Annotated in this window: 50 protein-coding genes (2 of these 50 only partly in view); 22 read left to right on the top strand and 28 right to left on the bottom strand. The window is 68.8% G+C overall.

Annotation, left to right across the window (positions count from 1 at the left end; translation table 11 throughout):
- Together ASC46_RS04370 and ASC46_RS04365 are read right to left on the bottom strand one after the other, a co-directional pair.
- Positions 1-778 carry the 5' portion of a PleD family two-component system response regulator gene (locus ASC46_RS04370; protein ID WP_055458086.1) on the bottom strand. 608 nt of this gene lie to the left of the window's left edge, so only the first 778 of its 1,386 coding nucleotides appear in the window; its start codon is at positions 776-778; its stop codon lies beyond the left edge, outside the window.
- Between the two features lie 18 nt (positions 779-796).
- Positions 797-1,168 (bottom strand): response regulator, encoded by a 372-nt coding sequence (locus ASC46_RS04365; protein WP_055458085.1) that lies wholly within the window; start codon positions 1,166-1,168, stop codon positions 797-799.
- A gap of 105 nt (positions 1,169-1,273) precedes the next feature.
- On the opposite strand from ASC46_RS04365, the gene ASC46_RS04360 reads away from it, so the two are divergent.
- Both ASC46_RS04360 and ASC46_RS04355 read left to right on the top strand, forming a co-directional pair.
- Positions 1,274-1,588 (top strand): DUF3572 domain-containing protein, encoded by a 315-nt coding sequence (locus ASC46_RS04360; RefSeq protein WP_082464695.1) that lies wholly within the window; start codon positions 1,274-1,276, stop codon positions 1,586-1,588.
- 92 nt (positions 1,589-1,680) lie between these two features.
- Positions 1,681-2,991 (top strand): DNA polymerase IV, encoded by a 1,311-nt coding sequence (locus tag ASC46_RS04355; RefSeq protein WP_210165967.1) that lies wholly within the window; start codon positions 1,681-1,683, stop codon positions 2,989-2,991.
- 44 nt (positions 2,992-3,035) lie between these two features.
- Here the strand turns inward: ASC46_RS04355 and ASC46_RS04350 are convergent, their stop codons facing one another.
- Together ASC46_RS04350 and ASC46_RS04345 are read right to left on the bottom strand one after the other, a co-directional pair.
- A complete protein-coding gene (locus ASC46_RS04350; protein ID WP_055458084.1) occupies positions 3,036-3,404 on the bottom strand; it encodes a YkvA family protein in 369 nt (122 codons plus the stop codon).
- 8 nt (positions 3,405-3,412) lie between these two features.
- Positions 3,413-4,246 (bottom strand): cell envelope integrity EipB family protein, encoded by an 834-nt coding sequence (locus ASC46_RS04345; RefSeq protein ID WP_055458083.1) that lies wholly within the window; start codon positions 4,244-4,246, stop codon positions 3,413-3,415.
- Between the two features lie 243 nt (positions 4,247-4,489).
- Here ASC46_RS04345 and ASC46_RS04340 point away from each other — a divergent pair, with 243 nt between their 5' ends.
- From ASC46_RS04340 to ASC46_RS04320, 5 genes are all read left to right on the top strand, one after another.
- On the top strand, positions 4,490-4,960 hold the full coding sequence (locus ASC46_RS04340; protein WP_055458082.1) for a RidA family protein: 471 nt from the start codon (positions 4,490-4,492) through the stop codon (positions 4,958-4,960).
- A 10-nt stretch (positions 4,961-4,970) separates the two neighbouring features.
- A complete protein-coding gene (locus tag ASC46_RS04335) occupies positions 4,971-5,714 on the top strand; it encodes a glycerophosphodiester phosphodiesterase family protein (protein WP_055458081.1) in 744 nt (247 codons plus the stop codon).
- Between the two features lie 69 nt (positions 5,715-5,783).
- Positions 5,784-7,124 (top strand): GNAT family N-acetyltransferase, encoded by a 1,341-nt coding sequence (locus tag ASC46_RS04330; protein WP_055458080.1) that lies wholly within the window; start codon positions 5,784-5,786, stop codon positions 7,122-7,124.
- Between the two features lie 53 nt (positions 7,125-7,177).
- Positions 7,178-7,606, top strand: a complete 429-nt coding sequence (locus ASC46_RS04325) for an HIT family protein (protein WP_071924475.1) — start codon at positions 7,178-7,180, stop codon at positions 7,604-7,606.
- Between the two features lie 139 nt (positions 7,607-7,745).
- Complete coding sequence (locus ASC46_RS04320; RefSeq protein ID WP_055458079.1) at positions 7,746-9,740, top strand: methyl-accepting chemotaxis protein; 1,995 nt, start codon at positions 7,746-7,748, stop codon at positions 9,738-9,740.
- Positions 9,741-9,760: 20 nt separating this feature from the next.
- On the opposite strand, the gene ASC46_RS21840 is transcribed toward ASC46_RS04320, so the two are convergent.
- The 4 genes from ASC46_RS21840 to ASC46_RS04305 form a co-directional block, all read right to left on the bottom strand.
- Positions 9,761-9,889 carry a hypothetical protein gene (locus tag ASC46_RS21840; protein WP_276199658.1) on the bottom strand — a complete coding sequence of 43 codons (129 nt, stop codon included), beginning with the start codon at positions 9,887-9,889 and terminating at the stop codon, positions 9,761-9,763.
- Between the two features lie 65 nt (positions 9,890-9,954).
- The gene (gene clpA / locus ASC46_RS04315) at positions 9,955-12,450 is read right to left on the bottom strand and encodes an ATP-dependent Clp protease ATP-binding subunit ClpA (protein WP_055458078.1); all 2,496 of its coding nucleotides are present in this window, start codon (positions 12,448-12,450) and stop codon (positions 9,955-9,957) included.
- 13 nt (positions 12,451-12,463) lie between these two features.
- Positions 12,464-12,808 carry an ATP-dependent Clp protease adapter ClpS gene (gene clpS / locus ASC46_RS04310; protein ID WP_055458463.1) on the bottom strand — a complete coding sequence of 115 codons (345 nt, stop codon included), beginning with the start codon at positions 12,806-12,808 and terminating at the stop codon, positions 12,464-12,466.
- A 301-nt stretch (positions 12,809-13,109) separates the two neighbouring features.
- Positions 13,110-13,460, bottom strand: a complete 351-nt coding sequence (locus tag ASC46_RS04305; RefSeq protein WP_055458077.1) for a phasin family protein — start codon at positions 13,458-13,460, stop codon at positions 13,110-13,112.
- 283 nt (positions 13,461-13,743) lie between these two features.
- On the opposite strand from ASC46_RS04305, the gene ASC46_RS04300 reads away from it, so the two are divergent.
- Positions 13,744-15,189, top strand: a complete 1,446-nt coding sequence (locus tag ASC46_RS04300; RefSeq protein ID WP_055458462.1) for a D-alanyl-D-alanine carboxypeptidase — start codon at positions 13,744-13,746, stop codon at positions 15,187-15,189.
- A gap of 78 nt (positions 15,190-15,267) precedes the next feature.
- Here ASC46_RS04300 and ASC46_RS04295 read toward each other — a convergent pair whose 3' ends face one another.
- Together ASC46_RS04295 and ASC46_RS04290 are read right to left on the bottom strand one after the other, a co-directional pair.
- A complete protein-coding gene (locus ASC46_RS04295; RefSeq protein ID WP_055458076.1) occupies positions 15,268-16,014 on the bottom strand; it encodes a DnaJ domain-containing protein in 747 nt (248 codons plus the stop codon).
- On the bottom strand, positions 16,011-16,757 hold the full coding sequence (locus tag ASC46_RS04290; RefSeq protein ID WP_055458075.1) for a vWA domain-containing protein: 747 nt from the start codon (positions 16,755-16,757) through the stop codon (positions 16,011-16,013). The genes ASC46_RS04295 and ASC46_RS04290 overlap by 4 nt, the downstream gene beginning before the upstream one ends.
- A 179-nt stretch (positions 16,758-16,936) precedes the next feature.
- On the opposite strand from ASC46_RS04290, the gene panC reads away from it, so the two are divergent.
- A complete protein-coding gene (panC, locus tag ASC46_RS04285; protein WP_055458074.1) occupies positions 16,937-17,779 on the top strand; it encodes a pantoate--beta-alanine ligase in 843 nt (280 codons plus the stop codon).
- An 82-nt stretch (positions 17,780-17,861) separates the two neighbouring features.
- Here the strand turns inward: panC and ASC46_RS04280 are convergent, their stop codons facing one another.
- From ASC46_RS04280 to ASC46_RS04260, 6 genes are all read right to left on the bottom strand, one after another.
- Entirely contained in the window at positions 17,862-18,224 is a 363-nt protein-coding gene (locus ASC46_RS04280) for a hypothetical protein (protein WP_141659652.1), read from the bottom strand.
- A gap of 78 nt (positions 18,225-18,302) precedes the next feature.
- Complete coding sequence (locus tag ASC46_RS04275; RefSeq protein WP_019403517.1) at positions 18,303-18,740, bottom strand: DUF1489 family protein; 438 nt, start codon at positions 18,738-18,740, stop codon at positions 18,303-18,305.
- A 175-nt stretch (positions 18,741-18,915) separates the two neighbouring features.
- Entirely contained in the window at positions 18,916-19,857 is a 942-nt protein-coding gene (locus ASC46_RS21180) for a hypothetical protein (RefSeq protein WP_141659651.1), read from the bottom strand.
- Positions 19,858-19,896: 39 nt separating this feature from the next.
- Positions 19,897-21,867 carry an acetyl-CoA carboxylase biotin carboxylase subunit gene (locus ASC46_RS04270; protein ID WP_055458461.1) on the bottom strand — a complete coding sequence of 657 codons (1,971 nt, stop codon included), beginning with the start codon at positions 21,865-21,867 and terminating at the stop codon, positions 19,897-19,899.
- A 315-nt stretch (positions 21,868-22,182) separates the two neighbouring features.
- Positions 22,183-22,911 carry a histidine utilization transcriptional repressor HutC gene (gene hutC / locus ASC46_RS04265; protein WP_055458072.1) on the bottom strand — a complete coding sequence of 243 codons (729 nt, stop codon included), beginning with the start codon at positions 22,909-22,911 and terminating at the stop codon, positions 22,183-22,185.
- Positions 22,912-22,917: 6 nt separating this feature from the next.
- The gene (locus tag ASC46_RS04260; protein ID WP_055458071.1) at positions 22,918-24,279 is read right to left on the bottom strand and encodes a formimidoylglutamate deiminase; all 1,362 of its coding nucleotides are present in this window, start codon (positions 24,277-24,279) and stop codon (positions 22,918-22,920) included.
- Positions 24,280-24,523: 244 nt separating this feature from the next.
- Here ASC46_RS04260 and hutI point away from each other — a divergent pair, with 244 nt between their 5' ends.
- The 7 genes from hutI (at position 24,524) to ASC46_RS04225 (ending at position 32,800) form a co-directional block, all read left to right on the top strand.
- Positions 24,524-25,732 carry an imidazolonepropionase gene (gene hutI, locus ASC46_RS04255; RefSeq protein ID WP_055458070.1) on the top strand — a complete coding sequence of 403 codons (1,209 nt, stop codon included), beginning with the start codon at positions 24,524-24,526 and terminating at the stop codon, positions 25,730-25,732.
- A 40-nt stretch (positions 25,733-25,772) separates the two neighbouring features.
- Complete coding sequence (gene hutH / locus ASC46_RS04250) at positions 25,773-27,320, top strand: histidine ammonia-lyase (protein WP_055458069.1); 1,548 nt, start codon at positions 25,773-25,775, stop codon at positions 27,318-27,320.
- On the top strand, positions 27,317-28,144 hold the full coding sequence (hutG, locus tag ASC46_RS04245; RefSeq protein WP_055458068.1) for an N-formylglutamate deformylase: 828 nt from the start codon (positions 27,317-27,319) through the stop codon (positions 28,142-28,144). Before hutH ends, hutG begins: the two co-directional genes overlap by 4 nt.
- A gap of 106 nt (positions 28,145-28,250) precedes the next feature.
- Complete coding sequence (gene hutU / locus ASC46_RS04240) at positions 28,251-29,915, top strand: urocanate hydratase (protein WP_055458067.1); 1,665 nt, start codon at positions 28,251-28,253, stop codon at positions 29,913-29,915.
- A 10-nt stretch (positions 29,916-29,925) separates the two neighbouring features.
- Positions 29,926-31,086 (top strand): CaiB/BaiF CoA transferase family protein, encoded by a 1,161-nt coding sequence (locus ASC46_RS04235; protein ID WP_210165966.1) that lies wholly within the window; start codon positions 29,926-29,928, stop codon positions 31,084-31,086.
- The gene (locus ASC46_RS04230) at positions 31,083-32,222 is read left to right on the top strand and encodes an acyl-CoA dehydrogenase family protein (protein ID WP_245280465.1); all 1,140 of its coding nucleotides are present in this window, start codon (positions 31,083-31,085) and stop codon (positions 32,220-32,222) included. Before ASC46_RS04235 ends, ASC46_RS04230 begins: the two co-directional genes overlap by 4 nt.
- A 5-nt stretch (positions 32,223-32,227) precedes the next feature.
- Positions 32,228-32,800, top strand: a complete 573-nt coding sequence (locus ASC46_RS04225; protein WP_055458065.1) for a HutD/Ves family protein — start codon at positions 32,228-32,230, stop codon at positions 32,798-32,800.
- 3 nt (positions 32,801-32,803) lie between these two features.
- Here the strand turns inward: ASC46_RS04225 and ASC46_RS04220 are convergent, their stop codons facing one another.
- The 4 genes from ASC46_RS04220 to ASC46_RS04205 all read right to left on the bottom strand — a co-directional run bounded on the left by ASC46_RS04220 (position 32,804) and on the right by ASC46_RS04205 (position 36,125).
- On the bottom strand, positions 32,804-33,370 hold the full coding sequence (locus ASC46_RS04220) for an HdeD family acid-resistance protein (protein WP_055458064.1): 567 nt from the start codon (positions 33,368-33,370) through the stop codon (positions 32,804-32,806).
- A 134-nt stretch (positions 33,371-33,504) separates the two neighbouring features.
- Positions 33,505-34,290 carry an ABC transporter ATP-binding protein gene (locus tag ASC46_RS04215; RefSeq protein ID WP_019401448.1) on the bottom strand — a complete coding sequence of 262 codons (786 nt, stop codon included), beginning with the start codon at positions 34,288-34,290 and terminating at the stop codon, positions 33,505-33,507.
- The gene (locus ASC46_RS04210; RefSeq protein ID WP_055458063.1) at positions 34,287-35,063 is read right to left on the bottom strand and encodes an ABC transporter permease; all 777 of its coding nucleotides are present in this window, start codon (positions 35,061-35,063) and stop codon (positions 34,287-34,289) included. The genes ASC46_RS04215 and ASC46_RS04210 overlap by 4 nt, the downstream gene beginning before the upstream one ends.
- A gap of 111 nt (positions 35,064-35,174) precedes the next feature.
- On the bottom strand, positions 35,175-36,125 hold the full coding sequence (locus ASC46_RS04205) for an ABC transporter substrate-binding protein (protein ID WP_055458062.1): 951 nt from the start codon (positions 36,123-36,125) through the stop codon (positions 35,175-35,177).
- Positions 36,126-36,835: 710 nt separating this feature from the next.
- Between ASC46_RS04205 and ASC46_RS04200 the strand changes: the two genes are divergently transcribed.
- Entirely contained in the window at positions 36,836-38,371 is a 1,536-nt protein-coding gene (locus ASC46_RS04200) for a DEAD/DEAH box helicase (protein WP_055458061.1), read from the top strand.
- A 231-nt stretch (positions 38,372-38,602) separates the two neighbouring features.
- Positions 38,603-39,262 carry a PAQR family membrane homeostasis protein TrhA gene (trhA, locus tag ASC46_RS04195; protein ID WP_055458060.1) on the top strand — a complete coding sequence of 220 codons (660 nt, stop codon included), beginning with the start codon at positions 38,603-38,605 and terminating at the stop codon, positions 39,260-39,262.
- A 49-nt stretch (positions 39,263-39,311) separates the two neighbouring features.
- Here the strand turns inward: trhA and ettA are convergent, their stop codons facing one another.
- Entirely contained in the window at positions 39,312-40,967 is a 1,656-nt protein-coding gene (gene ettA, locus ASC46_RS04190; RefSeq protein WP_055458059.1) for an energy-dependent translational throttle protein EttA, read from the bottom strand.
- 151 nt (positions 40,968-41,118) lie between these two features.
- Here ettA and arfB point away from each other — a divergent pair, with 151 nt between their 5' ends.
- The 3 genes from arfB to ASC46_RS04175 all read left to right on the top strand — a co-directional run bounded on the left by arfB (position 41,119) and on the right by ASC46_RS04175 (position 43,915).
- Positions 41,119-41,541: an alternative ribosome rescue aminoacyl-tRNA hydrolase ArfB gene (gene arfB / locus ASC46_RS04185; protein ID WP_055458058.1), complete on the top strand. Its 423-nt coding sequence runs from the start codon at positions 41,119-41,121 to the stop codon at positions 41,539-41,541.
- A gap of 334 nt (positions 41,542-41,875) precedes the next feature.
- On the top strand, positions 41,876-43,318 hold the full coding sequence (locus ASC46_RS04180; RefSeq protein ID WP_055458057.1) for an aldehyde dehydrogenase family protein: 1,443 nt from the start codon (positions 41,876-41,878) through the stop codon (positions 43,316-43,318).
- 138 nt (positions 43,319-43,456) lie between these two features.
- Positions 43,457-43,915 (top strand): hypothetical protein, encoded by a 459-nt coding sequence (locus ASC46_RS04175; protein ID WP_141659650.1) that lies wholly within the window; start codon positions 43,457-43,459, stop codon positions 43,913-43,915.
- A gap of 40 nt (positions 43,916-43,955) precedes the next feature.
- On the opposite strand, the gene pbpC is transcribed toward ASC46_RS04175, so the two are convergent.
- Both pbpC and ASC46_RS04165 read right to left on the bottom strand, forming a co-directional pair.
- Entirely contained in the window at positions 43,956-46,067 is a 2,112-nt protein-coding gene (pbpC, locus tag ASC46_RS04170; protein ID WP_055458055.1) for a penicillin-binding protein 1C, read from the bottom strand.
- An 86-nt stretch (positions 46,068-46,153) separates the two neighbouring features.
- A complete protein-coding gene (locus tag ASC46_RS04165) occupies positions 46,154-51,376 on the bottom strand; it encodes an alpha-2-macroglobulin family protein (protein WP_055458054.1) in 5,223 nt (1,740 codons plus the stop codon).
- 177 nt (positions 51,377-51,553) lie between these two features.
- Here ASC46_RS04165 and ASC46_RS04160 point away from each other — a divergent pair, with 177 nt between their 5' ends.
- Positions 51,554-52,954 carry a peptidoglycan-binding domain-containing protein gene (locus ASC46_RS04160; RefSeq protein ID WP_055458053.1) on the top strand — a complete coding sequence of 467 codons (1,401 nt, stop codon included), beginning with the start codon at positions 51,554-51,556 and terminating at the stop codon, positions 52,952-52,954.
- A 142-nt stretch (positions 52,955-53,096) separates the two neighbouring features.
- Here the strand turns inward: ASC46_RS04160 and phnN are convergent, their stop codons facing one another.
- The 5 genes in view from phnN to ASC46_RS04135 are tightly spaced (at most 15 nt apart) and all read right to left on the bottom strand, a layout consistent with a single transcriptional unit that may run on beyond the window.
- Positions 53,097-53,696 (bottom strand): phosphonate metabolism protein/1,5-bisphosphokinase (PRPP-forming) PhnN, encoded by a 600-nt coding sequence (gene phnN, locus ASC46_RS04155; RefSeq protein ID WP_055458052.1) that lies wholly within the window; start codon positions 53,694-53,696, stop codon positions 53,097-53,099.
- Positions 53,693-54,847, bottom strand: a complete 1,155-nt coding sequence (locus ASC46_RS04150) for an alpha-D-ribose 1-methylphosphonate 5-triphosphate diphosphatase (RefSeq protein ID WP_055458051.1) — start codon at positions 54,845-54,847, stop codon at positions 53,693-53,695. Before ASC46_RS04150 ends, phnN begins: the two co-directional genes overlap by 4 nt.
- 15 nt (positions 54,848-54,862) lie before the next feature.
- Positions 54,863-55,576: a phosphonate C-P lyase system protein PhnL gene (phnL, locus tag ASC46_RS04145; RefSeq protein ID WP_055458050.1), complete on the bottom strand. Its 714-nt coding sequence runs from the start codon at positions 55,574-55,576 to the stop codon at positions 54,863-54,865.
- Positions 55,573-56,349, bottom strand: a complete 777-nt coding sequence (gene phnK, locus ASC46_RS04140) for a phosphonate C-P lyase system protein PhnK (protein WP_055458049.1) — start codon at positions 56,347-56,349, stop codon at positions 55,573-55,575. The genes phnL and phnK overlap by 4 nt, the downstream gene beginning before the upstream one ends.
- On the bottom strand, positions 56,346-57,105 hold the 3' portion of the coding sequence (locus ASC46_RS04135; RefSeq protein ID WP_055458459.1) for an alpha-D-ribose 1-methylphosphonate 5-phosphate C-P-lyase PhnJ. It continues 164 nt past the right edge of the window; 760 of the gene's 924 nt are visible here — the last part of the coding sequence; its start codon lies beyond the right edge, outside the window — the gene reads right to left on this strand; it ends in the stop codon at positions 56,346-56,348. Before ASC46_RS04135 ends, phnK begins: the two co-directional genes overlap by 4 nt.

Below are 57,105 nucleotides of genomic sequence, written 5' to 3'. Positions count from 1 at the left end.
CCGGCCGCAGCAGATAGTCGTGCACTCCAATGTCGAGCCCGCGCAGGATAGCAGGTCGCTGGCTCTCGTCGGCCACCATCAGGACAACCGCGTTGCGTGAACGCTCCATCGCCCGCAGGTTGCTGCACAGGCGAAGCCCGTCTGCCCCGGCCAGGCCGAGGCTGACGATGAAGACGTCGAAATCCTCCTCCGCCACCCGCGCGAGCGCCTCCGCCGGCGTTGCGACGACACAGACGGCGTGATCAACGGCGAGCGCCGCCTCCATCCGTACCGCCGTCTCCGGCCGGTCCTCGACGACGAGGACCTGTGCATCGCGCCCGGTCTCGAGCGTGGCTCCCGCCAACGGATCGTCGACGATGCCGAGCCCGCGCGAGGCCAGCACCCGGTTGCGCAATTCGTCGGTGAGGGTCTTCAGGCGCACGAGGCTACGCACGCGCGCGATGAGGGCGAGATCGTCGACCGGCTTCGTGAGGAAGTCGTCGGCGCCGGCCTCAAGGCCGCTCAGACGGTCGCTCGGCTCATCGAGCGCCGTCACCATGACGACGGGGATATGGGCCGTTGCCGGGTCGTGCTTGAGCCGGCGGCAGACCTCAAGCCCGTCCATGCCGGGCATCATGACGTCGAGCAGCACGATATCGCACAGGCCCTCGGCGCAGAGGGCGAGCGCCTGCGGCCCGCTCGAGGCGGTGAGGACCTCGAAATATTCTGCCGTCAACCGCGCTTCAAGCAGCTTCACGTTGGTCGGCGTATCGTCAACTACGAGGATCCGGGCGGACATGGCGCGATATGGCTCGTCTCAGGCAGCGTCGAGATAGTTTCTGACGGTTTCCAGAAATTTTGCGACCGAAATCGGCTTGGAGAGATAAGCCTCGCAGCCCCCCTCCCGGATGCGCTCCTCGTCGCCCTTCATGGCGAAGGCAGTGACGGCAATGACGGGGATTGCCTTCAGCTCCGCGTCCTGCTTCAGCCATTTCGTCACCTCAAGACCGGAGACTTCAGGCAGCTGAATGTCCATGAGAATGAGGTCCGGCCGGTTCGCGCGGGCGATTTCCATCGCCTCCACGCCGCTGGCGGTCTTGAGGGTCGCATAGCCGTGGGCCTCGAGGAGATCGCTGAACAGCTTCATGTTCAGGTCGTTGTCTTCGACGATGAGAACGGTCTTCGGCATATGCGACGCCTCTTGCGCGGCGGGCCCGCTCCATCCGCGAAGGACAGGCGGGCTCTCACTTCCCTGTGCGATCGATGCTAGAGATAGCAGCCCACCCGTTGATGAATGGCAAATCTGATCCACGAAATGCGGCCGAACAAGTCATTGTCCGCAGCGCAGGCGGAAAACTGCGCCATCACCGCCCTTTCCTTCTTGGCGGCCGATCCCGAGCGGCTGGGACGCTTCCTCGCCCTCACCGGGCTCGGTCCGGAGAACATCCGCGCCGCGGCGGCCGAACCGCGCTTTCTCCTGTCGGTCCTTGACCATCTGCTCGCCGACGAATCGCTGCTGCTCGCCTTCGCGGCCAACAACAACCTCGCTCCCGAGGAGGTTGCACGCGCCCGGGCCACCCTCGATCCGGACACAGCCAGAGAGCAGTGAAGGGCAGTGGCAGCCTGTTGCCGATTGCCGACGGGGCAGGGCCGGTGGATGATGCTCTCCCGCCGGATTCGGGCGGGCACGGGGCTTGCATCATGGCCGACGCGCCGAACATCTTCTGCCGCGACTGCCTGAGCGCGACGGCGCCGCCGCGCCCGCGCTGCCCCGCTTGCGGCAGCCCGCGCGTCATCGCCCATCCCGAGCGTGACCGGCTCTCCATCGCCCATGTCGACTGCGACGCCTTCTACGCCACCATCGAGAAGCGCGATGCGCCGGAGCTGCGCGACAAACCGGTCATCATCGGCGGCGGCAAGCGCGGCGTCGTCTCGACCGCCTGCTATATCGCGCGCACCTACGGGGTGCGCTCCGCGATGCCCATGTTCAAGGCGCTGCAGGCCTGCCCCGATGCGGTGGTGGTCAAGCCGGACATGGAGAAATACGTCCGCGTCGGGCGCGAGGTGCGCCGCCTGATGCTGGAGATGACGCCGCTCGTCGAGCCGTTGTCGATCGACGAGGCCTTCCTCGACCTCACCGGCACCGAGCGCCTGCACAAGGCGAGCCCGGCCGTCACGCTCGCGCGTTTCGCCCGGCGCGTGGAGGACGAGCTCGGCATCACCATCTCCGTCGGCCTGTCGGTCAACAAGTTCCTCGCCAAGATCGCGTCGGACCTCGACAAGCCGCGCGGCTTCTCCATCATCGGCGAGGCGGATGTCGCGCCCTTCCTCGCCGGCAAGCCGGTCTCCATCATCTACGGCATCGGGGCGGCGACACAGGAGCGCCTGGCACGCGCCGGCCTCAGGACCATCGACGACGTCCGGGCCCGGGACGCGGGCGAGATCGTCGCCCTCGTCGGCAAGGACGGCCTGAGGCTGCACCGCCTCGCCCACGGCATCGACACGCGCAAGGTCGACCCGGTGCGCGAGACCAAGAGCATCTCCGCCGAAACGACCTTCGACCGCGACATCAGGGATGTGGAGACGCTGGCGCCGATCCTCTGGCGCCTGTCGGAGAAGCTGTCGCTCAGGCTGAAGAAGGCCGGCTTCGCCGGGCGCAGCGTGACGCTGAAGCTCAAGACCGCGGACTTCCGCACCAGGACGCGCTCGCGCTCCGGCATCACGCCGACCCAGCTCGCCCGCCGGCTCTTCGACATCGCGGCGCCCATGCTGACGAGCGAGTGCGACGGCACCGCCTTTCGCCTCATCGGCATCGGCACGACGGACCTGTGCGATTCCGCCCTGGCGGATGTGGGCGACCTCGCCGACACGGAATCGGTGCGCCTCGCCCGGATGGAGAAGGCGGTAGACAGTCTGCGCGAGCGCTTTGGCAGGACTGCCGTCGTGCGCGGCATCGGCTTTGCCGTCGAAACCGGCAGGCCGGCGGACAAGAGGGGTGACAGCCGGCGCTGACGCGCCGCAGGGAGCGCCGGAGCAGGCGCGTCCGGCGATTGGGGCTAACGCCACACCAGCCAGACCACCAGCGCTGCGGACGCGATCCACAGGCAGACGATGGCGACCGCTGCGACGTGGCTCACCGGCCGCTCCAGGGCCGCAGCCGCCAGTTCCCGGTGCTCGGCCATGATTCCCGGCGGGATCAGCCTCACGACCGCGAGGATGCCGAGCGGCACCAGAATGACATCGTCGAGATAGCCCAGGACCGGGATGAAGTCCGGGATCAGGTCGATCGGCGACAGCGCATAGGCCGCAACGAGGAGCGCGAGAGCCTTGGCGCACCACGGCACGCGCGGGTCGCGGCCGGCGAGATGAAGCGCATGCACATCCCGCTTGATGACGCGTGCCCACTGCCGCAGCCCGCCGGCCATTCGAGGTCTCAGGGCACCCCGCAGGGGTGCGTTTCGAGCATTTCCAGGGTCTTCATCTCGCCCTTGAGGGAGAAGTCGCCGTAGTCGAGCACGAGGTCGCGGCTGATGCCATTTTCGTAGAGCTCGAAGGAGAGCTGGTAGCGCGGCGTGCGCTCCCCCTCCCCCTCCTTGGTGAAGTAGCTGATCTTCACGGGCCAGCGGGGGATGTCCTTCAGCGCCGCATGCCGTGCCGCCTCCTCAAGGCTCGCGGTGTTGTCCGCCCCCTTCTGCCGGCCGATGATGGCGAGCGTGTCGTAGATCTGCCGGCCGTCATCGGAGCCGTCGAACACCCGTGCCTCGATCAGCGTATCGCCGGCCTTGGCAGCGGCGATGATGCGCCGCAGGTGTTCGGTCGGGAAGATCACCTCGCCATCGAGCGAAAAGCGGTCGCGTTTCGGTGCGCGGGTGCGCACAACGAGGCCATCCGCCGCCTCCCGTTCCGCCTGGCCGTCGACGAGCTTGGCCGGCGCGCCGCTGAAGGTCGATTCGGTCTTGAAGGTGAAGCTCGCCCCCTTGCCGTCCTCGAAGGTCGTGGTCCGCAGGTCGGATGTGCGCTGGCCAATGTCCCCGCCTTCGAGCACCGTCACCTGTCGGTATGTCAGGGCGTAGCCCTCGCAGGTGTTGCCGGTGAAGGAGAAGGCGACGCGCCCGCGGGCGGCCTCCACGCCGCGCGATCCCTTGCTTGCGAGCAAGGTAAGATCATAGACGACGCGGTGCGGCGCCAGCGGCATCACCGTCGAGGCGGCCGCGACCGGACCGAGGCTCACGCCGAGGGCCAGCAGCGTGCCGAGACAAACCTTCATGCAATTCTCCACTGCCGCGTCTTGCCGGCATCGTTCCGTCGTGGCGTCCTGATTAGACGGCTGCGGCCCCCACCGGTCAAGGCAACAGAGGCCGAGAATGCCGCGTGATCGGGATCGCGCACGGACGACGGCGTTCGGCCGGCGCTTGCCACACGTCGGACTTGCGACATGACGGCGGATCGGCAACAACCTTGCCCGGTCGACGCCCGGGCCGGGCGAGGCATTCACATTCGGAGACAGATGATGAGCACCATCGACGCCGTCCTCGCCGAGCTCGGCATCACGCTGCCGACGCCGGCGGCCCCCGTCGCGAACTACCTGCCCTATGTGCGCACGGGCAATCTCCTCGTCATCTCCGGCCAGCTCTGCCTCGGTCTCGACGGCAAGCTCGCCGACGCCCACAAGGGCAAGCTCGGCGCTGGCATCTCGCCCGAGACCGGCAAGGAGGCGGCGCGGCTGTGCGCCATCAATCTGCTCGCGCAGGCCCGCGCCGCCCTCGGCGACCTCTCGAAGATCAAGCGCTGCGTGCGCCTTGGCGGCTTCATCAATGCAACGCCCGATTTCGCCGGCCTCGCCGGGGTCATGAACGGCGCCTCCGACCTCATGGTCGAGGTGCTGGGCGAGGCCGGGCGCCATGCTCGCTCGACGGTCGGCGTCGCGGAACTGCCGCTCGACGCCTGCGTCGAGGTCGAGGCCATCTTCGAAGTCGCCTGAGGAACGACACATGCCCGCTCCCTCCTGGCTCACGGCGCAGCCCGTGGCGCACCGTGGGCTGCACGTGGTCGCCGACCGCGTGCTCGAGAACACGCCCGGCGCGGCCCTTGCCGCCGTCGCGCGCGGCTTTGCCATTGAATGCGATGTGCAATTGACGGCGGACGGCGAGGCCGTCGTCTTCCATGACTTCACGCTCGACCGCCTCACCGGCGAGAGCGGCCGCATCGACACCCGCACGGCCGCAGCGCTCGCGGGCATCGTCTTCCGCGACAGCGACGACCGTATTCCGACCCTGGGTGACTTTCTCGATCTCGTCGGCGGCCGCGTGCCCGTGGTCGTCGAGATCAAGAGCGGCTTCGACGGTAACCTCGCCCTGACGCGGCGGGTCGCGGAGGTGGTTGCCGGCCGGGACGACCCGATTGCGCTCATGTCCTTCGATCCGGCCATCGTCGAGGCGCTCGCCGAGCTTGCGCCGGGGCGCCCGCGCGGCATCACGGCGGAGGCGAACTACGACCACGGCGAATGGGCACGCCTGCCGGCCGCCATGCAGAAGAGCCTAGGCCATCTGCTGCACATGGAACACTCGCGACCCGACTTCATTGCCTGGCACGTGAAGGACCTGCCGCATGCTGCTCCCAACATGGCGCGCTATTTCGGCATGCCGGTGCTGACCTGGACCGTGCGCACGCCCGAGGACAGGGAAACAGCCATGCAATATGCCGACCAGATGATCTTCGAGGGTTTCGTACCCTGAGACCCTACCGGCCGGCGGCTGGCGCACATAACTTAGCGGCATGACCCCATTCGCGAGCCGCCGCAGCCGATGACGACGAAAGCCGACGACGATGCGGGCCTCATCGTCCGCGTCGCTCCCTCGATCTCCGCCATCGCCGCTGCGGACTGGGACGCCTGCGCCAACCCGCAGGGCGCCGCACAGGAACCTCAACCGGCAGATCAATCAGCACCGGCAACCGATTTCCGCAACGCGACTTTTCGTACCCCTGACGACGACCGGACCTGCGCCGGCCGCGGCACCGCCACTCTTGAATCGGTTTCTCAGCACGATTCAGATAACCCTTTCATTTCGCATGCCTTCCTGTCCGCCCTCGAAGAATCCGGCGCTGTCGGCGGGCGCACGGGCTGGACGCCGCTTCACCTCGCGGTCGAAGGACCGGACGGCACCGTGCGGGCCGTGGCGCCCTGCTACGGCAAGTCGCACTCGCTCGGCGAATATGTCTTCGACCACGGCTGGGCCGATGCCTTCGAGCGCGCCGGCGGGCAATATTACCCGAAGCTCCAGCTGTCCGTGCCCTTCACGCCGGCAACCGGCCGGCGCCTTCTCGCGCGGCCCGGCCCCGGCGCTGATGCCGCGCGCCACGGCCTCGTCGCCGGCCTCAGGGCCCTGCGGCGCGAGATCGATGCCTCGTCCGCGCACGTGACCTTCCTGCCGCAGGAGGAGTGGCGCTTCCTCGGTGAAGAGGGCTTCCTCCTGCGCACCGACCGGCAGTTCCACTGGCCCAACGAGGGCTATCATTCGTTCGAGGATTTTCTCGGTGCCCTTTCCGCCCGCAAGCGCAAGGCGATCCGGCGCGAGCGGCGCGATGCGCTCGGCCCCGGCATCACCGTCGAGCCGCTCACGGGCAGCGACATCACGGAAGCCCACTGGGACGCCTTCTTCGACTTCTACCAGGACACCGGTTCGCGCAAATGGGGCCGGCCCTACCTGCCGCGCGCCTTCTTCTCCCTCGTCGGGGAGCACATGGCGGACAGGATCCTCCTCGTCATGGCCCGGCGGGGCGGCCGCTACATCGCCGGGGCGCTCAACTTCATCGGCGCCAACACCCTCTACGGCCGCAACTGGGGCGCCATCGAGCATCACCCCTTCCTGCACTTCGAGCTCTGCTATTATCAGGCGATCGACTTTGCCATTCGGCGCGGCCTCACGCGCGTGGAGGCCGGGGCGCAGGGCGAGCACAAGCTCGCCCGCGGCTACAAGCCCACCTTCACCTATTCGGCGCACGACATCGGCCATCCCGGCCTGCGCCGGGCGGTGGCCGACTATCTGGCGCGCGAGCGGATCGCCATCGAAGCGGAGATGGAGGCCCTCGCCGAGGAACTGCCGTACCGGCACGAAGGTCGAGGGGCACGCGCGCTCGGTGCTTGACGTTGGAGGCGGTGCTCGCCAAACCTGCACCGTCGATGACCCATGAGGATGGCATGAGCAGCTACGACCCCAACAACATCTTCGCCAGGATCCTCCGCGGCGAACTGCCGTGCGAGCGCGTCTACGAGGACGAGCACACGCTTGCCTTCATGGACATCATGCCCCGGGCCGACGGTCACGTGCTCGTCATCCCCAAGGTCGAGGCCCGCAACATCTTCGACATCCCCGCCGAGGATCTCGGCCGGCTCGCGATCAGTGTGCAGAAGGTGGCACGGGCGGTGAAGGCCGGCATGGACGCAGAGGGCCTCACCATTCAGCAGTTCAACGAGAGCGCCGGCGGCCAGGTCGTTTTTCACATCCACGTCCACGTCCTGCCGCGCTGGAAGGACGTGCCCCTCAGGCCGCACACCGGCGAGATGGCGCCGCCTGAGACGCTGAAGGCCCACGCCGAGCGCATCCGCAGGGCCCTCGCCGCCGGCTGATTCCGTCCCGACGAACCGCACGAACGGTGGCCGCTGTCGGGCAGAGGCCACCCGTCTCTCGCAGGACAAGCCTCGCGCCAGCCAGCCACTCGAGAATGGCAGCCACGCCCCGTGTGCCGACCATTCGACGAGGTGACGCGTGCTGCCCCGAACCTGGCTCCACAGCTTTTCGATCCGCATGCGGATCGCCGCCCTCAGCCTCACGGCCCTCATCGGCTTTGCCACCATCGGCGCCATCTACGCCGCGAGCAACGCGCAGATCGAGGCGGCACTCGCCGAAAAGGACGCCTATGCCGATCTTGCCCACGCTGCCGAGAGCTTCCGCGCCGCGACGCTGCGGGTCGAAGGCGACGTCAAGGACTACCTGCGCGTGCGCACCGATGTCGTCGCGCGCAAGTTCGACGAGGGGGCGCGTCAGGCAACCGAAGCCCTCGCCACCCTGCGCTCCCTGCCAATGGCCGGCGACCTTGGCGCGAGGATCGACGAACTCGGCAAGGCGCTTACCGCCGTCCAGACCTCCTTTCGAACCGTCACTGGCCTCGTGAACGATCTCGGCACGAGCCCGGACAGCGGGCTCGGCGGCAACCTCCAGGCAGCCGCCAAGGCAATGGAGCAGTCGCTCGTCGATTTTGCGCGCGACAATCCGGATCCCGAGCTTAACCGGCTGATCGTCGCCTTCGACCAGTTGCGCAGGGCGGAGCGCGAGTATCTGCTGACAGGCGGCGACACAGAGCGCGGCCGGATGGAAGTTGCGCTCGGCCGCGTCGAGCGCCTCCTCGCCCGGGCGGAGACGCTGACGCCGGAGCTGCGCGCCGGGCTCGTAGATGGCCTGAAGACCTACCGCGCCACGGTGGACAGCTGGCAGGAGAAGCGCGATCTCTTCGTGCGCGTCGGCGATCAGCTCGCCCTCTCCACCGACGTCATCGACCCGGCCGTCGCCGCCATCGTACAGACCGCGTTGGGTGGATCGGCCGCCGCGACGCAGCGCCTCCAGCGCATCGCAGATGCGACGACCAATGTCGTCCTCGCGACGATCGCCGCCTCGGCGGTGATCGGCCTCGCCCTCTCCTGGCTGATCGGCCGCAGCATCAGCCGGCCGCTCGACGGGCTGGCGATGACCATGCAGCGCCTCGCCGCGGGCGACACCGGAATCGCTATCCCCGCCGTGCCCGGGCGCAACGAGATCGCCCGCATGGCGGCAGCCGTCGCCGTCTTCCGCGACAATGCTCTGGAGCGTGACGCCCTGACGGCGCGGGAAGCGGCGGAACAGGCAAGGCGTGACGAGCGCGCCGCCCAGATCGAGGCGATGATCGCCCGCTTCGAGGCCACCGCCAAGGCAGGCCTCGTCGAGGTGCGCCGTGCCGCGGCCGAACTGCGGACGGCCTCGGATGCGCTTGACGCCACAGCACGCGAGGCGGCCGGGCGCATCAGCGAGGCAGACAGCGCGGTCGCGGTGGCCTCCGACAACGTGTCCTCGGCCGCCACGGCAACGGGCACGCTCGCTCAGTCGATCGATCGCATCACCGAGGAGGCCGCCCGCTCGACAACCGTTGCCGGGCGCGCCCGCGATGAGGTTGCCGAGACCGTCGAGACCGTCCAGAACCTCGCCACGGCTGCCGATCGCATCGGCGAGGTGGTGAAGCTGATCCTCGCCATCGCCAACCAGACGAACCTGCTCGCGCTCAACGCCACGATCGAGGCGGCTCGCGCGGGCGAAGCCGGCAAGGGGTTCGCCGTTGTCGCTTCCGAGGTGAAGACCCTCGCCAGCCAGACCGCATCCGCGACCGAGGAGATCCGCAGCCAGATCGCCGCCATCCAGGCCGTATCCGACACGGCGGTGGACGCTATCGGCCATGTCAACGCGATCATCGTGGAGATGGCCGCCATGGCGGGAACCGTGTCGGACGCCGTGCGTGAGCAGGAAAGGGTCGTTCGCGCACTCGCCGACAACGTCGATCGCGCCTCGGGCGAGGCGGCCACCGGCGCAGGGGCCATGAGAAGCGTTGCCGAAGCCGCCGAGGCGACCCGCACGGCCGCGCGCGACGTGGACGCCCTCGCCGACCGCCTGGCGGACCAGACGGAAACGATCGAGCGCGCGATCTCGGCCTTTCTAGAGGATGTGCGCGCCGCCTGACGCGGCGCGAGGAGGATGCTTCAGCGCAGCAGGTCGCCGCTCGCTACGGCCTTGATCAGGGCCTGTGCGGGATCGCTGACCTGGTCCCAGACGAGCGAGCCAAGGAAGAAGCTGATCAGCACGATGATCGGCAGGAAGAACCAGGACATCACTTCTTCGGTGCGCTGGCGGCGACGCCGGCGCTCCCGTCTACGCTGAAACCAGCTTGCCACCTTCAACCCCTGACGAGCGGGACCTTGGGCACGGTGCTGACCGGCGCCGGCAGGCCGCCCTTGCCGCCCCGCCCGCCGGTCTCACCACCGCCCGACTTGCGGCCTTTCTGCACCTTTCGGGCCGGCTTTGTCGAGCCCCGCTTCACCTTGCGGCGCTTGGCGGCATCGGCCACGTCCTTCTCAGGCTTCGGCGTCACCGGCCCTTCCGGATACTCGAAGCCAAGGCTGCGCGTGCCCGTCTTGTCGGTGACGACGACGACGCGCACGGCGCCGCCATTTTTCAGGCGCCCGAACAACACCTCGTCGGCGAGAGGCGTCTTGATCGTCGTCTGGATGAGCCGTGCCATCGGGCGAGCGCCCAGCGCCTCGTCGTAGCCGTTGTCCACCAGCCACTCGCGCGCCTCGTCGCTGAGCTCGATGGTGACGTTGCGGTCGGCGAGCTGCGCCTCGAGCTGCAGGACGAACTTGTCCACCACCTTCGCCACCACCTCCTTCGGCAGATGGCCGAAGGAGATGATCGCGTCGAGGCGGTTGCGGAACTCCGGCGCGAAGAGGCGGTTGACGGCCTCCTGGTCGTCTCCCTCGCGCTTGGTGCGCGTGAAGCCGTAGGCCGGCCGGGCGAGGTCGGCGGCGCCGGCATTCGTCGTCATGATGAGGATGACGTTGCGGAAATCGACCTGCTTGCCGTTGTGGTCCGTCAGCTTGCCGTGGTCCATGACCTGCAACAGGATGTTGAACAGGTCGGGATGGGCCTTCTCGATCTCGTCGAGCAGCAGCACGCAGTGTGGGTGCTGGTCGACACCGTCGGTCAGCAGCCCGCCCTGGTCGAAGCCGACATAGCCGGGCGGCGCGCCGATGAGCCGCGAGACCGTGTGCCGCTCCATATACTCGGACATGTCGAAGCGCAGCAACTCGACGCCGAGCGTCGCCGCCAGCTGGCGCGCCACCTCGGTCTTGCCGACGCCCGTCGGGCCGGCGAAGAGATAGCAGCCGATCGGCTTCTCGGCGTCGCGCAGCCCGGCGCGGGCGAGCTTGATGGAGGCCGACAGCGCCTCGATGGGCCGCTCCTGCCCGTAGACGACGCGCTTTAGGGTCTCCTCGAGGTGCTGCAGCACCTCGGCATCGTCCTTCGACACCGTCTTGGGCGGAATGCGCGCCATGGTGGCGATGGTCGTCTCGATTTCCTTGACGCCGATCGTCTTCTTGCGCCGGCTCTCGGGCACCAGCATCTGCGAGGCGCCGGTCTCGTCGATGACGTCGATCGCCTTGTCCGGCAGCTTGCGGTCGTGGATGTAGCGGCTCGACAGCTCCACCGCCGCCTTAATGGCGTCGTTGGTGTAGCGCAGCTTGTGGAACTCCTCGAAATAGGGCTTCAGCCCCTTGAGGATGGCGATGGTGTCAGGGACGCTCGGCTCGTTGACGTCGATCTTCTGGAAGCGGCGCACCAGGGCCCGGTCCTTCTCGAAGTACTGGCGGTACTCCTTGTAGGTGGTCGAGCCGATGCAGCGCAGCGTGCCGGAGGCGAGCGCAGGTTTCAGCAGATTCGACGCATCCATCGCGCCGCCGGAGGTCGCCCCGGCGCCGATCACCGTGTGGATCTCGTCGATGAAGAGGATCGCGTCGGGATGCTGCTCGATCTCCTTCATCACCTGCTTGAGGCGCTCCTCGAAGTCGCCGCGGTAGCGCGTGCCGGCGAGCAGCGTGCCCATGTCGAGGGCGAAGACCGTCGCATCGGCCAGCACCTCCGGCACCTCGCCCATCACGATCTTGCGGGCGAGCCCCTCGGCGATGGCCGTCTTGCCGACGCCGGGATCGCCGACGAGCAACGGATTGTTTTTGTGCCGGCGGCACAGCACCTGGATGGTGCGCTGGATCTCACCCTCTCGGCCGATGAGCGGGTCGATACGTCCCTCGCGTGCCTTCTTGTTGAGGTTGACGCAGTAGGCCTCGAGCGCATCGCCCTTCTTCTTGCGCTGCCCCTCCGCCTCGTCGGTGCTCGACGAGCGCCCTTCGCCTTCCTCGTCGGCACCGCGCGGCGCGCGCGTCTCCGACAGACCGGCTCGCTTGGCGATACCATGGCTGATGTAGTTGACCGCATCGTAGCGCGTCATGTCCTGCTCCTGCAGGAAATAGGCCGCGTGGCTCTCGCGCTCGGCGAAAATGGCGACGAGCACGTTCGCACCCGTGACCTCCTCCCGGCCCGAGGACTGCACATGGATGACGGCGCGCTGGATGACCCGCTGGAAACCCGCGGTCGGCTTCGATTCCTCGCGCCCGTCGGCGACGAGGTTGGTCAACTCGGTATCGACATATTCGACGAGATTGCGGCGCAGCATCTCGAGATCGACATTGCAGGCACGCATCACCGCAGCCGCATCCTGGTCGTCGACCAGGGCAAGCAGCAGATGCTCGAGCGTCGCGTACTCGTGGTGGCGCTCGTTGGCGAAGGCCAGCGCCCTGTGAAGCGCCTGTTCGAGACTGCGGGAGAAGGTGGGCAAAAGGATCTCTCCCCTATTTCTTTTCCATGACGCATTGCAGCGGGTGCTGGTGCTGCCTTGCAAAATCCATCACCTGGGTCACTTTGGTCTCGGCAACCTCATAGGTGAAGATGCCGCATTCCCCGACGCCGTTCTGATGCACGTGCAGCATGATCCGGGTAGCGTCCTCCCGGGCCTTGTTGAAGAAGCGCTCCAGGACGTGCACCACGAACTCCATCGGCGTGTAATCGTCGTTGAGCAGCAGCACGCGATACATGCTGGGCCGCTTCGTCCGCGGCTTGGTTTTCGTTAGAAGCGCCGAACCCGGACCATCGTTCCCTTGTGAGGGACGCAATCCGCCACGCCGGCGCTCCGTCATGCCCGTCGTCGGCCTCACGGCCCGCTCGTCCAGCTTCCCAGTCCCTGTCGGCATCGTGTCCGCAAATGATCCCGCGCTCGATCCGTTCTCGCGTGCCCCGACGGCGCGCCAGACTAATCTAATGCCCGGCGAGATGCTTCGCCAGTGCGTCCGGCGCCGTGTGCGGATCAAAAAACAACGACGGCGGCAGCAGGTCCTGCACCTGCGGTCGCCCGGGCAACGCGCACGAAAAAGGCCCGGCACGCGGCCGGGCCTCGAGGTGGGAGGATAAATCGATCGGCGGCGCCGGCCGCCGCCGGTATCACTTGCCGGTGGTCGCGACGGTCTGCGCGCGGGCGTAGAGCCCCTCGTAGGGCTTCACCGCTTCCTTGGCGAGGTCGGCATAGAGCTCGCCGAGCTTGCTCGTCTGGGCGACGAGGCCTTCGTAGGCGCTCTTGAGATAAGCCGACTGGATCTCGAAGGCCTTGTCCAGCGTCTTGGCGCCGGCGAGCTTCTCGACCGTGGCGCTGCCCTGCTCGAAGCTTTTCTTCGAATAGTCGGCAACCTCCACGGCAATCGCCTGGGCGCCCTTGGAGACAGCGCCGAAAGCCTTCATGGCAACGTCCATCTGTTCCTTGCCGAATTTCTGCAGATCGTCAAACTGAGCGAACATGTCCTCTTCGGCGCCACGAGACGCCGCCCCTGAGCTGGCCGGAGACACGTCCGGCGTGACCAAAAAACCGCCTGCCTGAAGCCGGTTCGCTTTATATATGTGCAACGCACAATCGTTGTCAATGCATTTTGTTGCATCGCACAATGGCCGTCGCTGCCCCGTTTAACGCATCCGTAACCGCGTCGACTTAGCGTCGTTGACAGTGGCGCGCCGGTGACTGGCTCGAAGGATCCGGCGCAGAAAGACAATTCAGGCGTCTGATGTCGGGGACGGACAAATGAACATGGGTTGCGTATCAGCCCGGTGGCGGCGTTGGGGCGCCGCCCTGGGCGCCGTCGGGCTTGCCGCGTCGCTCAGCCTCGTGCCATCGGCCCCGGCCATGGCCAGGAAGAAGGATTCAGGCGGGTACAACCCGCCCTATGCGGCCATCGTCGTCGACGTGAAGAGCGGCAAGACCCTGCATGCCGTCAATGCCGACGCTCCGCGCATTCCCGCATCCATCACCAAGGTGATGACACTCTATCTGCTGTTCGAGCAGCTCGAGGCCGGACGGGTGCGTCTCGACACGCCGCTCAGGGTCTCGGCAAACGCTGCCGCCCAGGCCCCTTCCAAGCTCGGGCTCAAGGCCGGCTCCAGCATCTCTGTGGAGAATGCCATTCTGGCCATGGTGACGAAATCGGCCAACGACGTCGCCATGGTGGTAGCCGAGAACATCGGCGGCTCCGAGCGCGCCTTCGCCCAGCTCATGACGCGCAAGGCACGCGCGCTTGGCATGAGCCGCACCACCTTCTACAACCCACACGGCCTACCCTCGTCGCCCGCCAACGTCTCCACGGCGCGCGACCTCGCCATCCTGGGCCAAGCGATCCAGGATCGTTTTCCCCGCTACTACGGCTATTTCGAGCGGCGCAGCTTCACCTACGCCGGCCGCACCCACGGCAATCACAACAAGCTGCTCGGTCGCGTCGAGGGCGTCGACGGCATCAAGACGGGCTTTACCCGCGCTTCCGGCTTCAACCTCCTGACCTCGGCCAAGACGAGTACCCGCCACATCGTTGCCGTCGTCCTCGGCGGTCGCTCCGGCGCGTCCCGCGATCAGATCATGGCCAACCTCGTCTCGGATAACCTGCCCCGTGCCTATGCCGGCGCGCGGCAGACGCCGGCCATCGCCGACCGTGCGCCGACACCGGTCGCCGTCGCCCGCGCGGAGGAGGTGGAGACCACGGCCGCCATTCCGCTTCCCGCGCCACGCCCCGAGCCGGCCGGCGCCCCGCTCGACCTGTCCAGCATCCGGCCGGTCGTCGCATCGGCCTCCGGATCGACCGCGACGCCCTCGTCCATGCAGTGGTCGGCAGGCCCGCAGCCGGCGCCCCGCGCCGGGACCCAGGTGGCCTCCGCCGCACCGGTTGCCGTCTCCGCCATCGCCGATCTCGAGAAGAAACAGGCAGTCGAGGAGCCCGTAAAGCAGGACGCCCCCTCCCGCTCGGCCGGCTGGGTGATCCAGCTCGCCGCGACCGGCGACGAGGCGCGCGCCCGCGACATTCTGAGCGACGCCCGCCAGAAGTCCCGCGATCTCCTGTCGAATGCCTCGCCCTTCACCGAGAAGTTCGTCAAGGACGGCACCACCTTCTACCGCGCACGCTTCTCCGGCTTCGATCCGGACAGCGCCCAGGCCGCGTGCAAGACCCTCAAGCGGCGCGGCTTCTCCTGCTTCGCCACCCGCGGCTGAGCCGCGCGACAACGGGCCGGCCGCCCCCCACGGCTCACCCGAACCTTACAGAGTGAAACGCCGCATTCGGTCGGAGTATCAACGATGTCGGCTCAACAGGATGTCCTTGGCCTGATTCACCCGGGCGGCCAGGTAGGTCGAGCCCCCCTGGTCGGGATGGAGTTTCTTCATGAGCGTGCGGTGCGCGCGACGAATGTCGGCCTCTCCGGCCCCCGGCGGAAGGCCGAGCACTTCACGAGCCTCCTCTTCCGTCATCGCGCCCGCAGCCGCCTCGCCGCGGCCCCGCGCGTGAGCATCGCCGTCAGCGTCTTCACGCCAGGCGGGAAACCGGCGGTCGAGATAAGCCTCTAGGAGGCGCGCACCGTCCATGTCGCGGGCCAGGCATTCGCGCCGGAGCGCGAGAAGCTCCTCCCGCCCCAGCCCCGACAGGGCCCTGCCCTCCCGCGGGCCGGCGAGAACCGTCCCCTCCATCTCGCCGCTCGCATGGTCGAGCTCCATCTCGATCATCACCGAGCGCACCCGCGACACGCGGGGCGTCCCGCCGCCCGACGAGCCGGGCCCGGATCCCGGCCAAGAACCCGGCCAGGAGCGCGGGCTCGCATAGCCGCCCCCCGGCCGGCCGAGCAGCCACCAGCCGAGGCCGGCAAGCCCCAGCGCCATGTCGAAGCGCCCGCGGATCAGAAGAACGGCCGCGATGGCGAGCGCTCCCCAGCCGCCGGCCTTTCGCAAAACCTTCGCCAACACCTTGGCGTCGGCATTGGCATAGCTGCGCCCGAGCCACCACAGGAGCACCAGCGCGAGAAGTCCCAGAGCAAGTGCGATCACCGCTTGCCACCCATTGCGGTCAGCAATCCCCTGACCTCGCCGCCGTCGCGGTCGGCGAGCCGCTGCAGCGCCGGCAAGCCGCCGGAGGCATAGGCCGCTGCACCGCGCAGGAGCGCCGCGAGCGTTGTACCCGCACCGCTGTCGAAACGCGCATAGGCACCGCCGGTCAGGCGGGAAAGTTCCTTGAAGACCCCTGTCACGGTCGCGTCATGCCCCTCCTGAAACGCGAAGATGCGCACGCCGAGCAGGCCGAGTTCACCGGCGAGCGCGCACAGGCCGTCCGCGTCCTCCTCGACAGCGTCGCCGACGAGGACGAGCACCTTCGCCCCGCTGCGCGACACCTCGTTACGTGCATGAGCGAGAACCCGGCCAATCTGCGTCAGGCCGCCACGGCAGTCGATCCGTGTCATCAGCGCCGTCAGGGCCCCCGCATCGGAGACCCAGCGCGAGGCCCGGCATTCGCCGAAGCCGCGGAAATAGACGAGCTGCACGGCAAGGCCGCCGCCGGCGAGCGCCGTGTCGAACATCTCGGCCTGCAGCCGGCAGGCGAGATCCCAGGTCGGCTGCCGGCTCATGGTGGCGTCGAGCGCAAAGATGAGGCGCCCCGCCGGCGCGGCAGGCGTGGCGACCGCCCTGGCCTCTTTCAGGAAGGCATCGACGTCGCGCGACGGGCCAACGTCCGGCGCGGATGATCCGCGCTGCGCCAGGTCCCTGTCGCGGCCGTCACGCTTGTTCTCGCCCATGGCCGGGCCGCCTCCCTTTCGTTCTTGTCTTCATGTGGCACGAACCGGCGCCCTTGCAAGCGGGGCATCCTCTCGGGTTTATTTGCGCTGCAACATGATTGTTGGCGACGCTGCCCCGCTTTGCTACAGGCAGAAGCTATGCACGGCGGCAAAGACCGGGCAAGGGAGGGACAAGGGGCATGGACAGGGTCGCGACGGTCGAGACGGTCAAGGGCTTGCGCGAGGCGGTCGCCTCCTGGCGCGGGGCGGGCGAGCGTGTCGCCCTGGTGCCGACCATGGGCGCCCTGCACGAGGGCCATCTGTCACTGGTCGAGCGCGCCCGTGCGCTCGCCGACCGGGTCGTGGTCTCGATCTTCGTCAATCCGACCCAATTCGCGCCCAATGAGGACTTCGCGAAGTATCCCCGCACGCTCGACGAAGACCGCGCCAAGCTCGCAGGCCTCGCGGATCTCGCCTATACGCCGGTCGTCGATGAGATGTATCCGCCAGGCTTCGCCACCACGGTGAGCCTTGCCGGCCCGGCTACCGCCGGGCTCGAGGACGCGTTCCGCCCCACTCATTTCACCGGCGTCGCCACCGTCGTCGCCAAGCTGCTGCTGCAGGCCCTGCCGGACGTCGCCATCTTCGGCGAGAAGGACTACCAGCAGCTCAAGGTCATCGCCCGCATGGCGCGCGATCTCGACTTTTCGGCCGCAATCATCGGCGCACCGACCGTGCGCGAGGCCGACGGGCTCGCCCTGTCCTCGCGCAACCGTTACCTGTCCGACGAGGAGCGGGCGCTCGCGCCCACGCTGCACCGCACCTTGCAGGACGGCGCAGCGCGCCTGCGCGCCGGCGAGGATGCCGGGGCCGTCGTGACGGCCGGCGAGGATGCTCTTGCGGCAGCCGGCTTCGCCGTGGATTACCTCGCCCTGCGCGACGCCGAGACGCTCGCGCCGGTCAGCGACCTTGCGGCGCCGGCACGCCTCCTCGTCGCGGCGCGGCTGGGAGCGACGCGGCTCATCGACAACATCGCCGTCTGACAACGAACGGACGCGACGAAAACCGCGTCCGTTCAGCAGCTTGCGGCAATCTCCGGAATCAGTTTCCGAGGCAACGGCATCGTCAGTGCAGCCGGTGGCGCTCCTCTTCGTCCTCGTAAGCCGCCCAGGCCACGAGGAGATCGGCGCTGAAGCCTTCGTCCGCGAGGCTGCCGCTGATGGTCGAGAAGAGGGATTCGGCCTTGTGCCAGTCGCGGGCGAGCGGCATGGCCCCGTCGGGCCCGCTTTCGAGCCGCGCCTCGGCATAGCGCTCCAGCAGCGCCTCGCGCTCGGCGAAGGCAAAGGCGGCGACCGCAGTGCGGAACACACGTCCCGCCTCCATCTCGACCTGCCCCGTATCGCGCTGGCGCGGACGCACGAGATAGCCTTCCGCCCGCTCGTCGATTTCAAAGGACCGTGCGGCCCCTTCTGCAACACCGATCAGCATGAGCGCCTCCATCGGCTATCCTCATGCATCGATGATGCCAGCAAGGCTGTGCCAAAGCGGTGCGGGTGCGCACGCAACCTACAGGAGGCCGAGGGAGGCGAGTTCCCGCCGCAGTTCCTCGGGCATCTCGGCTGCGCTCGCGCTGCCGTCCCCGAGGTCGGGCGGCGCATCCTTGGCCGTGAGATAGCGCCAGCCCTGGAAGGGACGATACGGCCGCGGCGAAACCGGCACGACGACCGGCTCCATGACGAGATGGCAGCGCGAGATGCCCTCGCCATCGGTGAAGGGGCGGATGGCGACGAGCCGCTGCCGGCAGGCGAGCTGTCCCTTGATGACCCAATAGAGCGATCCGCCGTCGAGAAGCTCCTCGACGCGCTTGGGCACCATGCGCGTCGTGTGCAGCTGCTCCTGCGGCAGCTTCTGCCGCCGGCGCTCGCGCATGCGCTCCTCGATCCACTCCTCGAGGTCGCGGATGGATTCTGCCCCGACGCAGAGCTTGATGAGATGGAGGGCCATGGCCCAACTATCTAGCGCCGGCGCCGCGCAAGGCAACGGGGACGGTGCACGGGGCGGGGGATAACGGGTGGAGCAAGAGAAACGACTGAGTCGCAACTACAAAGGCTGAGGCTGCGAACCTCGATAAGAGAGCCACACCTCAACCAACGATAGGCACCTTGTTGATTGCCGGATTCTAATCGCTCCCCCGAAACAAGCGGAAGAACGTCTGAGAATTCGGCTCGATCAACCCAAATCCGCTCGCGTCGATATAGAATTTAAAGGTCAAATTTATTGGAATGGGAATATTATTATCAACAAATATGCTCGAAACAAAATTCGAATCTGATTGGGCCGCTAAAGCAAATCTCTCCAACTCCATCATGACGTGATCTGCGCTCCGGACGGCATCGATCGATACCCCTGAAGCAGAAATCCCGGGACCCGGAAAATAGCAACTCCCATCGAGCTCCACCATAAAATTTGCGCCCATTTGCAGCAATCTTAGGCGATCGGAATCGTTAAGCGTCCGAGACAAACCAACGGCCCCCTCGACCTTATAAACTAAATTTGCCATCGGCCAGTTATTTACAATTACCTTGATCGAATGCGCGCTGGCCCAAGATCCTCTATGGGGCATTATATCGATTACGAAGGCATGATCGCGCTTAAACAATACAAATAGAACATCATCACTTCTTACAACAAAGCCATCATCCTCGACTTGATCGCTCATGTGAAGATGGTAAATACCGAAAAAATTCAACATGAGATCAATATCTTGCCGCCGCTTTAGAGGAACACTCCCTGGGACAACGACAGCCTGGTCAATTCTTCGACTCTGATATTTCCTAAGATCGGCGCCGCTCTTAATGGCCGACAACAAATATTCGAGCGGTTGCTTATAGCGCTCTCTCAGCGAATTCCCGATGAACTCACCAGAGAGGTAGACATCTCTTGGACGAGCCGAAATAGTGCGCCACGACCAATTGAACCACCGAATAAGAAGTTCCGTCGCATCAAGACCGTGAAGGTAGCATACGATGGAATTATCCGCCCTGTCGTATGGCAGCGCGTGTAACAGAAAAGCACGGGCGCTTTCCGTTATCTGATCTAGAAGATTGTCTGGAATATTCAATTTGATAGCCAACTATTTTGTATAGAAGATTATTTACACCTACTCCTCCCCCGCGATCACGATGAGCCGCGCCCCTTCCCCCACCTGCGCTCCCGGCTCGGCGGCGATCTCGGTCACCGTGCCGGCGCAGGGGGCGACGAGCACGTGCTCCATCTTCATCGCCTCGACCACGGCGAGCCGCTCGCCCTTCTCCACCCTGTCGCCGACGCCGACGAAAACGGCGACGAGCTTGCCGTGCATCGGCGCCTTGACGAGGCCGTCGCCGTCCATGTGCTCGAGGTCGACGGCGAAGGGGTCGTAGATCCTGACGCTCGTTTGCCGGCCCTCGGCGAGGACGAGCATGGCCGCGTCCGCCTCGACCAGCGTGAGATCGTGCTCGCCCTCCGGCACCGGATGGCCGGGAAAGGCGACGGCCGGCCCGTCCGGGCCGTACTCGAGCACGGCCTCGACCCGCTCGCCCTCGACGAGAAGCGGCAGGCCGGTGCGCCGCGCACCGACGAGCTGGAAGCCGTCGTCGGCCCACCAGCCGCCCGCCTCCTCGTCCCGCAGGGAGGATGCGGCGGAAAAGGCGATGCGTTCGCGCTCGCGGTGGACGAGGGCGAGCGCCCCCGCCGCCGCTGCGGCGGCATCGAAGCCCCGCGGCCCGGCGCCGAGCGCCTCGATGTTGCGGTCGATGAAGCCCGTGTCGAAACGCCCGTCACGGAACTCCGGCGCCTCGCACAGCGCCTTGAGGAAGGCGATGTTGGTCTTCGGCCCCGCGACCGTCGTGCCGCCGAGCGCCTCGGCCAGCCGGTCGAGCGCCTCGGCGCGCGTCGGCGCATGGGCGATGACCTTGGCGATCATCGGATCGTAGAAGGGTGTCACTGCGTCGCCCGCGGCGACGCCGGTGTCGATGCGGATGTCGTCGCCCGCACCGAAATCGAGCGCCCAGAGCTTGCCGGTCGACGGAAGGAAGCCCTTTTCGGGATCCTCCGCATAGAGCCGCGCCTCAACGGCATGGCCGGCGATCGCAAGGTCCTCCTGCGTGAAGGGCAAGGCCTCGCCCGCGGCGACGCGGAACTGCAGCTCGACGAGGTCGAGCCCGGTGATCGCCTCCGTCACCGGATGCTCCACCTGCAGGCGCGTGTTCATCTCCATGAAGTAGAAGCGGTCCGGCCTCAGGCCCTCGCGCCCGTCGGCGATGAACTCGACCGTGCCGGCCCCCACATAGCCGACGGCCCGCGCCGCCTCCGTCGCGGCCTGCCCCATGGCGGCGCGCATCTCCTCGGTCATGCCCGGCGCCGGCGCCTCCTCGATCACCTTCTGGTGGCGGCGCTGCAGGGAGCAGTCGCGCTCGAAGAGGTGCACGACATTGCCGTGCCCGTCGGCGAAGACCTGGATCTCGATGTGCCGTGGCGACAGCACATATTTCTCGACAAGTACGCGCGGGTCACCAAAGGCGCTCTGCGCCTCGCGCTGGGCGCTCTCGAGCGCGGCGTCGAACTCGGCCGCCTTGTCGACGCGCTTCATGCCCTTGCCGCCGCCGCCGGCGACCGCCTTGATGAGCACGGGATAGCCGATCTCGTAGGCCTTCTGGCGCAGGAAATCAGGCTCCTGCCGGGCGCCGTGATAGCCCGGCACCACCGGCACACCCGCCTTCTCGACGAGCGCCTTGGCCGCGTCCTTCAGCCCCATGGCGCGGATGGCGGAGGCTGGCGGGCCGACGAAGACGATGCCGTTCGCGGCGCACGCCTCGGCGAATTCCGCCCGCTCGGAGAGAAAGCCGTAGCCCGGATGGATGGCGGCGGCGCCGGTCTTCTTCGCCACCGCGATGATGCGGTCGATGAGAAGGTAGCTCTCGGCCGCCGGCGCCGAGCCGATGCGATGCGCCTCGTCCGCCATGTGCACGAACATCGCGTCGGCATCCGCATCCGAATGGACGGCGATGGTGCGCATGCCGAGCTGCCGCGCCGTGCGGATGATGCGGCAGGCGATCTCGCCCCGGTTGGCGATGAGGACGCTGTCGAGCACGAAGTCATCTCCCTCGATCACGAGCGCGCCGGTTGGTCCGGCGGCAAATCATGTCGCTTTCGCGGCCAACAGACCATAGCCCGCCCACAAGCGCCATGCCGCAATGCACGGCATCCGGCCTTGGCATCTGCGCGGGGCAGGCTCGGCGGTCACGTCTCGTTCCCTGGAGGCGCCGCAGCACGAAGGAGTGCGGTGCAGGTCCAGAGGCCTTTGTCAAAAGCGCCTTCGGCAGGTTTCATTCGCTGGCCCCCGGATGACGGTCCGCTTCGCTGCATGCCTCCGGGGAACATGGCTCTCGAGCCGCCAGCCGATCCCTCACCGCGTCGCGGGGCTGAAGCGCGCCACAAGCTGGTGGCGCTCGCCGGGATAGGTCAGCGTCACTGCCGTGATTGTCGCCCCGGCCTGGAAGGTGCGCCGCACCACGACGAGGCAGGCCGCGCCGCGGGCGATGGCAAGGTGATGGGCCACGTCCGCCCCCGCGTTTTCGGCGCGGATGATGTGCTCGGCCTCGGTCCAGGGGATCTGCTCGAGCAGCCAGGTGCCCGGCGGCGAGGCAGCAAAGGCCTCGCGCGCGGCAGCGGGCACCACGGCAAGGTTGATCAGCCGCCTCTCATGGACGAAGGGGCGCTCGTCGGCGAAATGCAGCACCGTGAGCGCCTCCACGTCGAGAGGGCCCCTGGCCGCCCCGAGCCGCGCAAGATCCTCCGGCCGCGCCCGCCGGCGCTCGCGGTCGAGGATCACGTAGCGGTAGGCACGGCCGGAACCGGTGATCTCGGCCTTGATGTCGTGGACCTCGAGCACGGTCTCCTGCGACTTCGGCGCCGCGACGAAGGAGCCGGAGCGGCGCCGCCGCACAACGAGCCCCGCCGCCGCCAGCGCCGAAATGGCCTTGTTCACCGTCATGCGCGAGCAGCCGAACTGCGCGACGAGGTCGTGCTCGGAGGGCACGCGATGGCCGGGCGGCCACTCGCCGGAGAGGATCTTCTCCTCCAGCGCCCGGCGGATCTCGGCATAGCGCGGCAGCGGTTCGGCGATGCTCACCACCGTCTCCTATGCCTTCACGAGCCGGGCGAGCGTGCGCCGGTACGCTGCCTCGACCATATCGCGCGCCACGTGCCGGCCGCCCGCGACGACTCGCCGGCCGCCGACATAGACACGGTCGAGCGCCGCCTTGCCGGCCACGAAGAGATAGGCGTCGAGCCAGCGGTCCCCCCGCATGGGCGCAAGATCGACGTGAGCCCCGTCGAGCACGACGATATCGGCGCGCTGGCCGGGAGCGAGCGTACCGATGGCGCGGCCGAGCGCACGGGCTCCGCCGCGGCAGGCCTCGTCATGGAGCCTTCGGCCGGTCGATTCGCCCTGCCTTTGCGCCATGAGGTTGCGGCCGCGCAGGGCAAGACGCTGGCTGTATTCGAGCTGTCGAAGCTCGCCCGGCGCCGTGATCTCGATGTTGGAATCGCTGCCGACGCCATAGACCCCGCCCTGCCCGGCGAATTCCACCCCGGCGAAGATACCGTCGCCGAGATTGGCCTCGGTGATCGGGCAAAGGCCGGCCACGGCGCCGGAGCGGGCGATGCCGCCAACCTCCGCGTCGGTCAGATGCGTGGCGTGGATGAGGCACCAGCGCCCATCGACAGGCACGTTGTCCATCAGCCATTCCACCGGCCTCAGGCCGGACCAGGCGAGGCAGTCCTCCACCTCCTTCACCTGCTCTGCGATGTGGATGTGGAGCGGCCCATCCCCGGCGAGCGGCAGGATCGCGGCGAGGCTTTCAGGCGTGACGGCGCGCAGCGAGTGCGGCGCGACGCCGACCCGTGCATCGGGCAGGGACGCGACCGCCTTGCGTGCACCCTCGAGGAGTTGCGCGAAGCGTACCGGATCGTTGAGGAAGCGCCGCTGGCCCTCGCCCGCGGGCTGGCCGCCGAAACCGCCCTGCGCGTAGAACACCGGCAGGAGCGTGAGGCCGATGCCGGTCGCCTCGGCGGCAGCGGCGATGCGCTCGCAGTGCTCGGCGAGATTGGCATAGGGCGCCCCGTCCGGGCCGTGATGGAGGTAATGGAACTCCGCCACCGCGGTGAAGCCCCCCTCCAGCATCTCGAGGAAAGCATAGGCTGCAATGGCCTCGACGTCCTCGGGCGTCAGGGCGCCGAGGAAGCCGTACATCACCTGCCGCCAGGTCCAGAAGCTGTCGCCGGAGGGACCGCGCGTCTCGGCAAGGCCCGCCATGCCACGCTGAAAAGTGTGGCTGTGCAGGTTCGGCAGTCCCGGAAGCGCGATGGAGCCGCCATAGGCGGCGTCGCCTTGCGTGCTGTCGCGTTCGATGGCCGCGATCGTGCCCGCTTCATGGGTGATCGTGACATTGTCGGCCCAGCCCTCGCCGAGGAGGGCATGATCGAAGAACAGCTTCTGCATGATCTTTCCCCCTGACAGCGACCCGCGTCCACAACCGTCATGCCCCGCGCCTGTCGCGCACATCCACGCCGCGCCGATGGCGCAAGGCCGAAAGCGCGGACAGTCGGGGGCAAGAACGGCCAGGACGAGCGCCAAAGGCCGCTCATGCCACGGGCAGTGTGCGCGACGGCATGCAATTTTGTCTAGACAATAAATCGGCAGGCTGATTATGTATAGACAATAATAACGGACGGGAGCAGGCCGCATGGACGCCGACAGGTTGTGGATCAACGCACGACTGGCGACGCTCGCTGAAGGCAGGTCGGGGCTCGGCATCGTCGATCAGGGCGCGCTCGCCTGCAAGGACGGGCGCATCGTCTATGCCGGCCCGATGGCCGATCTGCCGCTGTCACTCCAGGTGAAAGAGCGCATAGACTGCGCCGGGCGCTGGGTCACCCCCGGCCTCGTCGACTGCCACACCCATCTCGTCTTCGGCGGCGACCGTGCGCAGGAATTCGAGATGCGCCTTGCGGGCGCGAGCTACGAGGAGATCGCTCGCGCAGGCGGCGGCATCGTCTCCACGGTGAAGGCGACCCGTGCGGCAAGCGAGGACGACCTCGTCGCAAGTGCCCTGCCCCGTCTCGACCATCTCATCGCCGAAGGCGTCACCACGGTCGAGATCAAGTCCGGCTACGGCCTGGATAGGGACACCGAGCTGCGCAGCCTGCGCGCCGCCCGCCGGCTGGGCGAGGCGCGCCCGGTCACCGTCACCACCACCTTCCTCGGCGCCCACGCCCTGCCGCCGGAGGCGAACGGCGACAAGGCCGCCTATATCGCGACGGTCGTCGACGAGATGCTGCCGGCCGTCGCGGGCGAAGGCCTCGCCGATGCGGTCGACGCCTTCTGCGAGGGCATCGCCTTTTCGCCTGACGAGACGGCGCGGGTCTTCGAGGCTGCAAGGACTCGCGGACTGCCGGTGAAGCTGCACGCCGACCAGCTCTCCAACCTCCACGGCGCCGCACTCGCCGCCCGCTTCGGCGCGCTGTCCGCCGACCATCTGGAATATACGGACGGGGAAGGTGCCGCCGCCATGGCCGCCGCCGGCACGGTCGCCGTGCTGCTGCCCGGCGCCTTCTACTTCATCCGCGAAACGAAGAAGCCGCCAGTCGAGCTCTTCCGCGCCGCCGGGACGCGCATGGCGCTCGCGACCGACTGCAATCCCGGCACCTCGCCGCTGACTTCGCTGCTGCTCACCATGAACATGGGCGCGACGCTGTTCCGCCTGACGGTCGAGGAATGTATCGCCGGCGTCACGCGCGAGGCCGCACGGGCGCTCGGCCGCCTCGGCGAGGTCGGCACGCTCGAAGCCGGCAAGTGGTGCGACCTCGCCATCTGGAATGTCGAGCGCCCGGCCGAGCTCGTCTATCGCATCGGTTTCAATCCGCTCCACGCCCGGGTCTGGAGGGGAAAGTGAAGTTCTCTGGCCATTCCGCCGCTACCTCCGGTGACCTGACGTGACCGAACAGACGATCACCCTTCACCCCGGGAATGTCGCCCTCGCCGACTGGCGCCGCGTCTATCTCGGCGCCCCGATTGCTCTCGACGACACGTGCCGCCCGGCCGTCGAAGCCGCGACGCGCACCATCGATGCCATCATCGCCAAGGGCAAGCCGGTCTACGGCATCAACACCGGCTTCGGGAAGCTGGCGAGCGTGCGCATCGAGGCCGGTGATCTCGCCACGCTCCAGCGCAACATCGTCCTTTCCCATGCCGCCGGCGTCGGCGAACCGCTGCCCGTGCCGGTGGTGCGCCTCGTCATGGCGCTGAAGCTCGCGAGCCTCGCGCAAGGCGCCTCCGGCGTGCGCTGGGAGACGATCCAGCACCTCCTTGCCTGCCTCGGCAAGGGCCTCGTGCCCGTCGTGCCCGGCCAGGGCTCGGTCGGCGCCTCGGGCGACCTCGCGCCCCTCGCCCACATGACGGCGGCCTTGATGGGCGTCGGCGAATTCTTCGTCGAGGGCGCTCGCGTGCCGGCGGACAAGGCGCTGGCCGATGCGGGCCTCACGCCCCTCGTGCTCGGGCCGAAGGAGGGGCTCGCCCTTCTCAACGGCACGCAGGTGTCGACGGCGCTGGCGCTCGCCGGGCTGTTCGAGGCCGAGCGCGTCTTCCAGGCCGCCCTCGTCACCGGGGCGCTCGCCACCGATGCCGCCAAGGGCTCCGACGGGCCGTTCGACGAGCGCATCCAGCGCCTGCGCCGCCACCGCGGCCAGGCGGCGACCGCGGCCGCCTTGCGCGCCCTCATGGCCGGCTCGGCCATCCGCGCCTCGCATCTCGCAAACGACGACCGGGTGCAGGACCCCTATTGCCTGCGCTGCCAGCCGCAGGTGATGGGCGCCTGCCTCGACCTCCTGCGCAAGGCCGCCGACTTCCTCGCCACCGAGGCGAACGGCGTCTCCGACAATCCGCTCGTGTTCCCGGAGGCGGGCGAGGTCATCTCCGGCGGCAATTTCCACGCCGAGCCCGTCGCCTTCGCTGCCGACATGATCGCCATGGCCTTGTGCGAGATCGGCTCCCTCGCGGAGCGGCGCATCGCCATGCTGGTCGATCCGGCCCTCTCCGGCCTGCCGGCCTTCCTCACGCCGAAGCCCGGACTCAACTCAGGCTTCATGATCCCGCAGGTCACGGCCGCCGCCCTCGTCTCCGAGAACAAGCAGCGCGCTTATCCGGCAAGCGTCGATTCCATCCCGACCTCGGCCAACCAGGAGGACCACGTCTCCATGGCGACGCACGGCGCCCGCCGGCTCATCCCGATGGCGCAGAATGCCGCGGCCGTCATCGGCATCGAGCTTCTGGCCGCCGCCCAGGGCTGCGACTTCCATGCCCCGATGCGCTCGAGCGAGCCGCTGGAGAAGGCGCGCGCCTTGCTGCGTGCGCGCGTGCCGCACCTCGCCGACGACCGCCACTTCGCCCCCGACATCGCGGCGGCGACCGATCTCGTCCGCTCCGGCGCCCTCGCGGCGGCCGTGGGTGCGGCGCTGCCGGCCGTGACGGAGCACGAGCCGTGAGCACGCCCTCCTTCCTCACTGTCACCCGTGGCGAGGCCCCGCTCCTCGTCAGCCTGCCGCATACGGGCACCGACATCCCGGAGGAATTCGCCGCCGGCCTCGTCTCCCCGTGGCGCGCCCGCAAGGACTGCGACTGGTGGATCGAGCGGCTCTACGACTTCGCCGCCGGCCTCGGCGCGACCGTCGTGCACACGGCAATCTCGCGCACGGTCATCGACGTCAACCGCGACCCCTCCGGCGCATCGCTCTATCCCGGCCAGGCGACGACCGAGCTCGTGCCGACGACGACCTTCGACGGCGAGCCGCTCTACGAGCCGGGGCACGAACCCGATTCCGAATCGATTTCAAGGCGCAAGGCGCTTTTCTTCGAGCCCTATCACAAGGCACTCGCCGACGAGATCGCCCGCCTGCGCGCGCTCCATCCGCGCATCGTCGTCTACGACGGCCACTCGATCCGCTCGCGCATACCGAGGCTCTTCGAGGGCGAACTGCCCAACTTCAATATCGGCACCAACGGCGGCACGACCTGCGATCCGGCGCTGACGGCCAGGGTCGCGGAAATCTGCGCCACCTCCGGCCGCAGCCACGTGGTCAACGGCCGCTTCAAGGGCGGCTTCATCACCCGCCACAACGGCCACCCGGCGGACGGCGTCCATGCCATCCAGATGGAGCTCGCCTGCCGCGGCTACATGCGCGAGCCGGTCGGCCCCGTGGACGAAACCTCCTGGCCCGCGGCCTACGACGAGGCCTATGCCGCCCCCATGCGCGTCGCTCTCACCCGCATTCTCGAAGCCTGCATCGATTTCGCGAGGGGGGCCCGCTGATGCTGCCGACGCTTCTTTCCCGTCATGCTCGCGCCCGTCCCGGGCATCCACGCCCGACCACTTTCGCGCGATCCTCATCAAACACCGTTATGACGGAGCTCGCCCCATGACCCGCATCGACAATGCCCGCGTCATCCGCGCCCCCCGCGGCAGCGACATCAGCGCCAAGAGCTGGCTGACGGAGGCGCCACTGCGCATGCTGATGAACAACCTCGACCCGGACGTCGCCGAGAAGCCGGGCGAACTCGTGGTCTACGGCGGCATCGGCCGCGCCGCGCGCGACTGGGAGAGCTTCGACCGCATCGTCGCCGCGCTGAAGAAACTCGAGGCGGACGAGACGCTGCTCGTCCAGTCCGGCAAGCCGGTCGGCGTTTTCCGCACCCATCCGGATGCGCCGCGTGTGCTCATCGCCAATTCCAACCTCGTGCCGCACTGGGCCACCTGGGACCATTTCAACGAGCTCGATCGAAAAGGCCTCATGATGTACGGCCAGATGACAGCCGGCTCGTGGATCTACATCGGCTCGCAGGGCATCGTGCAGGGCACCTACGAGACCTTCGTCGAGATGGGGCGCCGGCACTACGGCGGCGACCTCTCCGGCCGCTGGATCCTCACCGCCGGCCTCGGCGGCATGGGCGGCGCCCAGCCGCTCGCCGCGGTGATGGCCGGCGCCTCGTGCCTCGCCATCGAATGCCGCCCGTCGAGCATCGAGTTCCGCCTGCGCACCGGCTATGTGGATGTGCAGGCCAAGGACCTCGACGAGGCGCTCGCCATCATCGAGGAGGCCACGCGCACGAAGAAGCCGGTCTCGGTCGCGCTCCTCGGCAATGCCGCCGAGGTGCTGCCGGAGCTGGTCAGCCGCGGCGTGAGGCCCGACTGCGTCACCGACCAGACCTCGGCGCACGATCCCGTCAACGGCTACCTGCCGAAGGGCTGGACGCTCGCGCAGTGGGAAGAAAAACGCGAGGCCGACCCGAAGGCGGTGACGAAGGCGGCCAAGGCCTCCATGGCCGAGCACGTGCGCGCCATGCTCGCCTTCCACCGGATGGGCGTGCCCACCGTCGACTACGGCAACAACATCCGCCAGATGGCGCTGGAGGAAGGCGTCGCCGACGCCTTCGACTTCCCCGGCTTCGTGCCCGCCTACATCCGCCCTCTGTTCTGCCGCGGCATCGGCCCCTTCCGCTGGGCGGCCCTGTCGGGCGATCCGGAGGACATCTACAGGACCGATGCCAAGGTGAAGGAGCTGCTGCCGGACAACAAGCACCTGCACAACTGGCTCGACATGGCTCAGAAGCGCATCAAGTTCCAGGGCCTCCCGGCGCGCATCTGCTGGGTCGGCCTCGGCGACCGCCATCGCCTCGGCCTCGCCTTCAACGAGATGGTGGCGAAGGGCGAGTTGAAGGCCCCCATCGTCATCGGCCGCGACCATCTCGACAGTGGCTCCGTCGCCTCGCCCAACCGCGAGACGGAGGCGATGCGGGACGGCTCCGACGCCGTCTCCGACTGGCCGCTGCTCAACGCGCTCCTCAACTGCGCCTCTGGCGCCACCTGGGTGTCCCTGCACCACGGCGGCGGTGTCGGCATGGGCTTTTCGCAGCACTCGGGCATGGTCATCGTCTGCGACGGCACGCCGGAGGCGTCGCGGCGCATCGAGCGCGTGTTGTGGAACGATCCGGCGACCGGCGTGATGCGCCATGCCGACGCCGGCTACGACATCGCCGTCGAATGCGCGAAGGAGCACGGCCTCAACCTGCCAAGCCTTCCCTGAGGCGAACGACATGAGCGGGGGCGCTGCCATGAAGCCGCTGGCCGATCTCAGGGTGCTCGATTTCAGCCGCGTGCTGGCCGGCCCCTATTGCACCGCCCTCCTCGCCGACCTCGGCGCGGAGGTGATCAAGGTCGAGCCCCCGGGCGGCGACGACTATCGCCACATCGGCCCCTTCGTCGACGGCGAGAGCATGCTCTTCGCCACGGTGAACCGGGGCAAGCGCTCCATCGTCCTCGACCTCGCGAAGGCGGACGATCTCGCCATAGCCCATGCGCTGGCCGCCCGGGCGGACGTGGTCGTCGAAAACTTCCGCCCCGGCGTCGCGGACAAGCTCGGCATCGGCTGGGCGCAGCTGTCCGCGCTCAACCCGCGCCTCGTCTATGCCTCCATCTCCGGCTTCGGCCAGGAGGGGGAGCTGGCGAAGCGCCCGGCCTACGACGTCATCCTGCAGGCGATGAGCGGCATCATGGCCGTGACGGGCGAGCCGGACGGGCCGCCGACCCTCGTCGGCGAATCCATCGCCGACGTCGCCGCCGGCCTCTTCGCCTCCTGGGCGGTGCTCGCGGCCTTGCACGAGCGCCACGGCACGGGGCGCGGCCGCCACATCGATCTTGCCATGTTCGACGCCATCGTGGCCCTGCAGCCGCTCGTCGTCGCCCGCTATCTCGCGACGGGCGAGGCGCCGCGGCGCGTCGGCAACCGTCATCCCCTGTCGGCACCCTTCGGCGCCTTTGCGGCGCGCGACGGCAGCTTCGTGCTCGCGGTGCTCAACGACAAGCTGTTCCAGCGGCTCGCCGCCTGCATCGGCGCGCCCGAGATTGCGGCGGACCCGCGCTTCACCACCGACAGCGACCGCCTCGCCAACGAGGGGGCGCTGCGCGCCCTCATCGAGGGCTGGTCGCGGCGGCTCGGCGCACGCGAGGCCGTGGAGGCCCTCGTCGCCCACGGCGTGCCCGCCGCCGAGATCAACGACATGGCCGAGGCCCTCGCCTCCCCGCATGCCGAGGCCCGCGGCCTCCTGCAGGAGGTGAGCGACGCTCGTGCCGGCATGCGGCAGGTGCCCGAGCAGCCGGCACGCTTCGCCGGCGCGCCGCGCGGTGGCCTTGCCGCCGCCCCCCGCCTCGACGGCGACCGCGCCGCCATCCTGGCCGACCTGGAGGACCGGACGTGAACGCTCCCGCGATGACAGCCGAGGACGCCGCCGCCCTCGTCGAGGCCGTGGCCGACTTCAGTCGTAACGAGCTTGCCCCGGCCGCCGCGGAGATCGACCGCACGGGCCGCTCGGCCACCATGCATCTGCCGCAGCTTGCGCAGATGGGCATCATGGGCCTCAACCTGCCCGAGGCCTGCGGCGGCATCGGCCTGCCGGCGACGGCCCTGTTCGAGGCGGTGGCGGCCATCGCCGGGGCCTGCGGCTCCACGGCCTCCATGGTCACGGCCCATTGGCTCGCGACCGATTCCATCCTCATCGGCGGCACGGCGGAGCAGCAGCAGCGCTACCTGCCGGCCGCGGCCGCCGGCCAGGCGCTCGGCGCCTTCGGCCTCACCGAGCCCGGCGCCGGCTCCAACCCGGCCGACATGACGACGCGGGCCGTGCGCGAGGGCGACGGCTACCGCATCACCGGCACCAAGCACTTCATCTCCAATGCCGGCGAGGCCGATTTCATCGTCGTCTATGCCAAGACGGACATGGCCGCCGGCGCGCGCGGCATCTCGGCCTTCGTCGTCGAGCCGAAGGCGGGCGGCGTGCGCTGCTCCGCGCCCGAGCCGACCATGGGCCTGCGCGGCGGCCATGTCTTCGAGGTTTCGCTCGATTGCGTCGTGCCGGCAGAGAACCGCCTCGGCGAGGAGGGCAAGGGCTTCCGCACCGCGCTCAAGGTGCTCGACGCCGGGCGGCTCGAGATCGCTGCCTGCGCCGTCGGCATCGCCCAGGCCGCACTGGCCGCGGCGCTCGACTGGGCAAGAGAGCGCAAGGTGGGCGGCGAGCCGATCGCCCATTTCCAGGGCCTGCAATGGATGCTGGCGGACATGGTGACCGATATCGCCGCCGCGCGCCAGCTTGGCCTTGCCGCCGCGCGCAAGCGCGAGGCCGGCGAGCGCTTCTCCATGGAAGCATCGATGGCCAAGCTGCACGCCTCGGAGATGGTCGGCCGCGTGACCGATAAGGCGCTCCAGATCCACGGCGGCTACGGTTTCACCACGGCACTGCCGCTGGAGCGCTACATGCGCGACTGCCGCATCTTCCGCATCTACGAGGGCTCCTCGGAGATCCAGCGCAACATCATCGCGCGCCATCTGCTGGGGTGAGGCTCATGCGCATTCTCCGTGCCGGCGACTATCGCGTCATGCCGTGGAAGAACGGCGGCGGCGAGACCACCGAGATCGCCGCCTTCCCCGAAGGGGCCGGGCTCGAGACCTTCGACTGGCGCGTGAGCATGGCGCGCGTGGCGAGCGACGGGCCGTTCTCGGTCTTTCCGGGGATCGACCGCACGCTGTCGCTCCTCGACGGCCCGGCGCTCACCCTCGCCTTCGACGGCCGGGGCGAGGTCCTCATCGATGCGGCGACGCCGCCCTGTGCTTTCCCGGCCGATGTCGCCGTGACCGGGCGTCTCGCCGGCGCCCCGATCACCGACCTCAACGTGATGACGCGCCGCGGGCGCTGGCGCCACCATGTGCAGCGGGTCGCAGTCGAAAGCCCGCGCGCCCTGCCGCGCCTCGGCGACCTCCTCCTCGTCATCGCGACGCGCGAGGCCGTCACCCTTCGGACGGATGACGGCACGGCGGCCTTGAACCCCGCCGACACCGTCGTCATCGACGAGGAGGCCGTCAGCCTCGCAGCCGACGGCCCCGCAACTGTCTACACGGTCGACCTCTGGCGCCTCTGACGCTCAGCGCGCCGCCTTGAGGGCGAGGCCGAAGGCGATGAAGGCCCAGCCCTGGAAGATGAGATCGATCGCGAGCAGCAGGCCCAGCACCCACAGGCTGTTCACCGGCCAGCCGGCCGCGATGATGAGGCCGGTGAGAAGCGTCAACAGACCGGCGGCGACGATCCAGCCCCAGCCCTTCTCCGGTCGGGCATTGAAACCAACCCAGATGCGGATGAGGCCGGCGACGATGAGCGAGACGGCGAGCAGCAGCGTCAGCACGCCGGAGGCGAGAAGCGGGTTGTAGAAGGCGAAGAAACCGGCCACCGCGTAGATGAGGCCGCTCGCAAGCCAGAAGAAGAAGCGACCCCAAGTCTTGACGCCGAAGGCATGCACGATCTCGATAATGCCGCCGACGAGCATGAGCGCGCCGACGTAATAGACCGTGGCGACCGTCGCGACGAAGAGATGCGCGAAGGCTATGCCGCCAAAGACGAGCAGGCCGACGCCGAGCGCGACGAACCAGCCCCACTTCGCCCGCACCTCGCCGACGGCCACGCCGAGCGGACTCTCGTTGAGCGTATTGGCCATTGCTCCCCCGCGACTGTCCGCCTGAGGGACGGGAAGCGGGCCCGGACAGCAGCCCGACTCACCCGATACTTGGTAAGGATAGCGCCCAGGCCGAACAATGGCAAAGAAATGCGCGGCGCAGTTTTCCGTAAATTTTAGTGTTCTGTCGCCGCCAGCACCGCTTCAACACGGATCTCTTCCGTAAGTCTCGCCTTCAGCGCCGAGAATTCGGGGCTCGTCTTCATCTTGTAATCGCGCGGATGCGGCAGGTCGACGGCGAGGTCGGCCTTGATGCGCCCGGGCCGGGCCGACATGACGATGACACGCGAGGCGAGGAAGATCGCCTCCTCGATGTCGTGGGTGACGAACAGGACCGTCTTGCGCTCGCGCTCCCAGATGCCGAGCAGCAACTCCTGCATCAGCGAGCGGGTCTGGTTGTCGAGGGCGCCGAAGGGCTCGTCGAGCAGCAGGATCTCGGGGTCGTTGGCGAGCGCGCGGGCGATCGCCGTGCGCTGCTGCATGCCGCCGGAAAGCTGCTTGGGCCAGTGGTTCTCGAAGCCCCTGAGGCCGACCTTGTCGATATAGGAGGCGACGATGTCCCTGGTCTCGGCTTCCCGCCGGCCCTTCTCCCTGAGGCCGAAGGCGATGTTCTGCGCCACCGTGAGCCAGGGAAAGAGCGTGTAGGACTGGAACACCATGCCCCGGTCGGCACCGGGGCCGGTGATGCGGCGCCCGTCGAGCCGCACCTCGCCCGCGCTCGGCCTGTCGAGCCCGGCGACGATGCGCAGCAGCGTGGACTTGCCGCAGCCGGAGGGGCCGAGGATGGTGATGAAGTCGTTGGCCGCGACCGAGAGGTTCGTCGGCGTCAGCGCCGTCACCGGCGCCCCGCCGCGCACCCCCGGGAAGATGCGCGAGACGTTGTCGATGACGAGCTTGGTCACGCGAGCCTCCACGGGAAGAGCCAGCGGTTGGCCGCCTTGAACAGGAAATCGGAGACGAGGCCGATGAGGCCGATGACGATGATGCCGAAGATGATCTGGCCGGTGGCGAGCAGCGCCTGGCTGTCGATGATCATGTGGCCGATGCCGGACGAGGAGCCGATGAGCTCGGCGACGATGACATAGGTCCACGCCCAGCCGAGGACGAGGCGCAGGATCTCGGCGATCTCCGGCGCATTGGCCGGGATCATGACGCGGCGCACGATGCCCGTGTCGCGTGCGCCGAGCGTGTAGGCGGCTTCGACGAGGTCACGCCGGGTGGAGCCCACCGAGACCGCGACCATGAGAATGATCTGGAACACCGAGCCGATGAAGATGACGAGCAGCTTCTGCACCTCGCCGATGCCCGCCCACAGGATGAGGAGCGGGATGAAGGCCGAGGCCGGCAGATAGCGCGCGAAGGAGACGAAGGGCTCGAAGAAGGCCTCGATCGGCTTGTAGGCGCCCATGAGGATGCCAAGCGGCACGGCAACGATGGCCGCCAGCACGAAGCCGCCGACCACGCGCCAGATGGTGACGCCGATGTCGAACAGGAAGCCGTGATCGGCTAGGAGCGCCCAGCCGTCCGCGACCATGGTGAGCGGATCGGCGAGGAATGTGCGGGAGACATAGCCGCCGAAGGTGGCGAAGCCCCAGCCCAGTACGAAGAGGATGAAGAAGGAGATGCCGAGGACGATGCGCGCGCCCTGCCCGATCGGTTCCAGTGGTCTCAGCATGACGTTCCGCTCGTGCCGTTTCCGGTCAGCCGCGCCCACTCCGCCCCCTCGCTGGCGAGGGAGCGGCCGGTCGCATGGAAGGTGCGGGCTTCAGGTGAAGCCGCCGAAGGCTCACTTGATGAAGCTGGTGTCGACGATCTTCGAAATGTCCGGCTTCTGCTTGATGATGCCGATCTCGAGAAGCAAATCGGCCGCCTCGTTGGAGAACTTCTCGAACTCGCCGGAAAAGAAGGTCCGGTTGGCCTCGCGATCCTGCCAGCGCAGGTATTGGGCCGACTTGCCGAACTGCTCGCCCGTCTGCTTCACGTCGGCGCCCATGATCTCGAAGGCCTTCTTCTCGTCGGCCTTGATCATGTCGAGCGCCTCGAAGTAGCTGTCGGCGAGCGCCTTGGCCGCTTGCGGGTTCTCCTCGAGGAACTTCGGCGTGCAGCCGAAGGTGTCCATGACGACCGGATAGTCGAGCGTCGTGGCGATGATCTTGCCGGCCTCCGGCTTGTCGCGCACGGTCGAGAGATACGGCTCGTAGCTCATGGCCGCGTCGTTCTGGCCGGCGACGAAGGCCTGGGCCGCGGGACCGGGCTCGAGATTGACGACCTTGACGTCCTTCACGGAGAGGCCGTTCTGCTTCAGCATCCAGGCGAGCACGAAATAGGGCGAGGTGCCCGGCGCGGAGGCCGCGACGCTCTTGCCCTTCAGGTCCTTGATCGACTGGATGTCGTTGCGCACAACCATGCCATCGGCGCCGTAGGACTTGTCCATCTGGAAGATCTGCTTGGTGGCGATGCCATTGGCGTTCCACGCCACCCAGGTCTCCACCGTCGTCGCGGCGCACTGGATGTCGCCCGAGGCGATGGCGAGGTGCCGGCTCGCCTGCGGAATCTTCTTGATGGTGACGTCGAGGCCGTTCTTCTCGAAGATGCCGGCCTCCTTGGCGAGCGTGAGCGGCGCAAAGCCCGTCCAGCCGCTCATGCCGATGACCACCTGCGTGTTGGCCGCCGATGCGGTGCCCGCCGCGCCGATGAGGATCGCTGCAGCGAGCCCGAATGCCGAAGTGCGCTTCATGACGTGTCTCCCGGTCCGTTGACCCCTCTTCATTGAATGGCAGCACGCCGCAGCCCCGGTGTCAATTGTCTAGACATAACTGCATACACTTTCCCACGCAGGCCGGGCATCTGCCTGTTTGGGCGGCAAGGAAGGGAGGGCCTGAACCGTGCGGATTCGGCTTCTCGCGCGTCTTGACGGCGCATCTTTGCCGCGCGTCTTGGCCGCGCGTCTTGGCCGGGCTTGTCCCGGCCATGGCGCCTTTCAATCCTGCGCGAGCGTCACGGCGTGGATGCCCGCGACAGGCGCGGGCATGACGGTGGAGACGGCTACGCAAAGGGAGCGGGAAGAGCGCGGCACAACCTCCCCGTTCGTCATGGCCGGGCTCGTCCCGGCCATCCACGCCTTTCAACCCCGCGCGAGCGTCACGGCGTGGATGCCCGCGACGAGCGCGGGCATGACGACGCAATGGTGCGCACGTCGATGGAGCGGCATTGCACGCCCCTCCTTGACAAAGCACCCGCCAGGAGACACATGTGGCGCGGGTCGCATCGTTTCCCTTTCACGTTCGGCTGCGTGAGCGACGTTCATTCGTCGATTGAGCCGTTCGTCCGGCGACCGATCCCTCCGGAACAGCCCAATTCACGCGGGGCGTTCGTTTCCCCGCGTTCGTGCGCCCGCTTCGGCTCGTTGCCGGCGGCGTGTCCGGCGCGCACCATGAAAGACGATAAGTGACTTCATTTTCCGATCTCGGCCTCGCCCAACCGCTGCTCAAGGCACTGGAGAGCGAGGGTTACGAGCAGCCGACGCCGATCCAGGCGCAGGCCATTCCCCATGTCATCTCCGGCCGCGACCTGCTCGGCATCGCCCAGACGGGTACGGGCAAGACGGCGGCCTTCGCCCTCCCCATCCTTCACCGCCTCGCCAGCGCGCCGAAGCGCCCGGGCCGTGGGCGCTGCCGCGTGCTCGTGCTGAGTCCGACGCGCGAGCTCGCCAGCCAGATCGGCGAGAGCTTCCGCACCTATGGTCGCCACCTCAACCTGCGCACCGCCGTGATCTTCGGCGGCGTCGGCCACCGGCCGCAGTCCGATGCGTTGGCGCGCGGCCTCGACGTGCTGGTCGCGACGCCCGGCCGGCTGATCGACCACATGCAGACGGGTGCCGTCAGCTTTGCCGAGACCGAGGTCGTGGTCCTCGACGAGGCCGACCAGATGCTCGACATGGGCTTCATCCACGCCATCCGGAAGATCGTGCAGCGCCTGCCGAAGGAGCGCCAGAACCTCTTCTTCTCGGCCACCATGCCGAAGGAGATCGCCGCGCTTGCGTCCGACCTGCTGCACGACCCGGTGCAGGTTTCGGTGACGCCGGTCGCGACGACGGCCGAGCGCATCGACCAGCGCGTCATCTTCGTCGAGACGGCGCGCAAGCGTAACCTTCTCGCCGAGATCCTGAAGGGCGAGAAGCTCGGCCGCACGCTCGTCTTCACCCGCACCAAGCATGGCGCCGACCGCGTGGTGCGCCACCTCGAACAGGACGGCATCCGGGCCGCGGCGATCCACGGCAACAAGAGCCAGTCGCAGCGCGAGCGCGCGCTCGGCAGCTTCCGCACCGGCGAGACGCCCATCCTTGTTGCGACGGACATCGCCGCCCGCGGCATCGATGTCGACGGCGTGACCCACGTTATCAACTTCGACCTGCCGAACGTGCCGGAATCCTACGTGCATCGCATCGGCCGCACGGCCCGCGCCGGCGCCGACGGCAGCGCCATCTCCTTCTGTGACGGTGAGGAGCGCGCCTATCTCCGGGCCATCGAGAAGCTGACGCGCCAGAAGATCCCGGCAACCGACCGGCGCGCCAATCCGGGCGCCGAGCCGGAGGAGCCCGCCGAAGCCCGCCCACAGGGCCGCAACGGCGGCGGCAGGAACGGCCCCGGCAAGAACGCCACTGGCAGGGGCCGGCACTCTCCGCGCGGCAGCCGCAACACGCCGCAGCCGGGCCACCACAGTGCCGGCAAGGCGCCGGGTCACGGCAACGGCCATGGTCACGGCAGCGGCCTCGGCCAGGGCAACGGCCAGCGCCAGCAGGACGGTGCGTCCCGCCGTGATGGCCAGCGGCCGGCCAAGGCCGCGCAGGGCAGCGGCAAGCCGCAGCAGCGCGACCACCACCGTGGTCAGGGCCAGGGTCATGGCCCGGCCGGCGCCGAGCGCATGGACGGCATCGGTTTCATGCGCCCGGCCCGCCGCCGCGGCGACGGCCCGTCCCGCTGAAGCACGCCGGCCGGCAACCTCCCGTCGCCACGCTCGGGCTCGCCCGGGACGGGGTCCGGAAGGAGCAAGTCGGGCACACCCGACTTGCGACAGACGGGATCAGCGGCGCCGGCTCGTGCCGTCAGCATGCTGCCATGATCGGCATCCACCCTGTGCCGTGAGGCAGCAACCAAGCTCACGGCCAGGGGCATGACGCGCGCGTCGTCCGGCTCGACCGGATCAGCAAGGAGATTGTCGACCTTCGCGTGCCGGCCGCGCACGCGCCGCGAGATCGTGGCCGATGCGGTCGTGCACGTCATAGGCCTTGTTGCCGCCGGCGTCGGCGCGGTGGTGCTCGTCGGCATCGTGCTGCACGGCGGCGCCTATGGTGCCCTGCCCGCCGTGGCGCTCTACACGCTCGGCCTTTTCGTCATGCTTGGCTGCTCCTGCGCCTACAATCTGGCGCCGGCGTCGCCGCGCAAGGAGAAGCTGCGCCAGTTCGACCAGGCCGGCATCTTCCTGATGATCGCCGGCACCTACACGCCCTTCACGACGCTCGGCCTCGGCGGCCCCTGGGCCGTCGGCCTGACGAGCTTCGTCTGGCTCGCGGCCATCGCCGGCGCCTGCCTGAAGCTGTTCTTCCCGCGCCGCTTCGACCGCCTGACGATCGCCGCCTATCTCACGCTGGGCTGGGCGGGCGCTGTCGCCGTTGCCCCGCTGACGGATGCGCTCGGCCTGACCACGCTGGCGCTGATCGCCGTCGGAGGCGTGCTCTATTCGGTCGGCGTCGTCTTCCATCTTGCCGAACGCCTGCCCTTTCAGGCGGCCATCTGGCACGGCTTCGTCGTCGCCGCCGCCGGCGTGCACTATGCAGCTGTGCTGCGCGCGCTGACCCCCGTCCTGAGCGCATAGAAAAGCGCCCGCGGGATCATCCTGCGGGCGCTCGCAACAAGGGTCTCTCTCAGCGCGAGAACTTCTTGTACTGGATACGTTTCGGGATCGTGGAATCGATGCCGAGGCGGCGCTTCTTGTCTTCCTCGTAGTCCTCGAAGTTGCCCTCGAACCACTCCACATGGCTGTCGCCCTCGAAGGCGAGCATGTGGGTGGCGACGCGGTCGAGGAACATGCGGTCGTGGCTGATGATGACGGCGCAGCCGGCGTAATCCTCCAGCGCCTCCTCCAGCGCACGCAAGGTGTCGACGTCGAGGTCGTTGGTCGGCTCGTCGAGCAGCAGGACGTTGGCGCCCGACTTCAGCATCTTGGCGAGATGCACGCGGTTGCGCTCGCCGCCCGAGAGCATGCCCACCTTCTTCTGCTGGTCGCCGCCCTTGAAGTTGAAGGCCGAGCAATAGGCCCGCGAGTTGATCTCGCGCTTGCCGAGATAGATGACATCGTTGCCGCCGGAGATTTCCTCCCAGACGGTCTTGTTGTCGTCGAGTGCGTCGCGCGACTGGTCGACATAGCCGAGCTTGACCGATTCCCCGATGGTGATGGTGCCGGCGTCCGGCGTCTCCTGACCGGTGATCATGCGGAACAGGGTCGTCTTGCCCGCGCCGTTCGGCCCGATGACGCCGACGATGCCGCCGGGCGGCAGCTTGAACGACAGCCCGTCGATGAGCAGCCGATCGCCGAAGCCCTTGGTGAGGCCATCGAACTCGATAACGTTGTTGCCCAGCCGCTCGGCAATCGGGATGACGATCTGGGCCGTCGAGGGCGCCTTCTCCGAGGCCTTCCGCACCAGTTCCTCATAGCGCTGGATACGCGCCTTGTTCTTGGCCTGGCGAGCCTTGGGCGAGGCCGAGATCCACTCGCGCTCGCGCTCCAGCGTGCGCTGGCGCGCCTCCTCCTCGCGGCCCTCCTGGGCGAGGCGCTTCTGCTTCTGCTCCAGCCACGAGGAATAGTTGCCCTCGTACGGAATGCCGCGGCCGCGGTCGAGTTCGAGGATCCAACCCGTGACGTTGTCGAGGAAGTAGCGGTCGTGGGTGACGATCAGGATCGCACCCGGGTAGGTCCTGAGGTGCCCTTCGAGCCAAGCCACCGTCTCGGCGTCGAGATGGTTGGTCGGCTCGTCGAGCAGCAGCAGGTCCGGCTGGGCGAGAAGCAGCTGGCACAGCGCAACGCGACGCTTTTCGCCGCCCGACAGCGAGGCGACCTCCGCATCGTCCGGCGGGCAGCGCAGGGCATCCATGGCCTGGTCGACCTTGGAATCGAGGTCCCACAAGCCCTTGGCCTCGATCTCGTCCTGCAGCCGCGTCATCTCGTCGGCCGTCTCGTCCGAGTAGTTCATGGCGAGCTCGTTGTAGCGCTCGAGCACTGCCTTTTCGCCGGCGACCCCTTCCATGACGTTCTCGCGCACGGTCTTCGTCGGGTTGAGCTGCGGCTCCTGCGGCAGGTAGCCGACGCGCGCGCCTTCCGCCGCCCAGGCTTCGCCCGTGAACTCCTTGTCGAGCCCGGCCATGACCTTGAGCAGCGTCGACTTGCCGGCGCCGTTGACGCCCAGCACGCCGATCTTGGCGCCCGGGTAGAAGGACAGGTGCACGTTGTCGAGGACCTTCTTGCCGCCAGGGTAGGTCTTCGACAGGCCGCGCATGTGGTAGACATACTGATAGGAGGCCATTCAAGTCTCTCTCAACGAAAGGACCGCATGCTCCCGGCGTGCACCGCGCACGCGGGAACTGTCGGCCGCATCGGAAATTCGAGCCACGAGTTATCAGGCGGGCGAGGTCGGTTCAAGCCACGCGCCCCGCACGCGACCTGCCGGATCCGCCATGCTGCGCATCACCGACCATATAAGCATCGACGAAAGCGAAATCGAGGAAAGCCATATCCGTGCCTCCGGCCCCGGCGGCCAGCATGTCAACAAGACGGCGAGCGCGGTGCAGCTGCGCTTCGACGCCCGCCGCTCCCCATCCCTGCCGAACGACGTCGCCATCCGCCTCATGAAGCTCGCGGGCAGCCGCCTGACGCAGGAAGGGGTCATCGTGATCACCGCCCAGTCGCACCGCAGCCAGCTGCGCAACCGCGAGGAGGCGCTCGACAGGCTCGTGGACCTGATCCGGCAGGCAACGGTGCGCCCCAAGCCGCGCCGGCCGACGAAACCGACGAAGGCCTCCAGGGAGCGGCGGCTCGAAGGCAAGCAGCGCCGCTCGGCCGTGAAGTCCGTCCGCCGGGCCAAGCCGACGGTGGAGTGACGGCCCGGCGATCGTGGAGCCGGACCTGCACGCCGTTTCCCTGCCGTCATGCCCGCGCTCGTCGCGGGCATCCAAGCCTTCAACCGAAAGCAACGTCAACGGCGTGGATGGTCGGGACAAGCCCGGCCAAGACGACCGAGGCGCCTCTGCCTGCCCCGCGAGACGGAACTGCGGCGCCGCGCTTCCCCACATCGTGATCCCCCCGCGCGGCACGCACGCCCGGCATGCACTGCTCGGTGCTTTTGCAATGCGCGCCGGGGCGCTTATGGTGTGCGCCGACAGCGGCACCGGTGCAGTGCCGCACGGCAATCATCGAGGAACGACAGGAAGAGGCATGACCGCACATTTCCAGAACTTCATCGCCGGTGAGTGGGTCGCCGGGCACGACGCCACCAGAAACATCAACCCGTCGAACACCAATGACGTCATCGGCGAATATTCCCGCGCCAGCGCGGCCGACACCGAGCGCGCCATCGCCGCGGCCAAGGCCGCCTTCCCGGCCTGGGCCCGCACGACCCCGCAGGAGCGGCATGACATCCTCAAGAGGGCCGGCGACGAGATCCTCGCCCGCAAGGACGAGCTTGGCCGCCTGCTCTCGCGCGAAGAGGGCAAGACGCTGCCGGAAGGCGTAGGCGAGGTGGTGCGCGCCGGCCAGATCTTCCTTTTCTTCGCGCAGGAAGCGCTGCGCCTCGCCGGCGACAAGATCGCCTCCGTGCGCCCTGGCGTCGATGTCGAGATCACGCGCGAGCCGGTCGGCGTCGTCGGCATCATCGCCCCGTGGAACTTCCCCATCGCCATCCCCGCGTGGAAGATCGCCCCGGCGCTCTGCTACGGCAACACGGTCGTGTTCAAGCCGGCTGACCTCGTGCCCGGCTCGGCCCATGCCCTGTCCGAGATCATCGTGCGCGCCGGCATTCCCGCCGGCGTCTTCAACCTCGTCATGGGCCGCGGCTCGGTCGTCGGCGAAACGCTGCTGAAATCGCGGGACGTCAACGCCATCACCTTCACGGGCTCCGTCTCGACTGGCCGCAAGGTGGCCGAGGCCTGCGTCGGCACGATGAAGAAGTTCCAGCTCGAGATGGGCGGCAAGAACCCACTCGTCGTGCTCGACGACGCCGACCTCAAGACGGCGGTGGAATGCACCGTCAACGGCGCCTTCTTCTCCACGGGCCAGCGTTGCACGGCCTCCTCGCGCGTCATCGTGACGGCCGGCATCCATGACCGCTTCGTCGATGCGGTGGCCGAGCGCATGAAGGGCCTCGTCGTCGGTGACGCCCTGAAGGCCGGCACCCATATCGGCCCGGTGGTCGACCAGAACCAGCTCGACCAGGACCTCTCCTACGTCAAGATCGGCCAGGACGAGGGCGCCCGCCTCGTCGCCGGCGGCGAGGTGCTGAACCGCGAGACACCCGGCTTCTACATGGCGCCCGCGCTCTTCACCGAATGCACGAACGCCATGCGCATCTCGCGCGAGGAGATCTTCGGCCCGGTCGCCAGCGTCATCCGCGCCAGGGACTATGACGAGGCGCTCGCCCTCGCCAACGACACCGAATTCGGCCTGTCGGCGGGCATCTGCACGTCGAGCCTCAAATACGCCAGCCACTTCAAGCGCAACGCCGAGGCCGGCATGGTCATGGTCAACCTGCCGACCGCCGGCGTCGACTACCACGTGCCCTTCGGCGGCAGCAAGGGCTCGTCCTACGGCGCCCGCGAGCAGGGCCGCTACGCGGTGGAGTTCTACACGACGGTCAAGACGGCCTACACGCTGCCGGTGTGACCGGCAGCTGCAGACGACACAAGAAGCAAGGCCGCCTCCGGGCGGCCTTTTTAGGTTGCATTTAATGATTATTGACGGAAACGCTGGAATACGCGAAACGCTGCGGGCGCGGACTTCCAGGATCCATGAGCATGGATATTGCAGGCAGAATCTTTTTATTTTTGGTTGGCTGCTCTGCTGTTTATGACGTTTTCAAAATTTATACGACGGATACTGGCAGACGCGATTGAAAATGTCTATCACATTGGCGCAATCGCCGACAATTCTCCAGAAAATCGGTGCCTCGCAATAGTCATGCTCGCGACGGCGATCGCACTCATGTCGGCATCATTCAACCTTGAACGGCCACTGAGGCCGATTTGGATTGTGACCGGAGCCCTTCTTCTTTCAGGCCCTGGCGCCTGCACCGCCTATCACACCCCTGAAGTCCTCGACATGAGCCACGATGCGCACGAATTCGGCTATCTGTTCTGGCTCTTCTGGTCCGGCGGAATCGTTTTGACTTTTGCCGGAGCGCTGGCTCTCGGACGCGGTTTCCAGCGCATCGCTCCCCCGCTATTCAGGCAGGATCAAAAGCTGCCCAGCGGCCATCCCTGATCCCTCTGGACCGGCGGAGTGTCAGCGCCCGGCCGTGCCCCTATTCCACCCGTACCGTCACGCTGTCTGTCGCGCCGCGGCCGTCCGTTACCGTCACCCGCGCGAAGCCGCGCCCGTCCGCCTCCCATGCGGCCTCGCGCCTCAGGCTGTGCGCGCCGAGCGGCGCGCCGTTCACGTACCACAGGAAGGGCGGGCTGCCGCCGCTCGCCTTGAGCGCGAGGAGCGCTCCGGCCCCGTCCTCCGAGAGACCGAGGTCGACGCGCGCCCCATCCGGCGGAAAGGCGATGCGCAGCGGCGCCTGGGCGACGGCCGCGATCGTCTTCGGCACGTCCTTGCGCAGGTGACGCAGCGGCGGTGGCAGGTTCGCCGTCGTCGCGTGGATGACGCCCGGCGGCTCGGCCACGGGCTCGCTCGCGCCGCCGCGCCGGGCGAAGGCCTCGAACAGCATCGGCGCCGCCACCTGTCGGGCGACGAGGCCGGGCACCGCCGCGCCGTCCGGCCGGCCGATCCACACCGCGATGGTGGTGCTGCGGTCGAAACCGACGGCCCAGGCGTCGCGATAGCCGTAGGAGGTGCCGGTCTTGTAGGCGATCATGCCCGGCAGCGCGTTCTGCGGCGCTGGCGCACCGCGCAGCACGTCGGCGACGTACCAGGCGGCGACCGGCTCGGTCAGGCGTGCGGCCTCGCCCGCGGGCGTCCCCTCCTCCCGCCACCAGAGTTCGGGCACGACACCGCCGCGCGCGAAGGCGGCATAGAGGCGCGCAAGATCGATGAGGCGCACGCCGACGCCGCCGAGACCGATGGCGAGGCCCGGCGCCGCCTCCTTCGGCAGGACGAGGTCCGCCCCGGCCGAGCGCAGCCGCGCGAGCAGCCGCACCGGCCCGATCTCCGACAGCAGTTCCACCGCCGGCACGTTGAGCGAGAGCTGCAGCGCTTGGCGTGCCGTCACCGTGCCCTGGAAGGTGAGGTCGAAGTTCTTCGGCGCATAGATGCCATAGCGGGACGGCCGGTCGTCCAGCACCGTCTCTGGATGGGCGAGCCCGTTCTCGAAGGCGAGCGCATAGATGAACGGCTTGAGCGCCGAGCCCGGCGAGCGCACGGCGAGCACGGTGTCCACCGCCCCGGCCCGCTCGGCCGAGAAATAGTCTGCCGCGCCGACATAGGCACGCACGGCGCCGCTCGCATTATCGATGGCGATGACGGCGGCCGAGGCGCGCGGATCGACCCGCTCGGCCGTTTCGCGCGCCAGCGCCTCGAGCCGCGCCTGCAGGCGCGCATCGAGCGTCAGGCGATGCTCGCGCCGGCCGGGCTCCGCGCGCACCACCGTCTCGGCGAGGTGCGGCGCCAGCATCGGCACCGGCTGGCGCTGCGTCGGCACCGGCGCCTCGCGGGCTGCCCGTGCCTCGGCCTCCGAGATGCCGCCGTGGGCGAGCGCCCGTGCCAGCACGCGGTCGCGCGCGGCGCGGGCGACCTCCGGAAAACGGTCCGGCCGGCGCGTTTCGGGAGATTGCGGCAGGGCGACGAGCAGCGCCGCCTCGGCGAGCGACAGGCGCTTCGGCTCCTTGCCGAAATAGGCGAGGCTCGCGGCGCGGATTCCCTCGAGATTACCGCCGTACGGCGCCATGGTGAGGTAGAAGCCGAGGATCGCATCCTTGTCGAAGCGCCGTTCGAGCTGCACGGCCCGCACCGCCTGACGCAGCTTGGCGACGAGGTCGCGCTCCTCGCGGGGCTCGAGCAGGCGCGCCACCTGCATGGTCAGCGTGGAGCCACCCGAGACGATGCGCCCGTTGAGCGCCACCTGGCCGGCGGCGCGCAGGACGGCGAGCGGATCGATGCCGGAATGCGCGCGAAAACGCCGGTCCTCATAGATTGTGAGCAGCGCGATGAAGCCCGGATCGACGTCGTCGACGCCGACCGGCAGGCGCCAGCGGCCCTGCGGCGTGGTGAAGGCACGCAGCAGCCGGCCGTCCCTGTCGGACACGACGGTCGACCGCTCCTCGACCTGTGCCAGATCGAGCGGCCCCAGCGAAGCGACGAACTGTGCAAGACCGATGCCGGCCGCAAAGAACAGCGCGGCGCAGCCCGCGACCACCCCACGCAACGCGCGGGAACGGAGCAGTCCGGCAAGTCGCTTGCTCAATCCGGCTGGCATCCCAGCGACCTTCTCGTTGCGCCCCGGCGGGCCTCATCTGTTCCCTCCCCCTTGCGGGGAGGGGAGAAACTGCCCCAGCGCCGCCCCTACTTCGCCTCCGTAACCTCGACCGTTCCGAAGCCCGTGCGGCCGAAGCGCTCGGGGCGGTACATGTCCTCGGCCGTCGCTGGCGGGTGAACGTAGCGGCCCGGCGCCACCGCGCGGATCATGTAGGCGACGGTGATGAAGGCCGACTGGCTGCTGTCACGGTCGAAGGCGGCGACAAAACGGTCGTCGCGATATTCGACATGCGCCGGCTCCACCGTGGTCTGCAGCCACGATAGCGCCGCTGCGGAGGAGGCGTCGACGAGGTTCGGATTGTCGATCTCGAACCCGGCCGGCAGGTGATCGACGACGAGCAGGCGGGCGAAGCGCGCCTGGTCCTCCATCACCTTGAGCACGGTGACGAGCCGCTCGTTCTGCCGCACGGTTGCGGGATCGACCGCCGTGCCGTCGAGACGATAGTAGCTGCGCTCCACGGTGTAGCCGCGGGCGAGCGCCCCCTCCCGCGCCGTCGGATTGCCGGCGGCCGTGACGACGACCCGGGCATCGAGCGTGCCCGTGTTGGCGATCGTCACCGCCCCCTCGTCGAGACGGGCGGCGCGGTAGTTGCGGTAGAACGGACCATCGGCCTCGCGGCCATCGACGGTGAGCCTGAGCCGCGCATTGTCCCGCGCAAGCGCGCCGGCGGCGAGCACCAGCCAGGCCTGCTCCTGCGTGCTCGTGTAGCGGCTCGTGCCGCGCGCCTCGTCGATGACGAGGGACGTCTGCTGGATTTCGGCGCCGCCGGTGCCCGCTTCGCCGAGGAGAGCGAGGACGGCGGCACCGTCACGCAGGCGCGAGCCGTAGTCCGGCCGAGAGGCCGGACCGTCCTTCTCGCCGCGCAGGGTCGACATGGCGGTGGCGAAAGCGGTCTCCGCGCGGCGCCGGTCGCCGAGCAGCGCGAGCGCCGCGGCGATCTGCGCCTGCGCCATGGCGCTGCCGAAACGCGGCAGCCTGACGTCGGCGAGATAGCGCAGGTCGCCCATCACCGGCCGTCCGTTACGGGCGAGCACATAGATGGCATAGGCGAGCGTCTGGCCTTGGCCCTGATCGAACTCCGTCGTGTTGGCGACGTAGTTGCGCAGCCGCTCGAGCGCGAGGTCGAAGGCCGTCTGCGGCACGGCGAAGCCCTTTTCGCGGGCCCGCGTCAGGAAGTCCGTCACATAGGCGTCGAGCCAGATGTCGTCGCCGCCGACGGACCACAGGCCGAAGCTGCCGTTGGAATCCTGGCGCGACATCACCCGTTCCACGGCGCCACGCACCCGCTCGTCGAGTTGCGTGTCGACCGGCAGGGCCTCGGTGCTGGCGAGCTCGTTGACATAGAGCAGCGGCAGAGCCCGGCTGACGATCTGCTCCGAGCAGCCGTAGGGATAGCGGTCCAGCGCCTGCAGCAGCCCCGGCACATCGAGCGCAGCGAGCGTGGTCACGGAAACGGACGCGACGCCCGAGCCCGGCATCAGGCCGGCGAGGATGTCGCTGCTGATCGAGACGCTGCCGCCGGCCGGCAGCGGCCGGACGGTGCGATGGGCGAGCGCCGGCGTGCCCGGGGCGATGCCGAGGGCGAAGTCCTGCGCCACGTCGATGCCCGGCCCCGTCAGCCGCGCGGTGAGCTTCGCGACGCCGAGCCCGCCGGCCGTGACCGGCAGCGACAGCGCCGTACGCGCGCCCTTCTCCAGCTTGAGCGTGCGCCGCGTCGCCTCGAGCGGCAGGATGACCGGGCCGGAAGCGTCGACCTCGATCACATAGTCGCCCGCCTCGCCTTCCAGATTGTCGATGGCGAGGTGGATGCGGGACGTATCGCCCACGTTGAGGAAGCGCGGCAGGGTGCCGGAGACGACGACGGGGTCGCGCACCACGACATCGGCCGTGGCTGAGCCGGCCCGCGTCTTCGACCACGCCACCGCCATCACACGCACGGTACCGTTGAAGGCCGGCATATCGAACGACACATGCGCGACACCGTCGGCCCCGGCGCGCACCACGCCGGAATAGAGCGCGACCGGCTCCTGCGTCGGCGGAGCGCCGTCGAGCTGGGGGGCGCCCGCGTCGCCGCCGGAGCGGATGGCGCCGCGCGTGCCCTGCATGCCGTCGATGAGATAGCCGTAGACGTCGCGGATCTCCGTGCCGAGACGCCGCTGGCCGAAGAAGTAGTCACCGGGACGCGGCGCCTCGTAGCGCGTGAGGTTGAGGATGCCGACGTCGACGGCGGCCACCGTCACATAGGCCTCCTCCCCCGCTGCGAGCCCGCCGAGCCGCACCGGCACCTCGAGCGTCTGCCGCGGCTGCATCACCTGTGGCACATCGAGCGAGACGTCGATGTCGCGCTGGTCGCGCGCCACGGAGAACCAGGCAAGGCCGAGCGCGCGACCCGGCATGCGCTTGGCCCCGACATCGAGCGGCCGGTGGGCCAGCACGACCACATAGGCCCCCGGCCCCCACTCGGCCTTCGCCTCGAGCGAGACCGTGGTGCCCGCCGGGTCGAGATCGACGAGCTTCTCCCAATGCACCTTGTCGCCGACGACGAGCACCGTCGCCTTGCCGGCCGCGCGGGGCTTGAGGCTAATCGCCATCGTCTCGCCGGCCGCGTAGGAGGCCTTGTCGAGGCGCATGTCGAGCACGTCCGGCGTATCGGCGCTCACTGAGCCACTGTAGCCGACGGAGAAGGACAGGCTCGTCGGCGCCGCCTCGCCCCGGCCCGCCTCAATCTCCAGGCGGTAACGTCCCCAGCCGACGGGCGCGGAGATGCGCGCGGGCGCATCGGTCCCCGGCTCGATCTCGCCGTCGGCGATGCGGCGCGTCGTCTTGATCGGCTCGTAGGACCAGCCGCCGCCCTGGTTGAACCATTGATAGTGCTGGTCGATGCGGTAGAGGCTCCAGCGCAGCGGCATGGCAAGCCGCTTGCCCTCGCCCGTGGCCGCGACCACGTCGAAGGTCGCGATGCCACCATCGGAGAGATCGGTGAACAGCTTGCGCACGCCGATGACATTGCCGACCTGGGCGACCGGCAACGTGAGCGAGCGCGCCACGCCGCGCCCGCCGGGCTCGGCCACGGTGACGGTGACGATGGCCTGCAGCGGCCGCGGCGCGGAGACCTCCGGCAGCGGCACGGCGAAGACCGCCTTGCCGGCCGCGTCCGTTTCCGCCCCCTCCTCGACCTCCTGCATCACGGTCTCGAAGGCCTCGTCGTCGAGACCGACGGCATAGCCCTCGAGCCCCGGCACCGCATTGTTCGGCACGGCCTCGATCGTCACGGTGCCGCTGACCTCGAGCTCCGCGCCCGGGGCGCCATAGAGATAGCGGGCCGTGACGTCGATGTTCGCCGCGTCGCCGGCGGCGACCGTCGGCGCCTGCGGCGCCAGCGTCAGTTCCAGCCGCTCCGGCACATAGTCCTCGACAAGGAAGGTGGTCTCGCCGATGGCGGCGCCCTTCGGGTCCGCATAAGCGGTGAGCCGCCAGGTGCCGCGCATGGCCCCGGGCAGGATCGCCAGCGACCAGGCGCGCCCGCCGAGGCCCTGGTCGTCGACGGCAACGCGCCGGTATTCGACGCCATCCGGTCGGCGCGCAACGAGGGTGAGCGGCAGGCCGGCGGCGGCATCGCCACGCGCATCGCGCAGCAGCGCCGTGACCTGGACCGTCTCGCCCGTGCGGTAGACGCCCCGCTCGGTGAAGACCTGCGCATCGAGCGGCCCCGGCGTCTGCCGGCCGGCGACGCCCCGGTCGGTGAGGTCGAAGGGAGTCTGCGCGAGGTCGAGGAAGGCGTAGTCGCCGGCCTCTGTCGTCGCCACCACGAGCCCCGGCGCGAGGCCACCCTTGCCGCGCGAGAGGCCGGGCGCGAAGACGGCGCGGCCGTTGCCGTCGCTCTTCACCTCGCCGAGCACCTCGTTGTTGCGGGCAACGAGCTTGACCGTGGCGCCGGCAAGCGGCCCGGCCGAGGCGAGCGACCGCGCGACGACGTGCACGCCGTCCTCACCGGAGAGCGCCGTGAGGCCGATGTCGGAGACGATGAACCACTGGGTCGCGGCCGGGCTGTAATCCTCGTCGGCAGGCGGCCCGCCTGAGGGACGCGCCGTCATCACATAGACGCCGGGTTCCAGTTTGCCGCCGGTCGCTTCCAGCACCGGGAAGGCGGTCGTTACGTCCTCGTTGGTCCGCCGCGCCACGTCGAGCGTGCCGGCCCAGACCTTCTGCCCCTGGTCGGAGGCGATGTTGTCGGCCGTGTAACGAGCGATCTGCGACATGAACTCGTCGGAGCGCAGGGTCGGCAGGAGGTTACGGTCGCCGATGCGGTAGAGCTCCACATCCACCTTGTCCGTGTTCACTGTGACGACGGGGATGCCCTCCTGCCCCGTGCGCGGCAGGATGTAGTTGCGGCCGGTGAAACGTGCCTGCGGAGAGCGGTCGCGCACGTAGATCTCGTAGTCGGCATTGCGCAGCAGCGTCTCCTCGACGGACGAGGGCAGGCCCTGGCGCAGCACGATGGCATAGCGCTCGCCGTGTTTCAGTCCGTCGACGCAGAGCTGGCGGTCCTCTCCCGTCATGGCGGGCGTCGCGCTGCCCGTCACGGCGACGAAAGGCGCGAAATCGACGCGGCCGCGCGCCAGCGGCTCCGAGAAGTTGAAGCACACGCGCGGCGAGGCTGAATCGGAATCGACCCGATAGTCGAGGATGCGGAAGCCGTACTTCTCGCGCAGGCCTTCATAGATCGACCGCACGTGCGAATCGTCGGCGAGCGCGAGGCTCATCCGGTAGGCGTCGAGCGACGGGCGCCAGTATTGCCGCGAGGCGAAGACGTCGCCGAGAAGCGCCAGCGCCGAGGCCTCGGCCGCGGCCCCGCGCGCGTTCTGATAGGCCGCATAAGCGGCACTTGTCGCTCGCTCAGCGAGCCTGTAGCGCTCGTTGTAATTGGCCGGCAAGATGGCCATGGCCGCCCGCGCATAGGCCGTCCAGCCGGCAGCGCTGGCCGGATCGGCGGCGACGGCCGCGGCGGCGGAGGAAAGCGCCTGCCGGGCATCGCCGCGGGCGAGTGCCTGGGCGCTGTCACGGCGCAACTGGTCGGCGGGGCGCGTCGCAGCCGCTCCCGCCTCCGTCTTCAGATCGGCCTGCAGCCTGACGGCGGCGCTGGCGAGATCGTCCCGGACCAGGGACTTCTGCGCCGAAACCGGGGGGGCAAGGGCGAGGAGGCAGAGGGTTGCAATGGCGACGGCAATCAGTTGCGCAGCACGAATCATGCTCCCCTCCCTCGGCGAGCCTTCGGGTGACGCCTAGGAAAAATAGCGCCGCCGCGATGACGGGCGTGAGACTAAGCGCCTCGAAGCACAGCCGCAATCCATGGCTGCGACGCATGCCGTGACGTCGCCGTGCCGTTTTGCCATAGTCACGCGACGCAACGAACGGGAGGCGGGGGCATGAACCGGGCGCGGACGCGGCGGGATCGTGGGCAGGGCGGCATCGGGGCCCTGATGGGCTTCCTTATCGGCGCAGCGGTCCTGCCTCTCGGCACCCCGGCTCTCGCGCAGCAGCCCGCGGCGGGCGAAGCGCTCGATGCCGCCCGTGCGGCCTTCGAGGCGCTGCCGGAGGCCGACCGCAAGGCCATCCAGGACGCGCTCGTCTGGACCGGCGACTACAACGGCACGCTCGACGGCGCCTTCGGCAAGCGCAGCTTCGATGCCATCCGCGCCTTCGAGACGCGCAGCCGCCTCACCGCGGACGGCATTCTCACGCCCGCCGAACGCGACGCGCTCCTGGCGGCCGCGCAACGCCAGCGCGATGCCGCCGGCTTTGCCGTCATCGACGATCGCCGCTCCGGCATCCGCATCGGCGTGCCGCAGAAGGTGCTCGCCGAGCGCAGCGACACGCCGGGCGGCTCCCTCTTCCGCGCCAGGCGCGGCGGCGGCGCCCTGACGACGGATCTCATCCCGGCCGCGGCCGGCACCGGCCTCAAGGATCTCTACGCCGATCTCAGCGCCGCGACGCCGGGGCGCCGCATCACCTACAAGGTGCTGCGCGACAACTGGTTCGTCGTCACCGGCGACGAAGGCGCCGAGCGTTTCTTCACACGTTTTGCCGCGACCGCTGCCGGTCTGCGCGGCTTCACCGTGGCCTATCCGGCGAGCGCCGCTGGGACCTTCGGCAGGCTCACCATCGCCATCACCAACAGCTTCGAGCCGGAACCCGAGGCTGCATCGGCAACAACGGCCACGGCCAGGACCGGCGGGGCGGCATCCCCCACCCCCACCGTCTCCGGCGGCAATGCCTTCACGGCCATCGTCCTCGACAGCGGGCGGGCGCTAACGAGCGCCGCCGCGGGCGCCTGCAAGGTGCCGACGGTCGGCGGCAAGCCGGTGAAGATCGCGGCGAGCGGCGGCGCCGCCTTCGTCGAAGGCGCCTTCGCGGCGGGAGGGGCGCCGGTTGCGTGGCGCCGGCCGGAGGGCACGGAGCAGGCGGTCTTCATCCTCGGCCATGCCGCCACGGGCGGCGAGCGCCGGCTCGTCGCGACGCCGGGCGTGCTCAAGGTGGCGGGCGACGGCGCGGCGCGCCTCGCTGCCCCGGTGCAGCCCGGCATGGCGGGCGCCCCCGTCATCGACAGGTCCGGTGCGCTCGTCGCCGTCGTAGGCCCCCTGCCGCAGACGATGACGCTGGTTGCTGGCATCGCGCTCGGCACGACCGTCCCCGCGACGATCGCGGCAAACCTTGCCGACAGCGCCAGCCTGCCCGAAGCCGACGGGACGGGCGAAGCGACAACCCTCGGCGCCGCGGCCGAGGTCTGGCGCGCCCGTATCGTGGCGGTGGACTGCCCGGGCGGGTAGCCGGGGGCAGGCCGGCCACCTCCCACGCCGTCATGCCCGCGCTCGCCGCGGGCATCCACGCCCTGCCGTCGCGCAAGGGGCTCGAAGGCCGCGGGCGGCGGAGAGCGTCGGGTACGCGGCCCGGAGGCACTCGGAAGCACCCTCAATCCCGGAGCGCCCCACGCAGGAAGGCGACCAGCTTCTCCCCGGCCGCTTCGACGCTGCCATCATTGACGATGGTGAGATCCGGCGCCCGGTCGGGCATCACGGCCTTGCCGCGGGCGAGGCGCGCGGTGATCGTCTCGGCGCTTTCCCGGCCGCGGGCCGCGAGCCGTCCGGCGATGACGGCGTCCGGCGCCGTCACCGATACGACGGCGATGCGGGCAAAGGCCGCGCGCGCCGCCGCGACTTGCGCCCGCGAGATGTTGCAGACCACGACCGCCGCGTCCGCAAGCGCCGCCTCGACGCTGCGCGGCAGCGCATAGCCGAGGCCGTGCGCGCGCCAGTGCAGAGAAAAGGCGCCGCCCGCAATGCCTGCGCCGAAGGCCTCCTCGCTCAGGACATCGTGGTCCTCGGCGGTGCTCGCAGCGCGCGTGACGAGCCGGCGCGGAAAGACGAAGCGATCCCCCTCGCCCGCGAGGCGCCGGCGGGCATGGTCGATGAGCGTGTCCTTGCCGGCGCCGCTCGGCCCGACGACGCAGACGAAGAGCCCGCGCCCGAGCGTGATGCGCACGCGATCGCCGGCTTCGGCTTCCATGGTCATGCCACGCGGCGCCCCTCGCGCCACACCTGCCGCACCACCGGCACGGCACCCGTCATGTGCACGCACACGAGATCGGCCCGAAGCCCGGCGGCGAGCGCGCCGCGGTCGGCGAGCCCCGTCGCGAGGGCCGGATTGCGCGTGACCGTCGCCACCGCCTCGGGCAGCGAGATGGCCGGCACCCGGCGCGGCAGATCGAAGGCGGCCATGAGGAGGCTCGCCGGCACGTAATCGGAGGAGATGATGTCGAGCACGCCCTCCCGCGCCACGGCCTCGGCGGCGACGCTGCCGGAATGGGAGCCGCCGCGCACGATGTTGGGGCCGCCCATCATCACCCGGATGCCGGCGGCATGGGAACCGCGGGCGGCCTCAATCGTCGTCGGGAATTCCGCGATGGCGACGCCATCGGTCTTCGCCTCCTCCACATGCTCGGGCGTCGCGTCGTCGTGGCTCGCCAGCACGACGCCTTGCGCGCGGGCGATCTCGACGAGGCGGCGCCGGTGGGTTTCGGCATTCGCCTCATGCATGGCGAGCCGGCGGGCGATGAGCTCGTTCATGGCGTCGTCGCCGACGCCGTTCTTGCCGCTGTAATAAGTCTTCCATACGGCGATGTCGCGAAACTGGCGCTGGCCCGGCGTGTGGTCCATCAGCGACATCATGTGCACCGGGTACTCGGCCACATAGCGCTCGGCCTGGTCGATGACGTCGGGGGACGAGATTTCGCAGCGCAGGTGCGTGCGGTGCTCGGCGCGCACATGCCCCTCGGCGACGGCCGTCTTGATGGCATCGGCAAGCGCCCAGACCTCCTCGCCGAGCGAGCCCTTGTCGAAGTCGGAGCCGATGCGCAGGGAATCGAACACCGTTGTGATGCCGGCGGCCGCGATCTGCGCGTCATAGGCCATGACGGCGGCGAGCGGGTGCCAGCGCACCTTGGGCCGGGGCGCGTAGTGGCTCTCGAGATGATCGGTATGCAGCTCGACGAGGCCCGGCAGCAGATAGTCGCCGGCAAGGTCGATGCCGCGCTCCGGCGCCCGGCCCTCGCCGAACTCGGCGATGCGGCCGTCCGAGACCGCGAGCCAGCCGCCCGGGACGATCCTGTCGGGCAGGATGAGCGTGGCGTTCTCGATGACGAAACTGTCGGGCGTTGCGGTCATGGCGGCGGCTCTCAATCAGGCGGCTCGGGAAGAAGCGAAGCGGGTGACGTCCTCGATGCGGTCGGCCACCGCCTCGCGCACGTCCTCGTCGTGGAAGATGCCGAGAATGGCGGTGCCGGCCCGCTTCTTCTCGTGGATGAGGTCGACGACGACGGCGCGGTTCTTCGCGTCGAGCGAAGCCGTCGGTTCGTCGAGGAGCAGCACCGGCCGGTCGGCGGCAAGGCCGCGGGCGATGTTGACGCGCTGCTGCTCGCCGCCCGAGAAGGTCGAGGGCGGCAATTGCCACAGGCGCTCCGGGACGTTGAGGAGGCTGAGCAGGCGCCTCGCCCGCTCCATCGCCTCCTGCTGCCCGATACCTCTCTCACGCGCCGCATTGGCCACGATGTCGAGGGTCGCGACGCGCGGGATGACGCGCAGGAACTGGCTGACATAGCCCATGACGTCGCGCCGCAGCGCCAGGATGCGGCGCGGCTCGGCGCTGGCGACGTTGACCACCTCCGCCCCGTCGCGGACGAGGATGCGGCCACGGTCGGCGCGGTAGTTGCCGTAGATCATCTTGAGGATCGACGACTTGCCGGCGCCCGAGGGCCCGCCGAGGACGACGCATTCGCCGGCCGCGACCGCGAGGCTGACATCGGAGACGACGGCAAGCTCCAGCCCGCCGCGCAGGTGGAGCGTGAAGCTCTTCGACACGTCGTCGAGGGCGATGAGAGGCTGTTCGGTCGTCATGCTGCCAGCACCGAGGAAACGAGTAGCTGCGTATAGGCCTCGCGCGGGTCGTCGAGCACCTGGTCGGTCAGTCCGGTCTCGATCACCCTGCCCCGGCGCATCACCATGATGCGGTGCGAGAGCAGACGAGCCACAGCAAGATCGTGTGTCACGATGATGACGGCGAGGCCGAGTTCCGCCACGAGGCCGCGGATGAGATCGAGCAGGCGCGCCTGCACCGACACGTCGAGGCCCGAGGTCGGCTCGTCCATGAAGACGAGGCGCGGATGGGTGACGAGGTTGCGGGCGATCTGCAGGCGCTGGCGCATGCCGCCGGAAAAGCTCTTCGGCGTGTCGTCGATGCGGCCGGCCTCGATCTCGACGCGCGCGAGCCAGTCGCTCGCGGCGGCGCGGATGTTGCCGTAGTGCCGGGCGCCGACGGCCATCAGCCGTTCGCCGACATTGCCGCCGGCCGAGACGCCCATGCGCAGGCCCTCGCGCGCATCCTGGCGCACGAAGCCCCAGTCCGTGCGCAGCAGCAGGCGCCGCTCGGCCTCGGTGAGCTCGGACAGGTCGCGCACCGCCCCGTCACGCATGCGGTAGTGGACCGCGCCGGCGCTCGGGGCGAGCTCGGTCGCGAGCAGGCCGAGCAGCGTCGACTTGCCCGAGCCCGATTCGCCGACGACGGCGAGCACCTCGCCCTCGTGAAGGTCGAAGGTCACGTCCCGGCAACCAAGACGCTCGCCGTAAAATTTCGTCAGGCCGCGGGCGGACAAAAGCGGAAGATCGGTCATCGGGTCTCTCCTGCCGCGTCGCCATCCGCTGCCATCGCCCCTCGATGTCCGGCCGCCCTGCGCTCCTCGCAGAAATCGGTGTCGGAGCAGACGAACATGCGCCCGCCGCGGTCGTCGAGCACCACCTCGTCGAGATAGCCCCCCTCGGCGCCGCAGAGCGCACAGGGCTGCTTGAAGGTCTGGATGCGGAAGGGATGGTCCTCGAAATCGAGGCTCCTCACCCGCGTGTGGGGCGGCACGGCATAGATCCGCTTCTCGCGCCCGGCGCCGAAGAGCTGCAGCGCCGCGCACATGTCCATCTTCGGGTTGTCGAACTTCGGCGTCGGCGAGGGATCCATCACATAGCGGCCGGCGACCTCGACCGGATAGGCGTAGGTGGTGGCGATATGGCCGTGGCGGGCGATGTCCTCGTAGAGCTTCACGTGCATCAGCCCGTAGTCGGCGAGCGCGTGCAGCTTGCGCGTCTCGGTCTCGCGCGGCTCGAGGAAGCGCAGGGGCTCCGGGATCGGCACCTGGTAGACGAGGATCTGGCCGTCCCGCAGCGGTTCCTCCGGGATGCGGTGGCGCGTCTGGATAAGCGTTGCTTCCCGCGTCTTCGTCGTGGTCGCGACACCCGCCGTCTTCGCGAAGAAGCGGCGGATGGAGACGGCATTCGTCGTATCGTCCGAGCCCTGGTCGATGACCTTGAGCACGTCATCGGGGCCGAGCACCGCGGCCGTCACCTGCACGCCGCCAGTACCCCAGCCGTAGGGCATC

The sequence above is a fragment of the Chelatococcus sambhunathii genome (assembly GCF_001418005.1).
Taxonomy (GTDB): domain Bacteria; phylum Pseudomonadota; class Alphaproteobacteria; order Rhizobiales; family Beijerinckiaceae; genus Chelatococcus_A; species Chelatococcus_A sambhunathii.
The sequence above is the reverse complement of the archived record's forward strand: the minus strand, read 5'-3'. Positions and strand labels throughout refer to the sequence as shown.

What these genes read in the sequence shown, in the direction of transcription:
- ASC46_RS04365 (WP_055458085.1), bottom strand. Translation starts at nt 1,168, where the DNA reads ATGCCGAAGACCGTTCTCATCGTCGAAGACAACGACCTGAACATGAAG.
- ASC46_RS04360 (WP_082464695.1), top strand. Translation starts at nt 1,274, where the DNA reads ATGGCAAATCTGATCCACGAAATGCGGCCGAACAAGTCATTGTCCGCA.
- ASC46_RS04355 (WP_210165967.1), top strand. Translation starts at nt 1,681, where the DNA reads ATGGCCGACGCGCCGAACATCTTCTGCCGCGACTGCCTGAGCGCGACG.
- ASC46_RS04350 (WP_055458084.1), bottom strand. Translation starts at nt 3,404, where the DNA reads ATGGCCGGCGGGCTGCGGCAGTGGGCACGCGTCATCAAGCGGGATGTG.
- ASC46_RS04345 (WP_055458083.1), bottom strand. Translation starts at nt 4,246, where the DNA reads ATGAAGGTTTGTCTCGGCACGCTGCTGGCCCTCGGCGTGAGCCTCGGT.
- ASC46_RS04340 (WP_055458082.1), top strand. Translation starts at nt 4,490, where the DNA reads ATGAGCACCATCGACGCCGTCCTCGCCGAGCTCGGCATCACGCTGCCG.
- ASC46_RS04335 (WP_055458081.1), top strand. Translation starts at nt 4,971, where the DNA reads ATGCCCGCTCCCTCCTGGCTCACGGCGCAGCCCGTGGCGCACCGTGGG.
- ASC46_RS04330 (WP_055458080.1), top strand. Translation starts at nt 5,784, where the DNA reads ATGACGACGAAAGCCGACGACGATGCGGGCCTCATCGTCCGCGTCGCT.
- ASC46_RS04325 (WP_071924475.1), top strand. Translation starts at nt 7,178, where the DNA reads ATGAGCAGCTACGACCCCAACAACATCTTCGCCAGGATCCTCCGCGGC.
- ASC46_RS21840 (WP_276199658.1), bottom strand. Translation starts at nt 9,889, where the DNA reads ATGTCCTGGTTCTTCCTGCCGATCATCGTGCTGATCAGCTTCTTCCTT.
- clpS (WP_055458463.1), bottom strand. Translation starts at nt 12,808, where the DNA reads ATGACGGAGCGCCGGCGTGGCGGATTGCGTCCCTCACAAGGGAACGAT.
- ASC46_RS04305 (WP_055458077.1), bottom strand. Translation starts at nt 13,460, where the DNA reads ATGTTCGCTCAGTTTGACGATCTGCAGAAATTCGGCAAGGAACAGATG.
- ASC46_RS04300 (WP_055458462.1), top strand. Translation starts at nt 13,744, where the DNA reads ATGGGTTGCGTATCAGCCCGGTGGCGGCGTTGGGGCGCCGCCCTGGGC.
- ASC46_RS04290 (WP_055458075.1), bottom strand. Translation starts at nt 16,757, where the DNA reads ATGGGCGAGAACAAGCGTGACGGCCGCGACAGGGACCTGGCGCAGCGC.
- panC (WP_055458074.1), top strand. Translation starts at nt 16,937, where the DNA reads ATGGACAGGGTCGCGACGGTCGAGACGGTCAAGGGCTTGCGCGAGGCG.
- ASC46_RS04280 (WP_141659652.1), bottom strand. Translation starts at nt 18,224, where the DNA reads ATGCTGATCGGTGTTGCAGAAGGGGCCGCACGGTCCTTTGAAATCGAC.
- ASC46_RS04275 (WP_019403517.1), bottom strand. Translation starts at nt 18,740, where the DNA reads ATGGCCCTCCATCTCATCAAGCTCTGCGTCGGGGCAGAATCCATCCGC.
- ASC46_RS04260 (WP_055458071.1), bottom strand. Translation starts at nt 24,279, where the DNA reads ATGCAGAAGCTGTTCTTCGATCATGCCCTCCTCGGCGAGGGCTGGGCC.
- hutI (WP_055458070.1), top strand. Translation starts at nt 24,524, where the DNA reads ATGGACGCCGACAGGTTGTGGATCAACGCACGACTGGCGACGCTCGCT.
- hutU (WP_055458067.1), top strand. Translation starts at nt 28,251, where the DNA reads ATGACCCGCATCGACAATGCCCGCGTCATCCGCGCCCCCCGCGGCAGC.
- ASC46_RS04235 (WP_210165966.1), top strand. Translation starts at nt 29,926, where the DNA reads ATGAGCGGGGGCGCTGCCATGAAGCCGCTGGCCGATCTCAGGGTGCTC.
- ASC46_RS04225 (WP_055458065.1), top strand. Translation starts at nt 32,228, where the DNA reads ATGCGCATTCTCCGTGCCGGCGACTATCGCGTCATGCCGTGGAAGAAC.
- ASC46_RS04220 (WP_055458064.1), bottom strand. Translation starts at nt 33,370, where the DNA reads ATGGCCAATACGCTCAACGAGAGTCCGCTCGGCGTGGCCGTCGGCGAG.
- ASC46_RS04210 (WP_055458063.1), bottom strand. Translation starts at nt 35,063, where the DNA reads ATGCTGAGACCACTGGAACCGATCGGGCAGGGCGCGCGCATCGTCCTC.
- ASC46_RS04205 (WP_055458062.1), bottom strand. Translation starts at nt 36,125, where the DNA reads ATGAAGCGCACTTCGGCATTCGGGCTCGCTGCAGCGATCCTCATCGGC.
- ettA (WP_055458059.1), bottom strand. Translation starts at nt 40,967, where the DNA reads ATGGCCTCCTATCAGTATGTCTACCACATGCGCGGCCTGTCGAAGACC.
- arfB (WP_055458058.1), top strand. Translation starts at nt 41,119, where the DNA reads ATGCTGCGCATCACCGACCATATAAGCATCGACGAAAGCGAAATCGAG.
- ASC46_RS04180 (WP_055458057.1), top strand. Translation starts at nt 41,876, where the DNA reads ATGACCGCACATTTCCAGAACTTCATCGCCGGTGAGTGGGTCGCCGGG.
- pbpC (WP_055458055.1), bottom strand. Translation starts at nt 46,067, where the DNA reads ATGCCAGCCGGATTGAGCAAGCGACTTGCCGGACTGCTCCGTTCCCGC.
- ASC46_RS04165 (WP_055458054.1), bottom strand. Translation starts at nt 51,376, where the DNA reads ATGATTCGTGCTGCGCAACTGATTGCCGTCGCCATTGCAACCCTCTGC.
- ASC46_RS04160 (WP_055458053.1), top strand. Translation starts at nt 51,554, where the DNA reads ATGAACCGGGCGCGGACGCGGCGGGATCGTGGGCAGGGCGGCATCGGG.
- phnN (WP_055458052.1), bottom strand. Translation starts at nt 53,696, where the DNA reads ATGACCATGGAAGCCGAAGCCGGCGATCGCGTGCGCATCACGCTCGGG.
- ASC46_RS04150 (WP_055458051.1), bottom strand. Translation starts at nt 54,847, where the DNA reads ATGACCGCAACGCCCGACAGTTTCGTCATCGAGAACGCCACGCTCATC.
- phnL (WP_055458050.1), bottom strand. Translation starts at nt 55,576, where the DNA reads ATGACGACCGAACAGCCTCTCATCGCCCTCGACGACGTGTCGAAGAGC.
- phnK (WP_055458049.1), bottom strand. Translation starts at nt 56,349, where the DNA reads ATGACCGATCTTCCGCTTTTGTCCGCCCGCGGCCTGACGAAATTTTAC.